This is a genomic window from Mesorhizobium sp. ANAO-SY3R2, from assembly GCF_042466635.1.
Lineage (GTDB): Bacteria > Pseudomonadota > Alphaproteobacteria > Rhizobiales > Rhizobiaceae > Aminobacter.
Map to the genome: position 1 here is coordinate 286,396 of NZ_CP159953.1, position 57,671 is coordinate 344,066.

Annotated in this window: 45 protein-coding genes, 1 tRNA gene and 2 pseudogenes (1 of these 48 running past the window's edge); 12 read left to right on the top strand and 36 right to left on the bottom strand. The window is 62.2% G+C overall.

From position 1 onward, the window contains the following. Positions 1-79: 79 nt before the first annotated feature. Both ABSY17_RS02610 and ABSY17_RS02615 read right to left on the bottom strand, forming a co-directional pair. Positions 80-1,231, bottom strand: coding sequence for a cupin domain-containing protein (locus ABSY17_RS02610; RefSeq protein ID WP_378941273.1), 1,152 nt, complete (start codon positions 1,229-1,231; stop codon positions 80-82). 301 nt (positions 1,232-1,532) lie between these two features. Continuing rightward, complete coding sequence (locus ABSY17_RS02615; RefSeq protein ID WP_378941274.1) at positions 1,533-3,161, bottom strand: GMC family oxidoreductase; 1,629 nt, start codon at positions 3,159-3,161, stop codon at positions 1,533-1,535. Between the two features lie 250 nt (positions 3,162-3,411). On the opposite strand from ABSY17_RS02615, the gene ABSY17_RS02620 reads away from it, so the two are divergent. Together ABSY17_RS02620 and ABSY17_RS02625 are read left to right on the top strand one after the other, a co-directional pair. Next, on the top strand, positions 3,412-4,056 hold the full coding sequence (locus ABSY17_RS02620; RefSeq protein WP_378941276.1) for a FadR/GntR family transcriptional regulator: 645 nt from the start codon (positions 3,412-3,414) through the stop codon (positions 4,054-4,056). A gap of 39 nt (positions 4,057-4,095) precedes the next feature. Beyond that, on the top strand, positions 4,096-5,634 hold the full coding sequence (locus tag ABSY17_RS02625) for a GMC family oxidoreductase (protein WP_378941277.1): 1,539 nt from the start codon (positions 4,096-4,098) through the stop codon (positions 5,632-5,634). Between the two features lie 78 nt (positions 5,635-5,712). Here the strand turns inward: ABSY17_RS02625 and ABSY17_RS02630 are convergent, their stop codons facing one another. From ABSY17_RS02630 to fdnG, 14 genes and pseudogenes are all read right to left on the bottom strand, one after another. Continuing rightward, complete coding sequence (locus ABSY17_RS02630; protein WP_378941278.1) at positions 5,713-6,954, bottom strand: NAD(P)/FAD-dependent oxidoreductase; 1,242 nt, start codon at positions 6,952-6,954, stop codon at positions 5,713-5,715. Between the two features lie 129 nt (positions 6,955-7,083). Further along, positions 7,084-7,620: a hypothetical protein gene (locus ABSY17_RS02635; RefSeq protein WP_378941279.1), complete on the bottom strand. Its 537-nt coding sequence runs from the start codon at positions 7,618-7,620 to the stop codon at positions 7,084-7,086. Next, positions 7,613-10,483 carry a sarcosine oxidase subunit alpha family protein gene (locus ABSY17_RS02640; protein ID WP_378941281.1) on the bottom strand — a complete coding sequence of 957 codons (2,871 nt, stop codon included), beginning with the start codon at positions 10,481-10,483 and terminating at the stop codon, positions 7,613-7,615. The genes ABSY17_RS02635 and ABSY17_RS02640 overlap by 8 nt, the downstream gene beginning before the upstream one ends. Next, on the bottom strand, positions 10,480-10,749 hold the full coding sequence (locus ABSY17_RS02645; protein WP_378941282.1) for a sarcosine oxidase subunit delta: 270 nt from the start codon (positions 10,747-10,749) through the stop codon (positions 10,480-10,482). The genes ABSY17_RS02640 and ABSY17_RS02645 overlap by 4 nt, the downstream gene beginning before the upstream one ends. A gap of 8 nt (positions 10,750-10,757) precedes the next feature. Then, positions 10,758-12,011 carry a sarcosine oxidase subunit beta family protein gene (locus ABSY17_RS02650; protein WP_378941284.1) on the bottom strand — a complete coding sequence of 418 codons (1,254 nt, stop codon included), beginning with the start codon at positions 12,009-12,011 and terminating at the stop codon, positions 10,758-10,760. A 122-nt stretch (positions 12,012-12,133) separates the two neighbouring features. Continuing rightward, positions 12,134-12,262, bottom strand: a pseudogene (locus ABSY17_RS02655) (glycine cleavage T C-terminal barrel domain-containing protein); the annotation flags it as partial. A 186-nt stretch (positions 12,263-12,448) separates the two neighbouring features. Beyond that, positions 12,449-12,544 (bottom strand) — tRNA-Sec (locus tag ABSY17_RS02660). 125 nt (positions 12,545-12,669) lie between these two features. Continuing rightward, positions 12,670-14,502: pseudogene (gene selB, locus ABSY17_RS02665) on the bottom strand (selenocysteine-specific translation elongation factor); the annotation flags it as partial. After that, a complete protein-coding gene (locus tag ABSY17_RS02670) occupies positions 14,499-15,326 on the bottom strand; it encodes a tetratricopeptide repeat protein (protein ID WP_378941285.1) in 828 nt (275 codons plus the stop codon). The gene ABSY17_RS02670 and the pseudogene selB, both read right to left, overlap by 4 nt. After that, on the bottom strand, positions 15,313-16,737 hold the full coding sequence (gene selA / locus ABSY17_RS02675; RefSeq protein ID WP_378941287.1) for an L-seryl-tRNA(Sec) selenium transferase: 1,425 nt from the start codon (positions 16,735-16,737) through the stop codon (positions 15,313-15,315). Before selA ends, ABSY17_RS02670 begins: the two co-directional genes overlap by 14 nt. Positions 16,738-16,806: 69 nt before the next feature. Then, positions 16,807-17,727 (bottom strand): formate dehydrogenase accessory protein FdhE, encoded by a 921-nt coding sequence (gene fdhE, locus ABSY17_RS02680; protein WP_378941288.1) that lies wholly within the window; start codon positions 17,725-17,727, stop codon positions 16,807-16,809. A 55-nt stretch (positions 17,728-17,782) separates the two neighbouring features. Beyond that, positions 17,783-18,490: a formate dehydrogenase subunit gamma gene (locus tag ABSY17_RS02685; RefSeq protein WP_378941289.1), complete on the bottom strand. Its 708-nt coding sequence runs from the start codon at positions 18,488-18,490 to the stop codon at positions 17,783-17,785. After that, positions 18,487-19,425 carry a formate dehydrogenase subunit beta gene (gene fdxH, locus ABSY17_RS02690; protein ID WP_378941291.1) on the bottom strand — a complete coding sequence of 313 codons (939 nt, stop codon included), beginning with the start codon at positions 19,423-19,425 and terminating at the stop codon, positions 18,487-18,489. The genes ABSY17_RS02685 and fdxH overlap by 4 nt, the downstream gene beginning before the upstream one ends. A 12-nt stretch (positions 19,426-19,437) precedes the next feature. Beyond that, positions 19,438-22,524, bottom strand: coding sequence for a formate dehydrogenase-N subunit alpha (gene fdnG, locus ABSY17_RS02695; protein ID WP_378941292.1), 3,087 nt, complete (start codon positions 22,522-22,524; stop codon positions 19,438-19,440). 487 nt (positions 22,525-23,011) lie between these two features. On the opposite strand from fdnG, the gene selD reads away from it, so the two are divergent. Next, on the top strand, positions 23,012-24,073 hold the full coding sequence (gene selD / locus ABSY17_RS02700) for a selenide, water dikinase SelD (protein ID WP_378941293.1): 1,062 nt from the start codon (positions 23,012-23,014) through the stop codon (positions 24,071-24,073). A 50-nt stretch (positions 24,074-24,123) separates the two neighbouring features. Here the strand turns inward: selD and ABSY17_RS02705 are convergent, their stop codons facing one another. The 3 genes from ABSY17_RS02705 to ABSY17_RS02715 are packed head-to-tail and all read right to left on the bottom strand — an operon-like array spanning position 24,124 to position 27,153. Next, on the bottom strand, positions 24,124-25,140 hold the full coding sequence (locus tag ABSY17_RS02705) for a phosphotransferase family protein (RefSeq protein ID WP_378941295.1): 1,017 nt from the start codon (positions 25,138-25,140) through the stop codon (positions 24,124-24,126). Positions 25,141-25,177: 37 nt separating this feature from the next. Then, positions 25,178-26,395 (bottom strand): acyl-CoA dehydrogenase family protein, encoded by a 1,218-nt coding sequence (locus ABSY17_RS02710; RefSeq protein ID WP_378941297.1) that lies wholly within the window; start codon positions 26,393-26,395, stop codon positions 25,178-25,180. Between the two features lie 8 nt (positions 26,396-26,403). Further along, on the bottom strand, positions 26,404-27,153 hold the full coding sequence (locus ABSY17_RS02715; protein WP_378941299.1) for an SDR family NAD(P)-dependent oxidoreductase: 750 nt from the start codon (positions 27,151-27,153) through the stop codon (positions 26,404-26,406). Positions 27,154-27,334: 181 nt separating this feature from the next. Here ABSY17_RS02715 and ABSY17_RS02720 point away from each other — a divergent pair, with 181 nt between their 5' ends. Beyond that, positions 27,335-28,021 carry a TetR/AcrR family transcriptional regulator gene (locus tag ABSY17_RS02720; protein ID WP_378941747.1) on the top strand — a complete coding sequence of 229 codons (687 nt, stop codon included), beginning with the start codon at positions 27,335-27,337 and terminating at the stop codon, positions 28,019-28,021. A 44-nt stretch (positions 28,022-28,065) separates the two neighbouring features. On the opposite strand, the gene ABSY17_RS02725 is transcribed toward ABSY17_RS02720, so the two are convergent. From ABSY17_RS02725 to ABSY17_RS02790, 14 genes are all read right to left on the bottom strand, one after another. Further along, positions 28,066-29,238 (bottom strand): MalY/PatB family protein, encoded by a 1,173-nt coding sequence (locus tag ABSY17_RS02725; RefSeq protein ID WP_378941301.1) that lies wholly within the window; start codon positions 29,236-29,238, stop codon positions 28,066-28,068. Between the two features lie 154 nt (positions 29,239-29,392). Beyond that, positions 29,393-30,904, bottom strand: a complete 1,512-nt coding sequence (locus ABSY17_RS02730) for a malonyl-CoA synthase (protein WP_378941304.1) — start codon at positions 30,902-30,904, stop codon at positions 29,393-29,395. Beyond that, positions 30,897-32,195, bottom strand: coding sequence for a malonyl-CoA decarboxylase domain-containing protein (locus tag ABSY17_RS02735; protein ID WP_378941306.1), 1,299 nt, complete (start codon positions 32,193-32,195; stop codon positions 30,897-30,899). Before ABSY17_RS02735 ends, ABSY17_RS02730 begins: the two co-directional genes overlap by 8 nt. Before the next feature lie 76 nt (positions 32,196-32,271). Beyond that, the gene (locus ABSY17_RS02740) at positions 32,272-33,705 is read right to left on the bottom strand and encodes an amidohydrolase (RefSeq protein WP_378941308.1); all 1,434 of its coding nucleotides are present in this window, start codon (positions 33,703-33,705) and stop codon (positions 32,272-32,274) included. 4 nt (positions 33,706-33,709) lie between these two features. Beyond that, positions 33,710-35,623 (bottom strand): CocE/NonD family hydrolase, encoded by a 1,914-nt coding sequence (locus tag ABSY17_RS02745; protein WP_378941310.1) that lies wholly within the window; start codon positions 35,621-35,623, stop codon positions 33,710-33,712. Positions 35,624-35,633: 10 nt separating this feature from the next. Further along, positions 35,634-37,292 (bottom strand): acyl-CoA synthetase, encoded by a 1,659-nt coding sequence (locus ABSY17_RS02750; RefSeq protein WP_378941312.1) that lies wholly within the window; start codon positions 37,290-37,292, stop codon positions 35,634-35,636. Positions 37,293-37,315: 23 nt separating this feature from the next. Continuing rightward, the gene (locus ABSY17_RS02755) at positions 37,316-38,176 is read right to left on the bottom strand and encodes an alpha/beta fold hydrolase (RefSeq protein WP_378941315.1); all 861 of its coding nucleotides are present in this window, start codon (positions 38,174-38,176) and stop codon (positions 37,316-37,318) included. 23 nt (positions 38,177-38,199) lie between these two features. Beyond that, positions 38,200-39,174: an ABC transporter ATP-binding protein gene (locus ABSY17_RS02760; RefSeq protein ID WP_378941317.1), complete on the bottom strand. Its 975-nt coding sequence runs from the start codon at positions 39,172-39,174 to the stop codon at positions 38,200-38,202. Then, the gene (locus tag ABSY17_RS02765; RefSeq protein ID WP_378941319.1) at positions 39,167-40,168 is read right to left on the bottom strand and encodes an ABC transporter ATP-binding protein; all 1,002 of its coding nucleotides are present in this window, start codon (positions 40,166-40,168) and stop codon (positions 39,167-39,169) included. Before ABSY17_RS02765 ends, ABSY17_RS02760 begins: the two co-directional genes overlap by 8 nt. A gap of 29 nt (positions 40,169-40,197) precedes the next feature. Beyond that, on the bottom strand, positions 40,198-41,811 hold the full coding sequence (locus tag ABSY17_RS02770) for an ABC transporter substrate-binding protein (protein ID WP_378941322.1): 1,614 nt from the start codon (positions 41,809-41,811) through the stop codon (positions 40,198-40,200). An 83-nt stretch (positions 41,812-41,894) separates the two neighbouring features. Further along, positions 41,895-42,773: an ABC transporter permease gene (locus ABSY17_RS02775; protein WP_378941324.1), complete on the bottom strand. Its 879-nt coding sequence runs from the start codon at positions 42,771-42,773 to the stop codon at positions 41,895-41,897. After that, entirely contained in the window at positions 42,770-43,723 is a 954-nt protein-coding gene (locus ABSY17_RS02780; protein WP_378941327.1) for an ABC transporter permease, read from the bottom strand. Before ABSY17_RS02780 ends, ABSY17_RS02775 begins: the two co-directional genes overlap by 4 nt. Before the next feature lie 3 nt (positions 43,724-43,726). Next, positions 43,727-44,146 (bottom strand): rhodanese-like domain-containing protein, encoded by a 420-nt coding sequence (locus ABSY17_RS02785; protein WP_378941330.1) that lies wholly within the window; start codon positions 44,144-44,146, stop codon positions 43,727-43,729. A gap of 21 nt (positions 44,147-44,167) precedes the next feature. After that, entirely contained in the window at positions 44,168-44,875 is a 708-nt protein-coding gene (locus tag ABSY17_RS02790; RefSeq protein WP_378941333.1) for a GntR family transcriptional regulator, read from the bottom strand. 524 nt (positions 44,876-45,399) lie between these two features. Between ABSY17_RS02790 and ABSY17_RS02795 the strand changes: the two genes are divergently transcribed. Beyond that, positions 45,400-47,058 (top strand): FMN-binding glutamate synthase family protein, encoded by a 1,659-nt coding sequence (locus tag ABSY17_RS02795; protein ID WP_378941335.1) that lies wholly within the window; start codon positions 45,400-45,402, stop codon positions 47,056-47,058. 168 nt (positions 47,059-47,226) lie between these two features. Here ABSY17_RS02795 and ABSY17_RS02800 read toward each other — a convergent pair whose 3' ends face one another. Continuing rightward, a complete protein-coding gene (locus ABSY17_RS02800) occupies positions 47,227-48,267 on the bottom strand; it encodes a dipeptidase (protein ID WP_378941338.1) in 1,041 nt (346 codons plus the stop codon). Between the two features lie 284 nt (positions 48,268-48,551). Between ABSY17_RS02800 and ABSY17_RS02805 the strand changes: the two genes are divergently transcribed. The 7 genes from ABSY17_RS02805 (at position 48,552) to ABSY17_RS02835 (ending at position 56,173) form a co-directional block, all read left to right on the top strand. Beyond that, positions 48,552-50,150, top strand: coding sequence for an ABC transporter substrate-binding protein (locus ABSY17_RS02805; RefSeq protein WP_378941340.1), 1,599 nt, complete (start codon positions 48,552-48,554; stop codon positions 50,148-50,150). Beyond that, positions 50,147-51,160, top strand: coding sequence for an ABC transporter permease (locus tag ABSY17_RS02810; RefSeq protein ID WP_378941342.1), 1,014 nt, complete (start codon positions 50,147-50,149; stop codon positions 51,158-51,160). Before ABSY17_RS02805 ends, ABSY17_RS02810 begins: the two co-directional genes overlap by 4 nt. Next, a complete protein-coding gene (gene nikC, locus ABSY17_RS02815; RefSeq protein ID WP_378941344.1) occupies positions 51,157-52,059 on the top strand; it encodes a nickel transporter permease in 903 nt (300 codons plus the stop codon). Before ABSY17_RS02810 ends, nikC begins: the two co-directional genes overlap by 4 nt. Positions 52,060-52,063: 4 nt before the next feature. Then, positions 52,064-52,894: an ABC transporter ATP-binding protein gene (locus ABSY17_RS02820; RefSeq protein ID WP_378941347.1), complete on the top strand. Its 831-nt coding sequence runs from the start codon at positions 52,064-52,066 to the stop codon at positions 52,892-52,894. Beyond that, positions 52,891-53,631 (top strand): ABC transporter ATP-binding protein, encoded by a 741-nt coding sequence (locus ABSY17_RS02825; RefSeq protein ID WP_378941349.1) that lies wholly within the window; start codon positions 52,891-52,893, stop codon positions 53,629-53,631. The genes ABSY17_RS02820 and ABSY17_RS02825 overlap by 4 nt, the downstream gene beginning before the upstream one ends. A gap of 40 nt (positions 53,632-53,671) precedes the next feature. Continuing rightward, complete coding sequence (locus tag ABSY17_RS02830; protein WP_378941352.1) at positions 53,672-55,186, top strand: serine hydrolase domain-containing protein; 1,515 nt, start codon at positions 53,672-53,674, stop codon at positions 55,184-55,186. Between the two features lie 87 nt (positions 55,187-55,273). Next, positions 55,274-56,173, top strand: a complete 900-nt coding sequence (locus ABSY17_RS02835) for a LysR substrate-binding domain-containing protein (protein WP_378941354.1) — start codon at positions 55,274-55,276, stop codon at positions 56,171-56,173. An 80-nt stretch (positions 56,174-56,253) separates the two neighbouring features. Here ABSY17_RS02835 and ABSY17_RS02840 read toward each other — a convergent pair whose 3' ends face one another. Beyond that, positions 56,254-57,120 (bottom strand): D-amino-acid transaminase, encoded by an 867-nt coding sequence (locus ABSY17_RS02840; protein ID WP_378941356.1) that lies wholly within the window; start codon positions 57,118-57,120, stop codon positions 56,254-56,256. Positions 57,121-57,538: 418 nt separating this feature from the next. Next, positions 57,539-57,671, bottom strand: partial view of a transposase gene (locus tag ABSY17_RS02845; RefSeq protein WP_378941358.1) — the end only. The gene runs 308 nt beyond the window's last position; 133 of the gene's 441 nt are visible here — the last part of the coding sequence; its start codon lies beyond the right edge, outside the window; its stop codon occupies positions 57,539-57,541.

Genomic DNA, 57,671 nt, shown 5'->3' on the forward strand with positions numbered 1-57,671 from the left:
TGCGTACGCCTTCTTGCTGGTGCGTTGCCTGGATGAAGACGCGCCGCAGACGAGCGGCGCGCAGACATGATCGGAAGTCTTAGGCGAGGCGGAGGAGGTCGCCGGCCTGATTGCGGCCCCAGCGCTTGTAGAGAAGCAGTGCCTTCTGCGTCGGCGCGTCGGTGGCACCGAAGAAGATGACCGGCTCGGTGGAGGAGCCGTTCACATGTTCCACCCAACAGCCGCCGGGCACGGCCAACGTATCGAACTGGTTCCAGTCGTAGCGTTTGCCGTCGATGATCGAATAGCCGTTGCCGCGGAAGGGCGCCAAAAGCAGGCTGGCGGTCTCGCGCTGCGGCAGCGTCTTCTCGCCCGGGCGCAGCATCTGGACATAAAAATTGATGGTCCTGAACACCGGCCCACCAGTGGTCGGATCAACATAGTCGACCACGATGCCCTCATGCGGATCGCCATCCCAATCCTTGTGGGCATCAAGAACGGCTTCCATCTTCTCCCAGCGATAGACATACATCGGGGAAGAAAGGCCGCCGCCGCGCTTGTGGTCGACGAAGCGCGGCATCAGGCCGCCTTCGCCGTAGATGCGCTGCGAGTAGTCACTCGGAAAGCGCGCGGTCTGCACCTTCTTCTCGACTTCCTTGCCGTTTTCCATCTCGGTGTAGCGGTGATCGAAATGCACCGCATGCAGCGTTTCCACCAGCGGCAGGTCGAGGACGGAGAGATTGACAGCCTGCTCGCCGCCGACCGTGCCGTGATTGTGCCAGGCGTCGTTCGGCGTCAAAACCATGTCGCCAGGGCCGAACACGACGTCTTCGCCCTCAACGCCGGTGAAATTGCCCTTGCCGGTCAGGCCAAAGCGGATGGCGCTCGGCGAATGCTTGTGCGGCGGCATGATCTCGTCGGGATCATTGAGGCGATAGGCGGTGTACATGGTGCTGACCGAGGCGCGCTTGGGCGCAAGACCCGGATTGACCAGGATCAGCGAGCGGCGCTCGCTGTCGTCCATGGTGACCAGTTCTGCAGCGCGCTGCAGCAGCGGCTCGATATCCTTGTAGGACCACACGAAGGGAATGGCCTTCGACGTGGCCATCAGCTGCTTGATTTCGTCGTGCTCGACACCCTCGCTGGTCGCCCAGAACGGGAACATGTTCTTGGCGTAGAGGTCGTCATAGAGCCCCTTCAGAGCCGCCTTCTTGTTGGTGATGGTTTCGCTTGCCGCTCCCGCCATGGTCATGTCGGCTCCCCCTCATTTGGCAGTGCTATCATCTAACCAACTCAACCATATTGAGATTGGTTTTGTTGTACAATCGCTATCTTTGTGAAAGTGGCAGTTTTTGGTTGAGCCTGTCAAGCCCCTTCAGATCCTTCAAGGCCGCAGTCAATTTACCTAAACATTTGGCATAATGGACTGAAATTATTGGATTAAGTGCGAGGCGACCGGATCGGCGGCAATCTCCTGCCACCGGGTGCTCATTCAACCGAACTAACTTCAGGTCTCAACCATATGCTAATTTGGTTGAGACCATACTCAACCGTCAGGCGGCAACGCGTCGCGCGACACGTTGCCGGATCAGGTCCGACGCCTTCTCGGCGATCATGATGACCGCCGCATTGATGTTGCCGCAGACGAGGTCCGGCATCACCGAAGCATCGACCACACGCAGCCCGTTGACGCCACGCACGCGCAACTCGGGATCAACGACCGACTCGCTGTCGACGCCCATCCGGCACGTGCCAGCGGGGTGATGGACAGTGATCGACGTCTTGCGGATATGCTCGTCGATCTCATCGTCGCTCTGGCATGAGGGGCCAGGGAAGAACTCCGCGGCGATAAAGGGCTCCATCGAGGACTGTGCGGCAAGGTCGCGTGCCACGCGGAAGCCTGCTCGAAGCGATTCCCAGTCGCGCGGCGACGAGAGAAAATTCTGATGGATGAGCGGGGCCGCCAGCGGATCGTCGGAAGCCAGCTTAACGCTGCCGCGGCTTTCGGGTTGAACCGCCACGACGCGCGTTGCAAAACCGTCAGGGAACGGCGCCTTGAACGGCGGCATGTAAGGCCAGGCTGCCAGCGGTGCCGCCGTGAACAAGAGCTGCACATCAGGCAGCGGACGCGTCTCATCGCTCTTGAGAAAGGCGACCACACCGCCTGGAACGTCGCCGGAAAAGCCGCTGCCGGTAAGATAGGTTTTCACAAAATCCAGGCCGATCCGATCGGCACGCATCATGCGGTGAAATGGTCCCGGCTGGCGGCGCCGGTACATCAGGATCACGGAGACATGGTCCTGCAGATTCTTGCCGACCTGCGGTCGGTCCACCTTTGCCTCTATCCCGAATCCGGCAAGCTCTTCGCGTCCGCCAATGCCAGACAGCATAAGCAGTTGCGGCGTGTTGATGACTCCGCTGGCCAGCAACACCTCACGGTTTGCCAGCACCTGCCGCGCTTGGCCGTCGCGCGTATAGGCAATGCCGGCCGCGCGACCGTCCTGGAGCAACACTTTGGTGGCCATAGCTCGCGTGACAACCGTGAGATTTCGACGCCCCATGGCCGGGCGCAGATAGGCCGCGGCGGTTGAGCAGCGACGGCCATTCTGAATGGTCATCTGCAGTCGGCCAAAACCGTCCTGCACTGCGCCATTGTAATCGTCCGTCTGCGGATATCCCGCAGTCTTGCTGGCCGTCGCGAATGCCTCGATCAGCTCGTCCTTGTAGCGACAGAACTGGGTGTTCAACGGACCACCCGCACCGCGGTAGGCGTTTGCGCCACCTTCCCAGTTTTCCTGCTTTTTGAAGTAGGGCAGCACCTTGTCATAGGACCAGTCGGTCAGGCCGGTTGCTGCCCAGCGGTCGTAATCGCCCTTGTTTCCACGCACATATGCCATTGCATTGGTTGAAGACGACCCGCCGATGACCTTTCCGCGCGCGCATTCGACCTTGCGGCCGCCGACATTTGCCTCCGGCTCGCAAAAGTACATCCAGTCATGCCGCCGCTCGGTCAGTATCTTGCCCCAGCCGAGCGGGATATGGATCATCGGATCCCGATCCCAGTCGCCCGCTTCCAGCAGCAACACCGAAACCGATGAATCTTCCGTCAGGCGGTTGGCGAGCACGCAGCCAGCCGACCCCGCACCCACAACGATGTAGTCAAAGGTTTCCCCCACTTGCATTCTCAGTTCCCCGGACCGGATTTTTCCGCCGCATCGTGACAGCGCGGCCTGACGTCAACCGACACTCAACCATTGTCTAGTTGCTGTTGTCAACCAATGCCGAAATGGTTAGATTGGTTGAAGTCCGTTACGGGTTCCTGCATAGAACACGCTACCTTATAACCCGAGAATCCCAACGCCGGCTCCCGGCGCAATAGTTTGAGGAGACTGGATATTGACGGAATTTGAGCCTGAGGCCGCGCTGTCCGACGTGGACGAGATCGTCGCGGCAGTTCGTCGGCTACAGCAGCAAGAAGGCAAGCTCCCCTCGGAACGGGACCTGGCCGAACAGCTAAACGTCAAGCGCCATCAGTTGCGCAAGGCACTTGAGCTGTTGCGCCGTTCGGGGAGCCTTGAGCCTGCACGTGCCAAGCGCAGCGGTTCCACGACACTGCCGCGATATGGCGAAGAATTGATCCGCCTCACCAATCCTCTCGAGGTCGTGGAGCTGCGCCTCATTCTGGAGCCGAGCCTGGCGCGACTGGCTTCACTGCGCGCTTCCCCATTCGAGATTGCACGCATTACCGATGCGGCGACGACCCAGGATCAGGCCCGATCGGGAGAGGTGGACCTTGCCTTCCACCTCGCAATCGCAAATGCGGCGCGGAACTATCTCGCCGGCGAATTCTACAAGATGCTGCGGCAGGTCGGCATCGACGCCCGTGTCCAGGTTGCCCACACGGAGCCCGCCACCTGCCCCAAGCGTATCGCGCAGCGCGACAGCGAACACCGGCTGATAGCGGACGCCATCGCCCGGCGCGACCCGGAGGCTGCAGCGGCCGCAATGCGCAGCCACCTGCTGGCCGTGCAGATGCGCATCATGGAGCGCGCGAACACGGGCACGGTTGCGGCCTGACCGGCGCCACCGCGCATGACTTTGACTTGGGAGGGGAAGTTGCCCCAGCATTTCGACGTGCTGGTCATTGGCGCTGGCTCGGCCGGCTCGGTGATCGCGAGCAGATTGAGCGAGGACGACTCCTGCCGGGTAGGCCTGCTCGAAGCTGGCCACATGCCCTGTGACCCGGATATCGCTGATCCGCTGATGTGGACGCAGATACAGGGGCGCGCTTACGACTGGGCTTACCGAACGGTCCCGCAGCCCTATACCGCCAACCGCATTCACGAATGGCCGCGAGGCAAGGTGGTAGGAGGTTCCAGTTGCCTGCACGCCATGGCCTATGTGCGCGGCCATACAGACGATTTCATCCCGTGGGAAGAGGCGGGTGGCTCGCGCTGGTCCTATGAAGGGCTGCTGCCAGGCTTCAAGCGTAGCGAGACCTTCACGGCCTTTTCCGATCCCTCCCGCGGCGACCACGGCCCCCTCGACGTATTGCTCCCCGACGAAGCGGTCAGCCCCATTGCGCGGGCTTACATGGCCGCGGGCAACGCACTTGGCGCCCCAAGGATCAGCGACCACAACACCGGCGAGCTCTTGGGCACCACGCCCAATTCGCTCAATATCCGCGATGGGCGTCGACTGAGCCTGGCCGATGCCTACCTGACATCAGAGGTGCGCGCGCGCCCGAACCTTACCCTGCTTACCGGATACGCGATCGAGCATCTCGCGCTCGATGGCAATCGGGCCACCTCGGTGGTCGCAGTACATGAAGGTGTAGTGGATAGTATCTCGGCCGACCGAACGGTGCTTTGTGCCGGTGCGATCTCGTCGCCCCTTATCCTGATGCGCTCTGGCATCGGTGATCCGGAAACGTTGCGCCGCGCGGGAATCGGGTGCCTTCATGATCGCGGCGAGATTGGCCGCAACTTGCAGGACCACCTGCTTGCCCTTGGCAATGTCTATCGCTCAAAAAAGCCAGTGCCACCATCCCGGCTGCAGCATTCGGAGTCCCTGATGTATCTGCACAGCGCAGACATCACCCGCGCAACCGGCAGCCCCGATATCGTGCTGGGCTGCGTTGTGGCCCCTTCCGCAGCAGATGGTCTGGACGCGCCGGCATATGGTTCCGCATATACGATACTGTGCGGCGTTACCCACCCGACAAGCCGAGGCCGGATTTTGCCGAGCGGACCGGGGCTCAAGGACGCGCCTGTCATTGACCCACATTATCTCGAAACCGAACACGACCGCATCACCTTCCGCAAAGCGCTGAAAATGGCGCGCGAGGTCGGGCACCATTCGGCGCTAGACGAATGGCGGGACATTGAAGTGCAGCCGGGGCCGAATGCGCGTTCCGACGCGGCGCTGGATGCTTTCATCGCCCAGGCCGCCTCCACTCATCACCACCCCTGCGGAACCTGCCGAATGGGTGTCGATGCGGCCTCGGTCGTCGATCCCGACCTTCGGTTGAACGGACTGGACAATGTTTTCGTTGTCGACGCTTCTGTTGTGCCGAGAATCTTGAGCGGGCCCATCAACGCAGCCGTCGTCGCCATCGCAGAAAGCTGGGCAGCCATGGCGTCAACTCTAAAGTAACAGCACTCTTGCCAGTGGATAGGCATTGGCCGGCCGCCTATAGGGCAAATTCATTGCCGCCGCGGCCGGCGGAACTTGCTACTCGGTGTCCACGGGGTGCGAGAGATTGAAGGCTGCTTCCACTTCGGCTTCCGTAGCGTAGGAATCGCGTGCAAAGCGTTCGAGGCGGAACCCTGTCGTATCGACGAAGGGCTTCTGGCCGAGCATCAGCTCCGCAGACAGCCGTCCCAGTCCAGGGCCATGGCTGACCCCGGTCTCATTGTCGCCGCCGACCGCCACGACATTCGTGGTTCCCGGCACATGGCCTACCAGCAGTCCACAGTCCGGCGTATGGCAGGGCACGCCCTGCGCCCAGCTCGACACCGTCGAGCCGCGCAGCGGCGGGAATATCTTCTCGAGCCGGGCGTATTCTTCGGCACCCATCGCCTGCATGAGGCCGACATTGCGCGGCTGACCGGGCTCGATCCATTCATCGCCCATCTTGTAATAGGACTCGTAGAGCCTGCCCGTGCCCCACATCACGGCACCGAAGCTCTCGCGCAGCCAAAGGCCCAACTCCCGGCATTGCACCGTCGGTATCGTCGATGGCAGGCCGCGTCCGTCGGTGACGATGCGCGTCGCCACGACCCGGAGCAGCGGCAGCCGCCACCCCAATCCCTCGAGCACCTCGTTGTTCCAGGCGCCAGCGGCAACGATAACGCCATCGGCTTCGATCGTGCCCTTGTCCGTTTCGACCTTCACATGACTGCCGGAGTCGTGAATGCTGGTAACCTTCGTACCATTGCGGAATACGCCGCCGAGCTTGACGATCTCGTCGACCAGGACCCCGAGCCCCAGCTTGGTGTCGAGCTGGATACCATGTGGGTTGAACGCAGCGGAGTGGACCTGCGTCGCATCGACCAGGCCCTTCATCTTGTCGCCGACCTGCGCGGCAGTCAGGTCCAGCATTTCCGCGGGCGCATAAGGTGATTCCAGCACCGGGCGAACGAAACGCTCGCGCCCCGCTTCGGTCAGCGCCATCATCAATGTGCCGTTCGGGCGATAGCCGATCTCGGTGCCGACCTCATGCAGCCGACGATAGAAGTCGAGTCCGTATTGCTGAAGCTGCAAGCCCTCCTCGCCTAGCGGGAACATGCCGGCTGACCAATGCGAGACAAACCCGGCGCCGGCGCCGGTGGTTGCGGCCCCCGGTTCACGCGCCTCGACCACGGTGACCTGTCGCGCACCCGACTGCAGAAGGTGGAATGCAGCACTGCAGCCGATGATGCCGCCGCCGATGACGACCATGCGCTGGCCAGTGGAATTTGCCGTTGAAGCCAATGAATTTCCTCCCTCGTCGCAACGTCTGGCCGATTGGCTAGGCGCACATATTTGTCGAGCCCGCACCGGATGCGGGCAGCACTATCGTGATATTCGGGGGTCTGGGGCGTGCGATGCCGGCTGTACCAGTCAGCAACCGGCAATATCGATTTTGCCGCTGACAGTCTCGGCCCAGGTCCAGAAATAGGTCGCAAGTCCGCGATCGATATGGACACGCAACTTCTCGCTGTGGCGATAGACAACGGCACTGATGCCCGCGAACGAGATGGCCGCAGAAGCGCTGGCCTTGCCTGGATCAAGCGTCGTTGCGCGCGCAACGAAATCGGCAGCCGCCGCTCCTTCGACCTCGAAAATATGGAGCCCGGCACTTACGGTGGTCACGCCGAACCCTTGGCTGTGCCAGCCCTGGCCGATGTCGAACGGGCGGGCAGAGACGACCAGCAAGCGGTCGCGCGCGACCTGTACCGCATAGGCATCGCCTTCGGCCCGGCCGAATGCGCCTACCGGCTGCAGCGCATTTCCCGACGCCTTGCTCCAGGCCTCGAGATCGCCGCTGACGAGATACTGGTTCAGGCCGGACAAGGAGCGTATCGCAAGGCCGGGAACTTCGATGGTGGCCGCCTGCCAGTCCGGCGCCACCGCCCACTTTTCCGCGAGATTACGCATTGAGCCGCTCTCCTGAAGGATCGAAGGCACATGGGGCGGTGATCGTCGCGCGCCTCACCATGCCGAGATGCTGGATGTCGATGGTCTCGCCATGGCGCGCAGCACCACGCTCGATCAGGCCAAGCGCTATCGGCCGCGCCAATGCGGGACTATGATAGCTCGAGGTCACGAAGCCCTGGCTCCTGATCTTGCCGTCTTTCCGCAAGATGCCATGTGCCCCGGTCGCCAATGGTTCTTCACCTTCAGCGACGGCAAGACCGACCAATTGCTGACGGCTGCCAGATGTAGCGACATCCGTGAACAACGAACGGCGGCCGACATATTCGGTCGCCCGCTTGGTGCGCGGACCTTCGACGCCGAGATCGTGCGGCAAGGTAGTACCATCCGTATCCTTGCCGATGACGATATAACCTTTTTCGGCCCGCAGGATCATCAAGGCCTCTAGCCCGATGGTCACGGCATCCAATGCCTGACCGGCTTCGTGCATGCGCTCCCACAGGCGCTCCGCCCTGTCGGCGCGGATCGAGACCTCATAGCTGCGGTCGCCGGTGAAGCTGACGCGCGCGACCCGAACCGGATCCTGCTCGAACATGCCCTCCCCCATCGCCATGTGCGGCAGGTCGGCGTCGTCAAGTGAAAGGCCGAGATTCAGCGCAGCCAGCAGCTTCCGGGAATTCGGGCCCGACACCGTCAACGTCGCCATCTCGGAGGTGGCATTGTGGATGTAGACTGCGTCGCGTCCGAAGCGATCCTGCCGCCATTCCTCCAGCCGGGCATGAACTGATTGAACGTGAGAGCTTGAGCAGGAGACGATGAAGCGGTGCTCGTCCAGCCGCACCAGAATGCCGTCATCGAAGACCACGCCGTTTTCCGACAGCATGAAGCCATAACGGCAGCGACCGGGCTTCAGCGTCGACATGGTGTTGTAGTAGATGAAATCGACAAACTCGGCCGCCTTCGGCCCCATCACCTCGATCTTGCCGAGCGTCGAGCCATCAAACAGCGCGACCGACTGGCGGGCACGCCGCGCCTCGTCCTGTATCGCCCGGTCGGCATCCACCCCACCATAATGCGCAGGACGCAGCCAGCCGCCATATTCCTGGAAGACGGCGCCTTGGGCGCGATGGGCGTTTTCGAGCGGCAGACGGCGCATCGGCGACATCAGCTCGCCGCCACGCGCACCGGCAAAGCTCGCCAGCGGCACCGGCGTGAAGGGCGGGCGATAGGTGGTGGTGCCGACTTCGGGCACGGTGCGGCCGGTTACAGCACCCATCAGCGCCAGTCCCGCAAGGTTTGAAGTCTTGCCCTGGTCGGTCGCCATGCCAAGGGTGGTGTAGCGCTTGAGATGCTCGACCGAGATGAAGTTTTCGCGTGCCGCGAGCTCGACATCCTTGGCGGTCACATCGTTCTGGTAGTCGATCCAGACGCGGCCCTTGGCACCCGGGATCGGCCATGCGGCAACAATGCCTCCAGTTGCTTCCACACCCGTGCTGCGCGGCGCTGTGCCATTCGTCTCGCCCGGCATCGCCTTGGCGGCACCGTCGAAAACATCAGACAAAGAGACCGCACCTGCGGCAGCACCAGCAACAGATATGCCCTCGACCGGGTCGCCCGGCAGGAAGGCAGCCTCGCTCCAGGCGAGCTTGCCCCTGGCCTGGCAAAAGAGATGGATGGTCGGCGTCCAGCCGCCGGAGATGATCACGCTGTCGGCGCCGAGGGCGGTGCCGTCATCCAGCACAACACCTTCGACGCGCATCTTTCCACGCGCGGAGGCGACAAGGCGACCGGCAAGCAGCTTGACCCCGGCTGGTGCGGCAGGCATCCCGTCCTTGCGCATCTCGACCAGCGTAACATCGGCGCCGGCTTCAGCCAGTGCTGCGGCAGCCTCGTAGGCGCTGTCATTGTTGGTCGCAACGACCACGCGACGGCCGACGAGAACGGCGTAACGGCGCAGATAAATCAAGGCCGCATCGGCCGACATGATGCCCGGCAGGTCGTTGTTGGCGAAGGGCAGCGGCCGTTCGATGGCGCCGGTCGCAAGCACGATCTTGCGCGGCCTTATGCGCCATAGGCTGTCCGGCCGACCATCGCCATGGCGCTGGTTCAACCCGACGAGATTGTGGTCGTAGATGCCAAAGGCGGTGGTGGAGGGCAGGACGAGGCCACCGGCTTTCACAATCGCTTCGATAGTCTCGTCGATCCACACCGACGCTGGCTTGCCGTCGATCTCGCCAGCGCGATGGTTGAGCGAGCCGCCCGGTTTGCGCTGGTCGTCGACCAATATGACGGATTGTCCCGCGCCGGCGGCTAGCTTGGCCGCAGCCAGGCCGGCAGGACCCGCACCCACCACCAGCACATCACAATGGCGGTTGATCTGGTCGGACGGTCCGGGCGATTGCCAGTTCGTGTCGACCTCGCCCAGGCCGGCAACCGCACGGATGCGCGGCTCGAACAGATGCCAGTCCGGCCACATGAAGGTCTTGTAGTAGAAGGCGGCGGGTATGAAGCGCGAGAAACGGTCGATGAAGGCGTTGCGGTCGGCGGCGGCGTTGGGCGATGCGTTGACGCTTTTGGCGATCATGCCCTGGAGAGCCAATTCGGTCGTCGCGCGCGTGTTCGGCATGGTGGCGACACTGCCGGCGACATCGACCAGCGCGTTCGGTTCTTCGACGCCGGCGCCCCAGATGCCGCGCGGCCGGTGATATTTGAAGCTGCGGCCGACCACCGCCACGTCATTGGCGAGAAGCGCCGAAGCGATGGTGTCGCCTTCGAAACCCTGCACCGTTTTCCCGTCGAAGCTGAACGTGACCGAGCGGGAGCGATCGATGGCGCTGCCGCCGGAAGACAGACGAGTGGCGGTCATTGTGCGTGCTCCACGCCGTCGAGCGATGTCGAGGAGGCGACCTCATGGGTGACGCTGTCGCGCTCCATGACGAAGAACTCGCCGCAATTCATGTGAACCCAGACTTCGCGGACCGCGCCCTTGGGGTTGTCGCGCATGTAGAGATAGTTGGCCCAGCGATCGGCAGGTACGTCAGCGCCATCGGGCCTGAGGTTTCCGGCTTCGCCGCCAAAATGGAACTCGGTCTCTTCACGCGCGCCGCAGAACGGGCAGTTAAAAAGCTGCATGATTTCCTCTAATGCGCGATGCCGGAACCGGCGGCTTCGTCCAGCAGGCGGCCGGTGGCGAAGCGGTCCAGATCGAAGGGACGGCTGATGTCGTTGTGCTGGCCGGTCGCCAGCAAATTGGCGAGCAAGGTGCCGCCAGCCGGAATAGCCTTGAAGCCGCCGGTGCCCCAACCGCAATTGAGGAACAGGCCGGGCAGCGGCGACTCGCCGATGATCGGCGATGAATCCGGCACGACGTCGACGATGCCTGCCCATTGCCGCATCAGCTTGAGTTGGCCGAAGGCAGGAAACATTTCAAGCAGGCCAGATATGACGCCCTCTAGCGTCGGCAGGTTGCCGCGCTGGCCATAAGAGGGGATGCGATCGAGCGCGCCGCCGATGACGATCTCGCCCTTGTCGGACTGGCTGACATAGACGCCTGTGCCAGGCGAAAGCACGACCGTATCGAGGATCGGCTTGACCGGTTCGGACACGCAGGCCTGCAGCGCATAGGAGTTGATCGGCAGTCTGAACCCGGCCTTGGTTGCCAGGACAGAGGAATGCCCGGCAACAGCCATGCCGATGCGGTCGGTACGGATGGTGCCGCGCGAGGTATGGACACCGCGGCAACGCCCGCCTTCGACGATGAAGTCTGTGACCTCGCAATTCTGGATGATGTCGACGCCAAGCGCACTTGCGGCGCGCGCATAGCCCCAGGCCACCGCATCGTGGCGGGCTGTGCCTGCCCTGCCCTGCCAGCCGCCGCCGAGGATCGGGAAGCGTGCATTGGACGAGAAATTCAGCATCGGGGCCACGCGACGGACATCGTCTACCGAGAATATCTCGGCGTCGATGCCGTTGACCTGCATGGCGTTCACCGTCCGTGCGGTGATTTCCATCTCGTTGATGCTATGCGCCAGGAACACCATGCCCCGCTGCGATAGCATGACGTTGTAGTTCAGTTCTTTGGACAGACCCTCGTAGAGCTTGTGCGCGAGCCCATACAGCGCCACGCTTTCCGGGTAATAATAGTTGGAGCGCACAACTGTCGTATTGCGACCGGTGTTGCCGCCGCCGATCCAGCCTTTTTCCAGCACGGCAATGTTGGTGATGCCGTGGGTCTTGGCCAGATAATATGCGGTCGCCAGCCCATGCCCGCCGCCGCCGATGATGACAGCGTCATAGGTCTTCTTCGGCTCGGGCGAGCGCCAGGCGGGCTGCCAGCCCTTCTGGCCGGCGAGACCTTCCTTGATCAAAGAGAGCGCGGAGTAGCGGCGGGTCATTGAACCATATTCCTACAAAACATCCCTCTTATGCCTGTTCAGGATGATGCGGGGCTTATGCCCTCACCTTCCCACCCTTCGGATCATGCACCGCGGCGGCTGCTTCCCTATCGATCAACCCGAGCGAGGCTCTTATCGACCGTGCGTCCATAGCCGCCCGACGTGGCGATGCCAACCAGCCTGCCATTGTGCCAGATCGGTTCGTATCCACTTGCATCGGCGTCCGCTGTGTCCTCTTCCAACGTCGCGAGTGAAGGCCTCATCAATGTGACCCGGGTGTGCGGCTCGACATGCTGTCGTTCGAGACCAAGCCGTTTGGTGAGGACACCGCCGTCATCGGCCCGATAACGGTCGAGCTCTTGACCGCGGCACGCGCGGGAAGTGGGCAACGGATCGCCAAATGGTCAATGTTGCTCGGCTGTCATCTTGATCAGGGTTGGCGGAAGAGAGTGGGAGTCGAACCCACCAAAGACCGTCTGTCGGCCCCTCCCGGATTTGAAGTCCGGACGCCCCACCGGGGACGCATCTCCTCCAGAACGACTGGCTTCTCAACGGAAGCACCTGACACACTGCCAAACAGGTCCAGACGGTTCCTGTTGATGCGTCGCAAATCCCCACGACGCGTCGTGACCCCATGATAATCGAAAAAGTCGAGAATCTGGATGGCGACTTTCCGGCCGTTGTCCATCCGGTCGCGAAACGCCATTGCGCTAAACCAGCCGCCTTCCTCCGCCGCAGCCACGTCGGCGGCGATCGCGACCATCTCCGCCACCGTCTCGCGCAGGAAAAACCGGTCATGAGCGACCTCATGCACCTTGCCCATGCGACCGCAGAGCTTGAGCAAGCGCCGCACTTGCTGCTCCGGCAAGTCAAGCAGTTCGACAATGTCGCGAACCCTCGGCGGGCGGAACCGCTCCGTCCCTCCAAGAAGCGGTTTGATCCCTGACCACATCTGGTCGTCAGCCGGTGTCATGCTGACCTGATGGTTTGCAAGCCGCACCCACGCGCCATCCAGAACCACGGCATTTCCCTGAACGAGAATGCCAAGGGCCGAACGAAATGCCGGCGGCGGCAGCCTTGGCTCAAGCTGCGTGCGAAGCCTTTCAACACTGATGCCGAGAAGGTCTGGGTTTTCAGCGTGGTATGTTTCGAGACGGTCGAGCAGGGCGGCGTGGAATTTCTCCCAAGCCTCGGACGACATTGCCAGCACGGCGCCGTCGGAGGGCAAACGCACCACCTCCAGCAACTGCATCAGGACGTCGGCGTCCGTCGTCGTCATGGCCCTGTCGCGGCTGAAGGCGCTGACATCGGCATAAAACGGATAGCTAGCGAGCAATGCCCCGACAGCTGATACCGGGTCGGTCTCGGAATGGGCCTCGAGTTGTGCCATCCGTTCCGGGGTGCGCCTCTTGCGCGCCGGCGCCCTAAGGTCCAGGAAGCGGCCGCCTCCGATGGTGCGGCGTGCCGACGTGTCGCGGACGATATAGCGGTCGCCGGCGGCCGCCGCGATCGGCCGGTCGAGAACGAGTTGCACGAATGCGCGGCTGCCCGGCACCGCCGTCTCGCCACTGAGCAGGACAATTCGGGCCCCTACTTCGGTCGATCCGTGATGGAGCCGCACAGGGAACCAGTGGCCGATTGGCTTTGGCTCGGAAGCAAGAATCCGGAGCGTCGCATCGATCCTGGCCGAGGGTGCGTGAAGGCCGCCATCCAGCACCATGTCGCCGCGATGGACTACCTCTTTTGATATGCCCGGCCCGACGAGATTGAGCGCGCAGCGATCGCCCGCTTGGCCGGTTTCACACGGCGTGTCCTGTGCGTGGATCGAGCGTATGCGGGCGGCGAGGCCGGAAGGGCTGACGATCACCTGATCACCAACGGCCACAGTACCCGAAAGGACGGTTCCGGTTACGATCGTCCCTGCTCCCTGGATCGTGAAGCAGCGATCCACCGCCAGCCGGAAACGACCGCCGGCTTGCCTGCGCCGGAACGCCCGTGCGGCGCTGACGATCTCGTCCCGCAACGCCGGCATCCCCTGCCGCGAGACGGCGGAGACGGCGAGTATTTTCGCATCTGCGATCGCCGAGCCGGCAATCTCGTTGCGGATTGCTGCTTCGACTTCGTCTAGGCGCTCCTGTGCCACCAGATCGGACTTGGTCAGCGCGACGATACCATCTTCGATGCCAAGAAGATCGATGATGGCCAGATGCTCTCGGGTTTGCGGCATGACCCCGTCGTCGGCCGCAACGACCAGCAAGACGAAATCGATACCGCTCGCGCCTGCAAGCATCGTATGAACGAATTTCTCGTGACCCGGGACGTCGACGAAACCGAGCGTATCGGCTCCCTCTACGGGCAAATAGGCAAAGCCGAGGTCGATCGAGATGCCTCGGGCCTTTTCCTCCTTCAGCCGGTCGGTATCGACGCCGGTTAGGGCCCGAACCAGCGCGGTCTTGCCGTGATCGATATGCCCAGCCGTGCCGATGATCATGGCGCGTCTCCACCGTGGAAATCAGGAGAAGGCGGCGCCGTCGCCGGCAGTGGCGTCCGGGCGCGCCGTTCGGCTAGCGCCAGTTCGTCCGCATCGAGCGCACCGCGCACTGCGTCGATGAAGGGCGCGGCCAGCTTGCTGCCGCCCTCGCGTGCCCTGGTAAGCCAGGCGAGCGCCTCGACCGGATTTCGCTCGATGCTATTGCCAAGAAAGCAGGCCGCGCCAAGCATGGCCTGTCCGTCGGCGTCGCCAGCATAGGCACCGCGCCGCCACCAGGAGATCGCCTCGGTCGCATCGCGCGGAACACTCAGGGCGTTGTGATAGAACATTCCCAGTCGCGTCATCGATGCTGCGATGCCATTTGCCGCTGCAGCCATTGCCCATCGGCGGGACTCGTCAAGGTCGCGCTCGATGACCTCACCCTCCGCAAGCATCCAGCTCAGCATGTCCTGGGCCACGCCGTCGTTTTGTTCGGCAGCCTTGCGGTAATAGGCTGCGGCGCGGATGAAGTCCGGGTCCCCCGCTTCGCCCTTGAACAGCAGGGAGGCGAGATTTCGCTGGCCGACAGGGTCGCCGGCCTCCGCCGACAAGGTCAGCCAGCGCAAGGCGAGCGCTGCATCCCGGTCGACGCCCAATCCCCCGGCAAAGCATGCGCCGACATTGTTTTGTGCCCGGGCATTTCCCGCCTGCGCCAGCGGCCCCCAGATCGAAAGCGCCGCTTGGTAGTCACCGGTGCGCGCGGCATCATGCGCGCGGGCCATGACCGCTTCGACATCGGCTTCAGGCTCATTCGGCCTTCGCGAAAAGCGCTTAAGAAGGCTCATCGGCAATGCCTCCCGCGCTCCCCATCTCCAGATGCCCGAGGTTGGCCGCAAAGCCCTCCTCGTCCGCAAGACAACGCAGATCCAGCACGAGCGATCCGCGTTCCAGCCGGCCGACGACAGGCTTCGGCAGGCTTCTCAGTGCCGCGGCCAGATCGGCAAGCGCACGACCGCCGTCCGCATGCGGGGTCAGCGCAAGCCCCATGCTCGGAATAGTGGCGAGAGGCAGGGCGCCGGACCCCACCTGGCTGGCGCAGGCCACGACGGAAACATCGAATGCGCCTTCGAGCAGGCGCTCCAGCACCGGCGCCAGGCGACGCGCCTGTGCCGCGATCTCAGCTTGCGGCCGGGCGAGGAAGCGCATGGTCGGGAGGTTCTTGGCAAGGCGTTCGGGATCGCGGTAGAGCCTGAGCGTCGCTTCGAGCGCCGCGAGCCTGATCTTGTCGACCCGCAAGGCGCGCTTCATCGGATTACAGTTGATCTGTTCGATCAGGGCCTTGCGCCCGACGATGAAGCCAGCCTGCGGTCCGCCGAGCAGCTTGTCGCCTGAAAAGGTGACGATGTCGGCACCTTCGTTGACGGCTTCCCGCACGGTCGGCTCATGCGCCAGACCGAAGCGATTGAGATCCGCCAGTGTGCCGGAACCGAGATCGTTGACGAGGGGGATGTCCGCGTCCTGCGCAATGGTCGCCAGTTCGCGCGCGCCGATTTCCTTCGTAAAGCCCTCAATGCGGTAGTTCGATCTGTGCACCTTCAAAATCAGGCCAGTGTCCGGGCCGATGGCGCCTCGGTAGTCCTTCGCATGTGTCCGGTTCGTCGTCCCGACCTCGACAAGTCGAACGCCTGAACGCTCCATGATGTCAGGCATGCGGAACGCACCGCCGATCTCGATCAACTCGCCGCGCGAGACGATGGCATCCCTTCCGCGTGCCAGACTGTTCAGGGCCAGCAGCACGGCGGCGGCGTTGTTGTTGACGATCGTCGCATCCTCCGCCCCCGTCAGTTCGCAGATGAGTGCGCGCAGATGATCGTCCCGTTCGCCCCGCGTTCCGCTCTCAAGATCGAATTCAAGGGCGACGGCCTCACGCATGGCGGCAGTCGCCGCCTCGATGGCCGTATCGGCCAGCAAGGCACGGCCGAGATTTGTATGCAGAACCGTGCCGGTCAGGTTGAACAGCGGGCGAAGCGTGGACTGAGCGCTGGTCTCGAGTTGGGAAAGAACCTCCTTCACGATCATGGCGCGAGGCGGAATAGCCCGGCCATCGCGCGCCCTGTTGCGGATCTCTGCCAGGCTCTTGCGCAGGACATTAACGACGACCGGCCGGCCAAACCGTTCCACTGCCCCGACGATTGCTTCCGATTTCAGAAGCTGATCGACCGAGGGAAGGTCACGCAGCCTGGCACTGGCATCCATCTCTGCCTCCCCATGTCCGCATGTTGGGCTGGCTCGCCAAAAACCTCCGTCAGCTCGAGCCTTCGCCCTCTACAAACCCGCCAGCAGTGGCGCAAACCCACCGTGGCGGTAGTGCAACTCGCGCATCAGGAGGTCGAGGCCAAGGCTCGCCACATCGTCGGCAACCGGATCGATCGCGGGATCCTTGGTCTGATAGAAGATCTTCGACCAGCCACGGCATTCCTCGCAGGTTTCGGCCTTGACGGTCCCGCCCTGCCCTTCGATTTCCTGATAACTGATCCCTTTGGTCGAGCCGCAAAGGATGCATTTGATCCGGACATAGTGCCAGAGCGTGCTGCAAAGCGAGCAAGTGCAGAACCGCGCTCCGTGCGAACCCTGCCAGCCGACAACCATGGAGGACGATGGCTTGCCCCCGCAAACGGGGCAGACAACACCTTCGGCCACCGGAACGAGCGAACTGGGATCGAGACCGGAGGCTAGGCGGGCAAGATGCAGCTGGAGGGCCGCCCAGACGTAGATGCATTCGGCGATTACGTCGTCGGGCAGGACGCCGTCGAAGACGGCTTGCATCATGGAACGGCGTTGCGCCGGATCGGCTTTTCTTACGCGCAAGAGCGCTTCGGCAGCTGCAGCCGGCTTCTCGATCTCATCTGCGGCGGCAAACAGCCGATCGAACGTAAATTCCGTTGTTTCATCCCCTTCTGTGCCATTCCGCAGCAGGGGAGGCATTTCGAACTCGCGCGCACGCATGACGGCTGCGGCATCAGGGCCAACCGGCGGAGGAAGCGTCGACTGGACGTCATGCTGCGCCTGTGCGAGATCCGCAAGAAAGGTCAGATAGGGCGCCAGGTCACTGGTTTCGGCCAGGGCACGCAAACGCCTTGCCCTGTCGGAAAAGAGCGAGATGGGATCGGGAAGACGCACAAAAGGCGGCGACGACACGTCTCCAATCGCGGTCGGATCGGCTACAATGGCACCCTTGCGTCCCATTACACTTCCTCACGAACCCGACGGGCCACGTGGAGCGGGCCACCTTGCGCCTCCGCTACCCGAGGGGCGTTCCTCCCGATTGTTTCGTCGTCGACTTGGCTACGAGTTCGCGCAGCCACATGCGATGATGCCGCCAAGCCCAACCGCCTGTCACCGTGCCTTTCGTCATTGCGCTAATCGTACCGCGTACCCAGATCGCTGCATAGACATGGACGATCCAGACGCAAATCGCCAGAATCGCCACGATCGAGTGGATCAAGATCGCCCAACGCTTCTGCTGAATGGTCGTATAAGCGGAGAAATACTGATCCCAGATGATGATCCCCGTCGTGATCAGGATCAGGATGAGGACCGACATCGACCAGAAAACAGCCTTCTGCCCAGCATTATACTTGCCGACCTCGGGCAGCCGCTCCTCGCGCCCCCTGAGAACGTCGCTGATCCGCGCAAGCCATGTACCGTCCACCCGTTTCCAAAGATTGGCTCTCCAGAAGCGTACAAACAGGCCGCAGAAGCTGAAGAAGAGTATGACGCCTATCCATGGATGAATGATACGGGTCAATTGGCCACCACCGAACAGCCCCGTCAGGAAGAAGAGGCTGGGGTGAAAGAGTGCCAGTCCGGACAGCGCCAAAAGCACAAGGCTCGCGGCCGTGATCCAGTGATTGATGCGTGCTGCGCCCCTATAACGGCTGACGATGACTGGCTTGCCGGGACGGACACTGTCGCCTTTTTCGACGTCGTATTCCGTTTGCGTGCTCATGAACGATCTCCAGCCAGCTTCTCCGCGTCCTTTTCGTCTTCGTCGGTCACCCGGTTCGGTCCCGCGACCAGATAGTGCACGAAGCCGCTCAGGGCTGCGAAGCCGATCACGGCGAGTCCGGCATATTTGGTAACGCCCTTCCAGGCCTCGACGACCGGGCTGATTTTCGGATCGTTCGGCAGACCGGCATAGATTTCGGGCTTGTCGGCGTGTTGCAGGACGTACATGACGTGCGTTCCACCAACACCCGGCGGATCGTAGAGACCGGCTTTCTCGAAGCCACGGGACTTCAGGTCCTTGATCCTACCGTCGGCCCATTCCTTCATTTGGTCCTTGGTGCCATAGACGATCGCCTGCGTCGGGCAGGCCTTTGCGCAGGCTGGTCCCTGACCGACGGCGATGCGGTCGGAGCAAAGGGTGCATTTGTAGGCGGTGTGATCGACCTGGGAAATGCGCGGGATATTGAACGGGCATCCCTTGATGCAATAGCCGCAGCCGATGCAGTTCTCATGGACGAAATCAACGATGCCGTTCGAGTATTGCACAATGGCGCCGGGCGCCGGGCACGCCTTCAGGCAGCCAGGGTCTGCGCAATGCATGCAGCCATCCTTGCGGATGAGCCATTCGAGATTGTTCGTTTCGGGGTTTTCCCACTCGGTGAAACGCATGAGTGTGAACATGTCCGGTGTCAGGTCATGCGGGTTTTCATAAGAGCCGAAATTGAATCCGATTTCCGGATGCGTGTCGTTCCACTCGATGCAGGCGGCCTGGCAGGCCTTGCAGCCGATGCACTTGGACACGTCGATGAGCTTCGCCACCTCCGTCTGCCGCGTGGCGGGCGGGGTCACGCTCGACGCCGACCGTCGTATCAGATCGGCCTCGCCGAACTTCGCGGCTTCGGGGCGGGTCGACGGGTTTGGAACAGGCGGAAACATGTCGTCGCCCTCCTATGCCACCGGCCCGGGAATGGGCTCGATATTGACAAGGAATGCCTTGAATTCCGGTGTTTCTATATTGGCGTCGCCGACGAAAGGCGTGAGCGAGTTCGGGCCGAAGCCTTTCCTGGCGGCACCCATGAAGCCCCAGTGCAACGGTATGCCGACCACATGAACCGGCTTGCCGTCGCAGATCAGCGGTTTGATCCGCTTGGTGACGACGGCCTTGGCCTTGACCGACCCGCGCTTTGACCACACGCGAACCCAGCCGCCCTTGGTGATACCTTTCTCATTGGCGAGTTCCTCGGAGATCTCGACGAAGAATTCCGGCTGCAGCACGGCGTTCACGCGGACATGCTTCGTCCAGTAGTGGAAGTGCTCGGTTAGACGATAGGATGTCGCGGCATACGGGAACTCTTCCGATCCAGGCTTGGCGAACTGCTCGAAGTCGTCCTGGAACACACGGGCCACAGGGTTGCCGCGCACATCAGGGGCAATGAGGTTCGACCTTGGCGATTCAAACGGCTCATAGTGGGCCGGGAACGGGCCGTCCTTCATCATTCCCCTGACGAAGAACCTTGAGACCCCTTCCGCGTTCATGATGAAGGGCCCAACCTCAGTCGGCTTGGCCGTCGGCGAAATATCCGGCACATCGTAGCCGGACCATTTTTGGCCGTCCCATTCGATCAGCTTGCGCGCTGGATCCCATGGCTTGCCATTGATGTCGGCCGAAGCGCGATTGTAGAGGATGCGACGGTTGAGGGGCCAGGCGAACGCCCAGTTGAGATAAGCGCCGGTCTCACCAGGATCCGACGTATCGCGCCGAGCCATGTTGTTTCCGTTCTCGTTGAAGCAACCGGAATAGACCCAGCAGCCGCAGGCCGTCGAACCGTCGTCGCGAAGTGCCGCAAAGCTCGGCAAGAGCTTGCCCGCCTCGACCACCACCTTGGTCGGGTCAACCGGATCATGGACGGCCGAAAGCGCCTTGCCGTTTATCTCCTTGGCGAGTTCCTCAGCGCTTGGCTCGCCCGCGTCGGCATAAGCCCAGTCGAGATTGAGGATCGGATCGGGGAACGCTCCGCCTTCCTTGCGATAGAGTTCCTTCAGGCGCAGGTGGATCTGCGCCATGATCCAGTTGTCGGTCATGGCCTCGCCCGGAGGCGTGCCGCCCGCCCAGTGCCACTGCAGCCAGCGACCGGAATTGGTCAGGGAGCCCTCGTCCTCGGCAAAGCAAGTCGAAGGCAGCTGGATGACCTCTGTCTGGATGTTGGCCGTGTCAACATCGTTGAACTCGCCGTGGTTTTCCCAGAACCGTGACGTTTCCGTGTCCAGCGGATCCATCGTGACCAGGAACTTGAGCTTTGACAGCGCGTCCGTCAGCTTGGCCCGGTTTGGGGCGGCCAGGAGCGGGTTGAACCCCTGGCAGATGTATCCCGTTACCTTGCCTTCGTGCATCATGTCGAAGATGCGCAACATATCGTAGCCGGACACGTCGAGCTTCGGCAGCCAGTCATAGGCGAAGTGGTTCTCAGGCGTCGCCGCTGGCCCCCACATCGATTTCATGAAGCTGACGAAGAACTTTCGGTAATTCTGCCAGTAGCTCGTCTGGTTGGGTCGGAGCGGCTTGTAGCCGCGCGTCGACATGTAGGTGTCGAAGTCCACTTCCTTGTCGGTCGGCAGGTTCATGTAGCCGGGCAGCAGATTGGACATCAGCCCGATATCGGTCAGTCCCTGGATGTTGGAATGGCCGCGAAGCGCATTCATGCCGCCGCCACGCATGCCGATATTGCCGAGGATGAGCTGCAGCATTGCCATGCAACGGATGTTCTGCGAGCCCTTGGAGTGCTGCGTCCAGCCGAGCGCATACATCGACGTCATGACCTTCGTCGGTGACGAGCACTCGGAGATCATTTCGGCGACCTTCAGGAACTTGTCCTTCGGCGTGCCGCAGATGCGCTCCACCATCTCAGGCGTATAGACGGAGACATGGGCCTTGAGCAGGTTCCACACGCAGCGCGGATTGGTCAGCGTGTCGTCGACGACAGCGTAGCCGTCCTCACCGATGACATAGTCCCAGGTCGACTTGTCGTAGTCGCGCTTGGCTTCGTCGTAACCGGTGAACAGCCCGTCCTTGTACGCGAAACCATCCTTGACGATGTAGCTGGCGTTGGTGAATGCCTTCACATAGTCCCACTGCACCTTGTTGTTCTGCATGCAGTGGTTGATGACGCCAAGCAGGAACGCGATGTCGGTGCCCTGGCGGATCGGCGCATAGAAATCCGCGACCGCTGCCGAACGGGTAAACCTCGGATCCACCACGATCAGCCTTGCGCCGCGATTGGCCTTGGCCTCCGTGACCCACTTGAAACCGCAAGGGTGCGCCTCGGCGGCATTGCCGCCCATGATGACCACCAGGTCCGTGTTTTTGATGTCCGTCCAGGAGTTGGTCATTGCGCCACGGCCGAATGTTGGAGCCAAACTGGCTACCGTTGGGCCGTGTCAGACACGCGCTTGGTTATCGAACGCCACTATGCCGGTACTTCGCACGACCTTGTAGGTTTCCCAGGCCGTTTCGTTGGTCGTGGCGGAGGCTGCCAGGAAACCGACTGTTTTCCACCGGTTCACCGTCACGCCGGCATCGTTCTTCTGGATGAAATTGGCGTCGCGATCGTCCTTCATCAGGCGCGCAACGCGATCCAGCGCGTCATTCCAACTGACGCGTTCGAACTTGTCCGATCCGGGCTTGCGGATCATCGGGTATTTCAGGCGCGTGTCAGCCTTGACGAAACCAAGCAGCGCTGCGCCTTTCGGACAGAGTGTGCCGCGATTTGTCGGGTGGTCGGTATCGCCCTCGATGTGGAAGATTTCCGCTGGCTCGCCCTTCGTCCGGTCGCCCTTCGAATACATGATGATGCCGCAGGCGACGGAGCAGTAGGGACAGGTGTTTCGGGTTTCGGTGCTGCCTGTAAGCTTGAAGGGACGGATGGCTTGGGCGTGTGCCGCCTCGATCGCATCAAAACCGAAGGCTCCGAGTGCGGTGCCCGCTATGCCCGCACCAGCTGCGCCAAGAAACTGGCGCCGAGAGAGTTCCATGTTCATCGCATGATACCTCCACTATTGGCACTGGCTTAGCGCGTGCCGTCTATGCGGATGCCATCGATGGAAACACATGACGCCCATTAGGCATCTCTAATAAGCGCTATATAGAACCGCAAATCGTGTCAAAACAATAAGAAAATTAAGCTTGAGAAGGACGCTCCTCGTCGCCGGCCATTTCGCTGGCCAGCTCTCGGCGAATTGACGCCAGATCCAAAATCGCAAATAGTTGCAACATGGCCTGTTTTTAGCTCCCGAGTATCGGGGCATTGCCTGTCGAGGTTGCCAACTGGGGCCGCTGCCAGCAACGGCAGGTCTTTTTCTCAGGGTGCCAGCCGTCTCCGCCGTGACAACCGCTGTGATCTCTGGCGGGCGGATAAGCACCATCACGCGAAAGCCTGAACGGCGTGTTGGGTTCGAGACGGATTTACATCGAACCGCTTCTCGATGCTGCGAAACCAAAGAACTCGTGAACTGGTGAGGTAGGATCATGAACGTTCCGACTGATCTCTCCGCCATTCGTCTGACGGCTCTCGCCCATGGCGGTGGCTGCGGCTGCAAGCTCGCTCCCTCGGTTTTGCAACAGCTGCTCTCGAACCAGCCGGCAGCTGGGCCTTTCGCGCGGCTGCTGGTCGGCACGGAAACCGGCGACGACGCCGCAGCCTGGAAACTCGATGACGAAACCTGCGTGATCGCGACCACCGACTTCTTCATGCCGATGGTCGATGACCCGTTCGATTTCGGCCGGATCGCCGCCGCCAACGCAATCTCCGATGTCTATGCCATGGGCGGCAAGCCGATCATGGCGCTCGCAATCCTCGGCATGCCGATCAACAAGCTGCCGACAGAAACGATACGGCAGATCCTTGCTGGAGGCGCAGCTATATGCGCCGAGGCCGGCATCCCGATCGCCGGAGGCCATTCGATAGACTCTCCCGAGCCGATCTATGGCCTGGCGGTCATCGGCACCTGTCCTGTCGCCAACCTCAGGCGCAACAGCGGCGCGAAAGTCGGAGATGCCCTGATCCTGACCAAGGCGCTCGGCGTCGGGATATATTCCGCTGCTTTCAAGAAGTCAGCGCTCGCCCCTGAAGCCTATGACGAACTCGTCGCATCAACGACGCTCCTGAACCGCGTCGGCGCAGAACTCGCCAAGGACCCGTATGTGCATGCGATTACCGATGTCACCGGTTTCGGCATCCTTGGCCACGCCCTGGAGATGGCCCGAGGTTCGAATGTCGGAATTTCGCTCAGGGCGGGCGACATCGCCCTTTTCAGCCAATGTACTGCACTCGCCCAACAGGGCTATGTGACCGGCGCCTCACACCGCAACTGGGCGAGCTATGGGACGAGTATCGTCCTGCCCGAGGATCTGCCGGAATGGTGGCGCCACATCCTGACCGACCCCCAGACGTCGGGCGGACTCCTCGTGTCGTGCAGCCGCGGCCGGGCCGCAGCGCTGCTCGAGGAAATCGTCACCGCCGGCTATCCATCAGCACGCATTGTTGGCACTGTTGAAGACCGAGCGCCAAGCGTGCGTGTCCTTGCCTGACTTGCTGCACGCATGCTCGCGGGGCCTTGCGTTCCCATGATGCGAAGCCGCTACCAGGGGCGCGCGCCGTCGATGATTTCCATGGCGCGCGCGGCGAAGCGGGCGGCGAGAGGCCCAACGTCCGCGGCATCGGGCGCCGCCGCATTTCCGGCCCGCGCCCGGTCGGCGATGCCGACGAAGATCACGGCAAAACGGAACAGCGAAAAGACCAGATGGAAGCGTTCGAGCGGCGGAGTCGGTGCCGCGTGGGCGAAATAGTGATCCAGGAATTCACGTTGGCTCGGGATGCCGAGCGCCGCAATGTCGCGGCCGAGGATGCCGCCATATTCCTCCGGCGAGGAATGCCAGGTCATAGAGCAAAAGCCGAGATCGGCGAGCGGATGGCCGAGCGTCGACAATTCCCAGTCGAGTATGCCGATCACCTCGGGCTTTTCGGGATGGAACAGGAGATTGCCGAGGCGGAAGTCGCCATGGGCGATCGACACGCGGCCGTCATCGGCCGGCAAGTGCTGGGGCAGCCAGTCGGCCACGGCTTCCAGAACAGGGATCGGTTCGCCTGAAGATTCCCTGAGCTGCCTGGTCCAGCGAGCTATCTGGCGCTCGAAATAGTTGCCGGGCTTGCCATAGTCGCCAAGGCCGATGTCGTCTGGACGCGCCGCATGCAGCTTGGCCATCGCCTCGGCCATGCCGAGATAGATGCCGGCCCGTTCCTCGCGTGAAAGCCCCGGCAGCGAACAGTCGTGGAAGACGCGGCCCTCTAGCCGATCCATCAAGTAAAAGGGTGTTCCCAGAGGCGCGTCATCGTCGTGAAACAGCACCGGCTTCGGCACTGGCACGTTGGTCGGCGCCAGCGCTTCGAGCACACGGAACTCGCGGTCGATGGCGTGCGCGCCGCGCAGGATCGGCCCCGCCGGTTTCTTGCGCAGCACCATGCGGCGCTCGCCGAAATCGACGAAATAGGTGGGGTTGGACTGGCCGCCGCCGATCCTTTCGAGCGTCATCTCGCCCGCGCCGAAACGCGCGGCGAGAAACGCCTCGAGTGCCGTCGGATCGAAGTCTGCGGTCATGACGCTTTGCACCGTGTCCTCGCTTGTCATCAATGCGTTACACCTTTGCCTCGCCATCGACGTTCCAGCGCCAGAAGTCGGAACCTTCCTCGTTGAGGAAGCGGTTCAGCACCATCTTGTGCACTTCGTCGGCACCGTCGACCAGCCGCGCCTGACGCGCATAGCGGTAAATCCATTCGAGCACGGTGTCCTTCGAATAGCCGCGCGCGCCGTTGATCTGGATCGCCACGTCGGCGGCGTCGTGCAGCACGTTCGCCACCTGGACCTTGGCCATCGACACTTCCTTGCGGGCAAAGCCGCCACGGTCGAGCTCCCACGCCGCCTTCATCACCAGCATGCGGCCGATCTCGATGCGCATGGCGAGGTCGCCGAGCTTGAGCTGGATGCTCTCGCGGTCGGCCAGCCTGACACCGAAACCGTAGCGCTCGGCGGCATAGGCGCGCGCGATCTCGACGCAGCGCTTGGAAAGCCCGAGCCAGCGCATGCAATGGGTGAGCCGTGCCGGCGCGAGCCGCACTTGCGTAACCTTCATGCCCTTGCCCTCGCCGGCGAGCAGGTTTTCAACGGGGACCTCGAGGCCGTTAAACTCCAGTTCGCAATGGCCGCCATGTTCTTCCGGCCCCATGATCTCGATGCGGCGCTTGATGGACCAGCCCGGCTGGTCCTTGTGGAACATCAGAGCCGACAACCCATGCTTGGGATCGTCGGAGGTGCGGGCGATCAGGATAAAGTGACTGGCATCCTCCGCCCCCGTGATGAACCACTTGCGGCCGGTGACGACATATTTGTCGCCGCGCCTTTCGGCCCGAGTGGCGATCATCGAAGGGTCTGAGCCGCCGCCGGGATGCGGCTCGGTCATGGCGAAGGCCGAACGCACCTTGCCCTCGACGATCGGCTTCAGCCATTTTTCCTTCTGCTCGGGCGTGCCAAGTGCCTCCAGCACCATCATGTTGCCATCGTCGGGCGCAGCCGAATTGAAGACGACCGGGCCGAAGATCGAGCGGTTCATCTCCTCGTAACAGACAGCCATGCCCATCTTGCCGAGCCCGGCGCCACCGCTCTCCGGCTTGAGTTGCAGACACCACAGGCCGGCGGCCCTTGCCTTGGCGCGAAGCGTTTCAAGCGTCGGCAGGGCAATGTTGCCATGCTCGTCATACGAAGCCTTGTCGGCCTCCAGTGGCAGGATTTCGCGATCGACGAAATCGGCGATGCGTGCACGGCAATCTTCAACGCGGGCGGGGATGTCGAAATTCATGACGGCACTCACAAGGATGAAACGAGATGGCCGCCGTCGATCTCGATCGACGAGCCGGTGATGTAGCTGCCGGCGGCGGAAGCGAGCAAAAGCAGGGCGCCGTCGAGTTCTTGCGGCTGGCCAAGCCGGCGCTGCGGGATGCGCTTGATGAGGTCGAGACCGGCGGCGGAGGTGAAAAACTCGCGGTTGATGTCGGTCTCGATATAGCCGGGGCAAAGCGCGTTGACGCGGATGCCCTCACGCGCCCATTCCAGCGCCAGCGCCTTGGTCAACTGGATCACGCCGGCCTTCGAGGCGGCATAGGCGCTGAGATTGCCGGCGACGCGGTGGCCGAGGATCGAGGCAATGTTGACGATCGCCCCACCCCGGCCAGATGCCTTCATGCCGCGCGCCACAGCCTGGGCTACGACAAACACGCCCTTGAGGTTGGTGTCGAGCACGCGATCCCATTCAGCCTCGTCGAGATCGAGTGCGCGTGAGGCTCCCGAGATGCCGGCGTTGTTGATCAGGATATCAAAGTTTTTGCCCGCCAGCGCCTCTGCCACCGACGCGCTATCGGTCACGTCCATCTGGATCGCGGCAGCGTTGCCGCCTGCAGCCGATATGTTTGCGCAAGCTTCCTTCAGCGCCTCACGTCGGCGCGCAGCCAGCGTGACGCTTGCGCCATAGCTTGCGAGCAGTTCTGCAAAGTGCAAGCCAAGTCCGCCGGAGGCGCCGGTAATGAGGGCGGATTTCCCCTTGAGATCGTCGAACAGCATCGGGTCTTCACCTCAAAAATCGAGCGAGCGCTCGCTTTCTTTATTCGCCTGCCTCCCCTTTTGCAACTGGGCATTTGCTGCTATCTCAAAAGCGAATGGCTACGCAGCTGGATCCGCCTGCACGGCGATCGGAGGCAGATTGAATTTCGCAAGGCACAGGCAATGGACAGCCACGTTTTCGATGGAGGCGCTTTGCGCGCGCATCCTTGAGCGACACCGCGATTCCGTGCGTGTGCAAAAGCCGCATGTTGCGGTCGCCAATCTCGCACGCATCATCGAGGCGACGCTAAAGCTGTCGAACAAGCAGGGCTTCCACGCCACCAGCCTGCGCGACCTGGCCCAGGCCTCGGGCCTCAGCATGGGCGGGCTGTATTCTTATTTCGACAACAAGACGACGCTGCTGTCGATGATCCTTGGTGAGGTTGCAACCACGGTGAACGAGGTGCTCGAAGCTGCGCCGGAGGAGATCGTCGGCGATCCGCTCGAGCATCTGAAATGGCTGATCGAGGCCCATATCCGGCTGACTGAGGCGATGCAGCCCTGGTTCGTATTTGCCTATATGGAGGCCAAATCATTTCCGACGGCGGAACGGAAGATGGCGGTCGAGAGCGAGGCCGCAACCGAAGAGATTTTTGCCGGTGTGCTGAGGAATGGCGTCGCGAGCGGCACTTTCGCAATCTCCGATGTCGAACTGACCGCGTCGCTCATCAAGCCGCTACTGCAGGACTGGTACGTCAAGCGAGGGAAATATCGCAAACGCGGGACCACGATCGAGGCTTATGTCGAAATGGTCACCACGATCATCGTGGCGGCGGTGCGTGGTAAAATGCGCCACGCACCGGAGCAACTGAGCCAAGCGCAAGAGTAGCGCAATTGGCCATGCAGCCTACAATACCCAACTATACTTGACGGCTATTGCAGGTCGGAAAATGCGGCTTGAAGCCGCGAAACTGCTTCATCGATCATTGCTCGGGAACAGGCGAAGTTGAAGCGCAGGAATCCATCGCCGCCCAAACCAAATGTTTGACCATGGTTTGTCGCAATGCGTGCCTCTTTTTCCACGCGCGTGATGAACTCTTCGCTGCTCAGGCCTGCACCCGATCCGTCCACCCAGGCCAGGTAGGTTGCCTCCAGCGGCATGGACCGCAAGCCCGGAATGGCGGCGATACCAGCGTCGAAGGCTTTCCGGTTGCCGTCCAGATAGCGGACCAGGTCATCTACCCACTCCGCCCCTTCAGGCGAATAGGCAGCCGTGACCATGTGCATCCCAAAGGAGTTGGGCGAGATTCCGAGTGCCTGGTGACGCCTTGCGAAGGCGTTTCTGAGCTTTTCATCGGAGATGATCACGTTCCCGATATGCGCCCCCGCGATATTGAACGTCTTGGTCGAGGCAGTCATCATGACCAGACGCTCCGCGGCTTCGGGCGCGGCAATGGTCATGGGGATGTGCCGTTGACCGGGAAATACCAGATCGTGATGGATTTCATCCGATACCAGTATGAGGTTGTGACGCGCGGCAAAATCGGCCACTCCGCGCAACTCCTCCAGCGTCCAGACGCGGCCGCCGGGATTGTGGGGCGAGCACAGGATCAGCATCTTCTCCCGACCTGTCATGCGCTCATCCCAACTGTCGAAGTCCATCCGATAGCGTCCATCCTGCTGGACCAAAGGAAGCTCGCGCACTTCGCGCCCCCCCCCACGCACCACCCTCGCAAACGCATGATAGACCGGCGTCATCAGAGCCACGACGTCACCCGGTTCGGTCCAGGTGTCGACACATAGCGCAGTGCCATTCACAAGCCCGTGGGTCGTAAAGATCGTGGCAGGGTCCAATTGCCAGCCATGACGGTTCGCCATCCACCAGCAAATTGCCTCTCGATACGCGGCTTCGTCGCCGAAATAGCCATAGATGCCGTGACGAAGCATCCGTTCCAGAGCCTGCTGCACGGCCGCCGGAGGACGGAAATCCATGTCGGCTACCCACATCGGCAATGCGTCGTCCGAAGACAGGCCGTAAAGCGGTTCCATCATGTCCCATTTCGAGCAATGAGTTCCACGACGATCGATGTTCTCGTCAAAATTCATTGAAATCTCCGGATGCCGTGCAAATTCTGGAAAACTGTTCGTCGTCGAGGGTGCGATTGAAGCACGCTTCTGCTTCGTACAGTGGCAAGTTGCAAACCCAAAGTATCCAGTTTGCCTGGGCTCACAGGCCAGCCACTGCCATCCGCTGAAACGTTCAGGCGAAAAGGGACACGAACTGCTGTCGAAGCAGGTTCTTCTGCACCTTGCCCATGGTGTTGCGCGGCAGGTCTGCAACGACTGCGACATGCTTCGGCTGCTTGAACCTGGCCAGGCGTTCGCCCATCGCCGCGGCCACGGCGGCAGTGTCGATGGTCTCGCCGGGCCGCGCCACCAGAACCGCAATCACTGCCTCACCGAAATCAGGATGCGGCACGCCAACGACCGCACTTTCCAGGATGCCCGGCTGTTCATCCAGGATGAGCTCGATCTCCTTGGGATAGACGTTGTAGCCACCGGTGATGATGAGATCCTTCTGGCGCCCGATAATGCTGACATAGCCGTCGGCGTCGATCGTGCCGATATCGCCGGTGATGAAAAAGCCGTTCTCGCGCAATTCTTCGCGCGTCTTCTCGGGCATGCGCCAATAGCCTTTGAAGACATTGGGGCCACGCACTTCGATGACGCCCGGCTCACCCTGCTGCACGACTTCACCGGATTCGGGGTCGGTGATCTTCACCTCGACGCCGGGCAAGGGGAGGCCCACCGTTCCCGCTCGGCGCTCGCCATCATACGGGTTCGATGTGTTCATGTTGGTTTCGGTCATGCCATATCGTTCGAGGATACGATGACCTGTGCGCGCCTCGAAACGCTGATGCGTTTCGGCCAGAAGCGGGGCCGATCCGGATGTGAACAGGCGCATGTGGCGCGTCAACTCGCCGGTGAAGGTGGGCGTATCGAGAAGCCGCGTGTAGAAGGTCGGCACGCCCATCATCGTTGTGGCGCGAGGCAACCATTTGAGCATTTCATCGGTCTTGAAACCCGGCAGGAAGATCATGGATCCGCCCGACAGCATCACGACGTTGCTCGCAACGAAGAGCCCATGGGTGTGAAAGATCGGCAGCGCGTGCAGCAGCACGTCATTTTCATCGAAGCGCCATTCATCGGCGAGAACCCGGGCATTGGACAACAAGTTCTCGTGGCTCAGCATCGCTCCTTTCGAACGACCCGTGGTGCCGGAGGTGTAGAGAATGGCGGCGAGGTCATCGCCAGAACGCGTTACAGGCGCAAACTTCGTTCCAGCGACCCTTGCGCGATTTCGCAGACTGCCCTCGCCGTCGGCATCCAGTGTTTCGAACTGCGCCCCATTGCGCTGCGCAATCGGCGACAGCATCTCGGCCTTGGCAGGATCTCCAACCAGAAGAGATGCGCCTGCATCCGAGACGAAGTATTCCACCTCCGCCGCCGTATAGGCGGTGTTCAGCGGCAGGAAGACTATGCCCGTCGCTATGGCTGCGCAGTAAAGTGCCAGCGCTTCGGGCGTCTTCTCCACCTGCACCGCCATCCGGTCGCCGGATTTCAGGCCGAGGCCGGTCAATGCGGCGGCCAGCGACATCGCCGTGTCGTGCAGGTTTTTGCCGGAAATTTCCTTCCCCCTCGCGTCAGTCAGAAATGTGCTGCTGCGCGTTGCGAGCGGGGCCACCAGATGATCGTAAAGCGGATTAGGCACGGCGTCTTTTCCTGTCCTTGCGTAGAAGCTGTTCGACCTGCCGGGATGCAGAGACGGTTCCGGCAGCAACATAACGCTCACTGTTGCGGCTTACCGACGGCAGATCGTAGAGATAGTTCACCATCACCGTCGACGACTGCCCCCAGCCATTGGCAGACGTGTCAGCTATGGCATGGACGTCGTGCAGCAACGCACCATTTGCGAGATGGAAACGTGCAACGGCGTCATAGGGAAGGCCATCCGGCCGCTTTGCTTCCAGCAGATACTCCGCGCCAAGTCGCCGCAGCCAATCCTCGTCGCCTGCAATCGCCTGGGGATCGCGGCCTTCGGTACGCGCCAGCAAGGCAGCCAGTTCAGGCCTGTTCGCCGAACATTTCCGCAGCCAGCGGTTCAATCCGGGCACGGGCGAGAGGGTTACGAACGTCGACAGGCCCGGAACATCTCGTGCCAATTCCTCGACGACCTGCTTGATGAGGAGGTTGCCAAAGGAAATTCCCTTCAGGCCTTCCTGGCAGTTCGAGATCGAATAGAAGACTGCCGTGTCGATTTCGTTTTCATGCAAAGGTTCGCGGCCTTCGCTTAGAAGATCCTGCACTGAATTGGGTATGCCGCGGCACAGGGCCACTTCGACGAAGATGAGCGGCTCCTCGGGCATTGCAGGATGGAAAAAGGCAAAGCAACGGCGGTCGCGCGGCAGCATCCTGCGCCGAAGCTCCTGCCAATCACCGATGGCATGGACGGCTTCGTACTCGATGATCTTCTCGAGGATGCTGGCGGGCGTACTCCAGTCGATCTGCCGCAGCACGAGGAATCCACGGTTGAACCAGCTGGAGAACAGGTGCCGAAAATCGGTATCGATCACACCAAGCTCAGGTGCTTGCGGGATCAGGCCCAACAGATCGCGACGCATCCGCACCAGCCACGCGGTTGCCCCCGGGGACTGATTGAGGCGGCGCAGCAGTTCCTGCCGGCGCGGTTCCGCTTCACGCGACAACCGGTTCAGCGTGTCAGCACTGCGCTCGGTCCGATAGGCTTCGACAGCGGCATTCAGGCGATCCGTATCAAGGTCCAGGTGGTCTGCCAGATGGGCAAAGAAGTCACGCTTCGCCGCATCGTCCATTGCCTGATAGCGCGACAGGATTTCGCGTGCCAACCGCATGCCCGAGACTTCGCCCTCTCCCGACAGGAGCGCTTCGATCCTTTCGGCCAATGCCCCGGCGCCGGACGTATGGTCCGACAGCCGCTCCAAGCGCCTTTCGAACAGCGTCGCCATCAGGTCGGCGAAGAACATTCCCAAATGTCGTCACTCCCAAGTTCGGCGTCATCGACACGAGTGTGTCGCGATTTTCTTTCCCCAGAGGTTGCCACTAGGCTGGAACGGAGCCTGGGACGTCCGCTGGTACCAGCGAGAGATACGGCCGGCCATCGCGGCGTTCTTCGTGTTCCCTTCGGGCCTCTTGGATGAGGGATGGATTGGCGATCAGTTCCAGTGCCGCGCCGGCCATTGCGGCGGCAGCCCGCACCATGGCCCTGTGCGCGGCGGGGCTGCAACCCTGAGCCACGACCTGCCAGCTATGGCTGGGCGTGCCAACGGCCCAGGTCGCCGTCGAACACTCGACAACAGGAACAACCCAACTGACGTCGCCGACATCCGTCGAACCCGACCCTTGGGTCATTCGCCCGTCAAATGGCCGGAGCCCTTCGTGCAACGGAAGCCGCCCTTCGCCCGACGACAGGAGTACGTCCTGCTCGGTGCGTGCTCGGCGCTCAACGCCGGTCTGATCCGCAAGCGACAAACGGATTTGCTCGGCAAAGGCCCGCTCGCCAATGGTGAAGTCAAGACGCCCCAGCCTTTGCATGACGCCATGCATGACATGGCAAAGCACAGCATTCGGCAGCACGTTCGAAGCGCCCCCCTGGGGCAGGAAATCCACCTCGGTGCCCGTCATCAGGGCTGCGCCGCGGCCGATGTCATCGACGCGAGCGACCAGATCATGGACCTCATCGAGCTCCGGGGCGCGGATCATGTAAAGCACCTCCGCGCGCGCCTGCACCACCGCCGGCGCGGCGCCGCCGGCATCGGTGATCGCATAATGCAGACGGACGTCGGGAGACACGTGCTCGCGCAGAAAGTTCGCGCCGATGTTCATCAGCTCAACCGCATCGAGCGCGCTGCGGCCCAGATGCGGCGACATGGCTGCGTGGGCAGCCGTGCCCCGGAAGCGGTAGGCACGGTTGACAACGGCCAGCGTCGAGCGAGCCCGAACGCCGTTGAAGGTGCCCGGATGCCACCCGATCGCCACTGCGGCATCGTCAAATGCCCCCGCACGGACCATGTGTCCCTTACCCCAGCCGCCTTCTTCGGCAGGGCAACCATAATAGCGAACCCGAGCTCGGATTCCGGTGTGCTTGAGCACTCCGGCCAGCGCCGCGGCGGCCAGCATCGACCCGCCACCGAGGAGATTATGCCCACACCCATGACCATTGCCATCCGGCACCAGGGGCTGCTGCTGTGCTCGGCCGGCAACCTGGCTAAGGCCCGGAAGGGCGTCGAATTCGCCCAAAAACGCGATGACCGGGCCGTGGTCGCCCCAGTCCGCCGCGAAAGCCGTATCGAGTCCACCCAACCGGTGGGTGATGCGGAACCCCTGCGCCTCCATCGCATCGATCTGCAGCGCAACGGAGCGGTGCTCGGCAAAGCACAGTTCCGGCGTTGACCAGATCTTGTCGGCCACCGCCTTGAAGGCCGGAGCAAGGCCGGCGATCGCGGCATCAAGCAGAGCGCGGGGGTCCGTTTCCACCAGCTTAGCCCCGACGCATGATCGGCAGGATCACCCGGGAGGGGTGCTTGCGGTCGTGATGGATCGCATTCACGGCCTTGCGCATGTGGGTATGGTAGCCGATCGGTTCACCGGTATTCGGGTTTACGTCGAACCTCGGAAACGATGACGATGAAACCAGCACCCGCAACCGGTGGCCCGCCTTGAAGACATTCGACGTCGGGTAAAGTTCGAAGCGTACCTTCACGACCTCGCCTGCCTTCATCAATGTCGGCTTTTCGAAGCTGTCACGATAGCGGACGCGGAAGATGCTCTCGCAGAGGTTCATGCGATAGCCGTCGGGCCAGGCCTCGCTTTCGGGATAGACGTCCTGCAGTTGCACGAAGATGTCGGTGTCCGGTGCGTCCGAGGAGAGGTAGATCTCGACCTCGGGGCCGCCGACGACGTCGGTGTCCTCGGCGAAAGGCCGCGTCGTGAAGGCCAGAACGTCGGGCCTGTCGGCGAGATCGCCATAGGGCGCCTCGGCCCCGTGAACGCCCTTGCGAGTGACCTGGTCGCCCGCGCCCTGAAGCACGAGGCTCTCTCGAAGCGTGATCGGGTCGCCGGTGCGCATCATCCGGGGGAACGGCGGCAGGTTCTGCGTCATCGACGACACGTTCGAGGCAACCGTCGGCATCGGCTTCGCCGGATCGAAGGTGAAGCGGCTGGGTTCCGAGGCGTCGGGCAGCGTCGACGACAGCGAGCCGTCCGAATGCAGGTACCAGTCCTCTGGCACGACCCCCACCGGTGGCCATTGCTCGGAGCTGCGCCATTCGCCGCCATGCACGAGGCGGCCGGCCGAGTTCTTGGTGCCGTTCCCGCCCATGTGGAAATAGCGGACTTTCGGCTGATCGACCCAGGCGCTTTCGTCGCCTTTCAGGAAGCGATCGAAGAACCGAAGCATCAGTTCCATGCGGTCCTTGGCGAGATTGCCCTTGATCGGCGCCGTCGGCCCCATGTCGACATTGCCGACCAGCGGATTGTCGAGGTTGGGACCGCCATGAACGCCAGGCGCCATCAACAGGTACTGGTGGGAGAGCCTGCCCTCCAGGTCCGTGAAGTTCTTGATCGTCGCGCGCGGATAGGTGTCGTACCAGGCGCCGGAATAGACGGTCGGCACGTCGGCTGTCCGGTCGCGATAGGCCTCGGCATTGAGGGTCGGGTTAACCCAATAGTCGCTGAAATCGGCGTTGCGATAATATTCCAGCGCCAGCTTTTCCCACTTCGGAAGCGGCGACAGCGGGCTGTTTCCTTCGCTCCACGGCAAACGGCAGAACCACTCATACATGTTCTCGGAATTGCGGACGAGTTGCGCCTGGAGCGCCGGATCGGCGTGCGCCTCCTGCGAGTGGATGCTGTTGGTCACGAGCCAGGCCAGCCAGCGCAGTTCCAGCGTGCCGTGGTGGCGCAGCGCATGCATGAACGCATTGGAGCCGCCCTGGTTGACCCACATCGCCTTGAGGTGCGGCGGGCGGTTGATCGCAGTCGCGGTCTGGTTCCAGGCCCGCAGCGAGCTGCCCTGGGTACCGATCATGCCGTTGCAATAGGGCAGCGTGGCCAGCCATTCGATGACGTCGTGGCCATCTTCGCCTTCCTTCTGGTCGAGAAGGACGAAGTCGCCTTCGGAATCGAAGCGGCCCCGTGAATCCTGGACGACATAGATGTAGCCGCGGCGGGCGAAATACTCGCCGTTCTTGGCCTGCCCCGACGGGCCCTTGCCCGAGCGGGTGTCGTAGGGCGAACGGGTGACAACGGCTGGAAACGGTCCGGGCAGCGGCTCGCCGTTGCGGGCCGGGCGAAAGATGTCGACCGACAGCTTCACGCCGTCACGGGCCACGCACTTCACCGAACGCGCGATCATTACGTCGTAAGGCGCTGCTTGCCTGTTTGTCTCTTTCATCGCGTTCTCCTCACGCTTGCGTCTGGGGCTTGCCCTGCCGGGCGGCGAATTCACGCAAGCGCAGGTCGCGGCGCTGGATTTTGCCCACTGGGTTTTTCGGCAGCTCGCCGATGAACTCTATCCGTCTGGGATATTTGTAAGGGGCCGTCAGCCGCTTGACGAAATCCTGCAGCTCACGGGCCAGCGCATCGCTGCCCTCAAAGCCGTCATGAAGCACGACGAAAGCCTTCACCACCTCGCCGCGTTCCTCATCGGGGCTTGGGACGGCTGCCGCCTCGCGCACCGTGGGATGTTCGACCAAGGCGTTCTCGACCTCCTGCGGGCCGATGCGATAGCCGGCGGAATTGATGACATCATCGGCTCGTCCCTCATAGTAGAGGTAGCCCTCGTCATCTGCGCGGGCATTGTCGCCAGTCAGGAAATAGTCCTGCCCGTCCAGCACCGTCCGGGTGGACGCGGTGCGCTCGGGGTCCTGCCAGTAGCCTAACATCAGATGGGCGCTGGGAAGACGGAGCGCGATCTGCCCGGTCTCGCCCGAAGCAGCAAGGTTGCCGTCGCTGGTGATGAGGTCGAGGACAACGCCCGGCAGCGCGCGGCCCATGGCACCGGGACGCACCTCGGTATCGCGATAATTCGCGACGAGCATCAACGTCTCGGTCAGTCCGTAGGCTTCGAGCACCGGTTTTCCGGTCATCGCCTGCCAGGCCGACAGCACGGGCGGGTTCAGCGATTCACCGGCGGAAACCGTCAGCCGCAATTTCGGGAGCTTCCTGTTGGCAAGATCCAGCGCGACCAGGCGACGGAGTTCTGTCGCGGCGGCACAATAGACAGTGACCCCATGACGGGCGATCAGTTCCAGCCTGTATTCCGGATCGAAGGGCCCATCGTAGAAGAGTACCGTCGAGCCCCGGCTCCACGGCCCAAAGAGGATCGAGGTTCCCGCCTTCGACCAACCGGTGTCGGCGGTACAGAACATCACATCGTCCTGACCCAAATCCAGCCAGTGTTCGGCCGATCCGCGCCAGGCGTGGAGCGCCCGCGAGGCATGGGTGACCCCCTTGGGCAGGCCGGTCGAGCCAGAGGTATAAAAGATCAGTGCGGGGTCCTCGGCACGGACCGTTGCTGCACGGAATTCTCCGGCCTCCTCCCCGATCAACTGATCGAAAGCAAGCCAGCCTTGCGGCGGGGATGAGGTGTGTTCCGCACCTGCTGGATCAACAGCAATCCGCAGCGAACCCGCCGGCGCAGAAGCGAATTTTCCAACTTCGGACACTGTGGTGATAACCGTCGTCGCTCCCGAATTCGACAGTCGATAGTCGATATCCTTGGCCGTCAGCATTGTGACGCAGGGAATGGCGATCGCACCGAGCTTGAGCACGGCCACCATCGCCAGCTGCCATGCGGGAATGCGCGGAAGCATGACCATGACCCGGTCGCCGGGACCGATGCCGCGGCGGCTCAGCGCCGCAGCCAGCCGATCGGTCAGTGCAGCGATTTCCGCAAAACTGTAGCTGCGCTCGCGGCCGGCGGCATCGCACCAGATCAACGCAGGAGCTGCGGCGTTGCGCGCCGCATCCGCAGCCCAGGCATCGACGACATCAGTGCCGAAGTTGAAGGTCTCGGGAGTTGCGGGCCGATATTCGGCGCGCAATCTTTGGTATCTATCCATGGTGTTCTTCCTGCAACCGCCCGTCAGGCGCTGTGCAGGTCCCCCAGAAAGGTACGGGCCGTATTGGCCAGATGCACGGGTTGATCTCCCCAGATCGTGTGGTTGCTGTTCGACACGACTTCCAGGCGCGCGTTTGGAAATGTGCGGGTCAGCTCCTCGGCCTGGTTGCCGCTCAGAACATTGGAACGATCGGCGTTCAGCACCAGCACCGGCACCTTGATTGCAGCGATATCAGCCGATTGATCGGTCGATAGGTTGAAGAAGAGCTTGGTGATCGCAAGCAGGTCATAAGCCCAGCTCCAGCTTCCATCGGCCTCCTGGCGGAAGTCGCCTTGCATGGCCAGGCGGTGCATCTGGTCGCTCAGGCCTGCCCGCTGCGGCAACCCGCGAGCGAAGGCCTCAGCCTCGGCGCGGGTCGGGTAGTTGCGGCGTCGTGTGTGATGCGAACGAAGGTATTTGACGATTTCGGCATCGGCAACGAAGAAGCTCGGGTCCGAGAGGATCATGCCGGCGACACGGTCGGGGTTGGCTGCCGCGAAGGAAACCGCGACCTGGTTGCCCACTGAGCTGCCGAGGAGCGTGATGCCCTTGAGGTCAAGTTTCTCCGTCAACCGGGCAACATCGCCCGCCAGTTCGGCGATCGTGTAGGTCGAATTCGGCCTGTCCGAAGCTCCATGACCGCGCATGTCTACGGCGATCACACGGAATTCGTCCCTCAAGCTGGCGCCGAGGTGTCCCCAGGCATGCGCCGTCATCGAGGTACCGTGCAGGCAAATCAACACCGGGCCAGTGCCGCCATTGTCGAGATAGCGGATTTTTACGCCATCGAGGTCGACGATATCCGACTTCCAGTTCGGTTCGATGTGCAAGGAATCATCAGTCATTTGGTCTTGCCTTGAAAGAGTTGCTAGTTGTCGTTCTGGGCGACACAGGCGGCCGCCTGACGACCATCCGGTTCTGCCACCATGTGATGCGCAAGATCGGCGCAAGCGGGTTGCGCCAGCGGGCAGCGGCTGCGAAACCGGCAGCCGCTCGGCGGATTGCGAGGGCTCGGCACATCGCCCTTGAGCAAGGCCACAGTCTCGATGCGCGCATCAGGATCAACCTTTAGCGACGAGGCCAGCAGCGCCTTCGTATAGGGATGCCGTGGCTTGGACAGGACGTCAACGACCCGTCCGATCTCCATGATCCGGCCCAGATACATCACCGCCACCCGGTCGGCGAACTGGCCTACCACGGTGAGATCATGCGAGATGAACAGGTAGGTCAGACCGTATTCGGCCTGCAGGTCCTTCATCAGGTTCAGTATTTGCGCCTGGACGGAAACGTCGAGCGCCGACGTTGCCTCATCCAGCACGACGAGTTCTGGCCGCAATGCCAGCGCGCGCGCGATTGCCACGCGCTGTTGCTGTCCGCCCGAGAGCTGGTGAGGAAACTTGAAGAAGGCAGCAGCCGGAAGCTCGACCTGCGCCAGCAGTTCACGAACCCGCGCGTCCCGCGCGGCGCCACGGGCGATCCGGTGTACATCCAGCCCTTCTCCGATCAAGTCGCCAACCGTCCAGCGCGGATCGAGCGAACCAAGTGGGTCCTGGAACACGACCTGGGCGCGCCGGGCGATGTCGCGACGGCTGGCCGCCTCGCCGTAGGACGTGGAAATCTTGCCTTCGGCCACATCCTCGAGCCGCAGGATGGCGCGCCCGAGCGTACTTTTTCCGCAGCCGGATTCGCCCACCAACGCAAGGGTTTCGCCGCGCATCAGGTCAAAGCTGACCTTTTCCACAGCGCCGACATGACCAACAACGCGCTGAAAGAAGCCGCGCCGTATGGGATAGCGAACGCTTACATCTTGCACGGACAACAGGCTGGCGGCGGCATCAGACATGGGGTGCAATCTCCTCAGCCCTAAGACAGCGCAACAGATGACCGTCGGCAGCGGATTCCAAATGTGGCGCCTCGCTGGCGCAACGACCGACAGCCATCGGGCAGCGCGGGTGAAAACGGCATCCCGAGGGCATGGCAACAGCCGAGGGAACCGAGCCGGGCAATGCGGCAATCCTTGCGCCGGGCACGCCGGTCGGCAGACTTGCCAACAAGGCGCGGGTGTAGGGATGGCGCGGCGCGTTGATTATGTCGGCAACCGTCCCCGTCTCGACCACCTGGCCGGCATACATGACGGCAACACGATCGGCCATGGCTGCGACCACGCCGAAATCGTGGGTGACGATGACCAGCGCGAGATTGAGTTCGCGCTGCAGGCGACGGATCAGATTGAGCACCTGTGCCTGGATGGTGACATCCAGTGCGGTGGTGGGCTCGTCCGCGATCAGAAGTTCCGGCTCCGAGGCGAGCGCGATGGCTATCATCGCCCGCTGCCGCTGGCCGCCGGACAACTGGTGAGGATAGCGGTCCAGCGCCTCTTCCGGGTCGGGCAGGCCGACCTGCCGCAGCCAATCCGCCCCCTTGCGCCGCAACGCCTCCTTGCCGGTCAGTCCGGTGAGGCTGATAGCCTCGTTCAACTGCTGGCCGATGGAAAAAACCGGATCGAGCGCTCGTGACGGATTCTGAAAGATCATCCCGATGCGACGACCAAGAAGTCCACGACGGCGCCGCTCGCGGTCGCTCAGATGCGAGATTTCCTCGCCATCCAGCATGATGCGACCGCGGGTGATCGCCCCACCACGACCGAGCAATCCGGTAACGGCTAGGACCGTCACCGATTTTCCGGAACCCGACTCGCCGATCAGTGCGAGTGCTTCGCCGCGCCGCACGCTCAACGAGACATCCGAACAGACTTCAAGCTTGCCGTAGCAGAGGGCAAGGCTCTCCACTTCAAGCACGGGCTGCTCATCCATTGTCGTGGAGTTGCATACGGACATGTCAGTCTCGGCAATAGCGGGGGCGGCACTCATTTGGTGACCCAGACCTCGGGCAGGCTCGGGAAGCCCTGCGTCAGCATCGGATGCCACCCCTCGACGCGAGCCTGCGCGGGGTGCAGGAGCACGGCTGCCCAGATCGGCAGCGGGTTTTGGATGTTCTGATGAACGTAACGCTGGATTTCCCAGATCTTCTGCTGCCGCGCGGCATCATCAACGATGCCCTGCTGTTCCCGGATCATCTCTGCCAGCACCGGATCGTCAATCCCCGTGTAGTTTCGATTGCCGTCCTTCAGGAAGTGAGTGGTGAAGTACTCGTTTGCTTCTGCAAACGGGCTCATCATCAGGAACATAGCCTGGAAGTCGCCTTCCTTCCCGAGCGCCTGTCCGGCCACCATGTCGACCATCTTGATCTCGGCCTTGACTCCAATTTCGGCGAGGTCCTGCTGCATCCATTCAGCTTCGCGAACGAATTCTTCCCCGTAGTTCAGCACGGTCATCTCGAAGGTGAAGCCGTCGGCATAGCCAGCTTCGGCTAGCAACGCCTTGGCCTTCTCATGGTCAGGCGTGCCGTAGAGCGCAATTCGCTCCTCTTGCGGCAGGGTTTGCGTGGCCAGAGCCGCACCGACCACACCGCCGATGGCGCCACCACCGCGAACGACCTCTCCCAGGCCCTGTCGGTCGAAGGCAAGGTTGATTGCCTGACGCACCCGCAGATCGGAGAACGGCTTGAAGGTCGGGTTGAGATACAGCTCGGTCTGGGTATTCGCGACTGTCTGGATATCCTTCATATCCGGAACCGCCTGCTTCAGTCCTTCCATCTGGGTGAGATTGAGCGGGCCGAACCAGATGTCGACCTGGCCCGAGCGGAAGGCCATGATGCGGGCGTTAAGATCCTTCATCGGCAGGATCTCGACTTCATCGAGGTAGGGAAGCTGCGCACCCGCCTCGCTCTTGCCGAAATATTTGGGGTTGCGGACATAACGTGTCGCGACACCCGCTTCGTTCTGTTTCAGGATCCAGGGCCCGGTCCCGATGACCACGCTTTTGCGGTCATAGCCGCCGTCAAACGCCTCCCGCGGAAGGACCCACATATTCTGGTGAGCAAGGCCTTGTAGCAAAACGACATTGGGCCGCTTCAACGTGATGACAAGGGTGTGATCGTCCGGTGCCGTGATGGTGTCCACGCCGGCCAGCTGCCCCTTTTGAACACCGTCCTTGCGGATCGCCTCATAGGTGGCCACCACATCCGCGGCAACGAAGGGCCGGCCCGCGACGGGTCGAATGTCATGCCAGACTACGTCCGGGCGCAGATGGAACGTGTATTTCAGACCATCGTCCGAGATTTCCCAGCTCTTAGCCAAGGCGGGCTTGGGAACGAATTGGCCATAGGCGATGTCCGGCCCGGTCTTCCATTCGACGAGCCGATTCAATGCCAGGCCTAGCCGTGAATGCACGCCGAATTCCGTACTGGCCAGCGGGTCAAAATTCGGAGCTTCGGCGTGGACGTTGATCGTCACCTTGCCACCGTGGCGTGGCGCGTCCTGGGCAATGGCAGTGCCGGGGAATGCCAATGATGCCGAAAGCGCTAGCGCAGGCGCGATCCATCCCAGGGCATTTCCGTAGTGGAGCAGTCGTTCAAGCATGGTAGTTCCCTCTTGTTCTGATTGTGAAGGTGCTTTTGGTTCTGGAGGTTCGCGCTACGGCTGCCTTGGGCAGCCGGGGATACTCACTGCTGGTTCCGGGGATCCAGCACGTCACGCAACGCGTCGCCTATGAGGTTCAATGCCAGCACGCTGATGGTCAGCATCAGCCCGGGAAAGACAATCAGCCAAGGTGCGGTGCCGATAAACCTGGTCCCGTGGGACAACATAGTACCCAGAGAAGGGTGCGGTGGCGGCGTGCCGACGCCAAGAAAACTGAGAGCCGCCTCGGTCATGATGGCCACGCCAAAGGCCAATGAACCCAATACGAGCATCGTCGGCATGAGATTGGGCGCACCGTGGGTAAGCATGATCCTAAGCGGTGAAGCACCGATGACCCGCGCCGCGGAGATGAAGTCGTGTCCGCGGACCTTCAACATCTCCGACCGCACGACGCGGACGAAGCGTGGTATCTGCGCAAGCGTCACTGCGATGACGACGTTGCGAACACTTGGCCCCAACATGGCTGCGATGAACAGCGACAGGACCAGCGACGGCAAGGTGTCGAGCGCCTCGACCACACGCTGGATAACAGTGTCGATCCAGCCACCGAAGTAGCCCGAGATCATTCCGATCAGTCCGCCGACACTCATCGTGAGGGTCACGACCATCAATCCGACGAACAATGAAATGCGCGTGCCGTGCAAAACGCGTGAAAAGACGTCGCGGCCAATGTCGTCGGTGCCAAACCAATGCAACAGGGACGGCACTTTCAGCACGGCCCGCCTGTCCTGATGCAGCGGGTCAAACTGAGCGATCCATGGAGCAAACAGCGCCAACAACAGCACGAACGTGAGGATGATGAGCGCGCTGCAGCCGACTGGGTCGCGCAACAAAGCGCGCAGGATGGCAAGCGCACGGCTACTGCGCCGGGGCATGTCGGCGGCCTCGACAGCGAGGGTCATGAACGCGCCTCCCGGACACGGGGATCGACCATGCCATAGGACAGATCAACCAGCAGATTGACGGTGATGGTGATGAGGCCGTAGGTCAGCACGGCGGCCTGCAAGACCGGGTAGTCCCGGCTCGCAACGGCTTCAAACAGCAGGTTCCCCAGGCCTGGAATATTGAAGATGCGCTCGATGATGACCGTGCCGGAGAGCAGATGCCCGAACTGCGTGCCCAGCAGCGTGATCACGGGGATCAGTGCATTCTTGAGGCCATGGCCGACATAGATGCCCGAGGGAGAGACGCCGCGCGCTCGAGCGGCTCGGATGAAGTCGGCCCCGATGATCTCCAGCATGGCGGACCGGGTCAGCCGCGACAGCGCGGCCGCAACCCCAAGCGACAAGGCAACCGCTGGAAAGACCACCTGCTGCAGGTTGACGAGCGGCGCGTCGGAGAATGTGCGATAGGGCAGCGGGATGAAGTAGCCGATGGCGGCCAAGCCAGTCAGCGTCAGCAGCCCCAGCCACAATTGCGGTATGGCCAGAAAGACGGTCGAGGCAACGCGCAGCACCATGTCTCCTGGCGTGCCCCGCCACAACGCAGCTGCAACTCCCGCCCCGATGCCCAGAACGGCACCCAGCACGATGGCCAATATCGACAGTTGCATCGTCGGCACGAGTGCAGCGCCAATCTGAGCGGCGACCGGCCGTCCGGTCCATAGCGAATTGCCAAGGTCTCCGGTCAAAACGCCTTTGGCCCAAATCACGAACTGGGTGGTAATCGGCTCGTCCAGCCCGAGTTGCGCCCGCTTTTGCTCCAACAGTTCCGGCGTCACCGCACCGGCCTCGGACAATTGCTGGTTCACGACGTCGCCGGGTACAAAGCGAATTGCCACGAAAACAAGCAACGCGACGGTGACAAGAACCAGCAGGCCAAGGACCGCGCGACGCAAAGCGAAGGTCAGCATGGCTCAGCACTTCCGTTGCCAGCGCGAAGTGGCCGCCACATCCTCGACTGGGTGGCCCGCCTCCCGCCAACCGCCGAAGCCGCGCTCCAGATGCCAGACCTTGCGGTAGCCCATCTCCATGAGCGCCAGCGCAGCCAGAACCGAGCGGCCACCCCCGGCACAATAGACGACATACTCCGCTTCCTCGGTGAAGAAGCGTCGATAGTAGCCCATCGCCGGATCGGCCCAGAATTCCAGCATGCCGCGCGGCACGTGGTGGGAATCGGGGATCGCCCCGCTGTCGATCAGCTCCTGAAGCTCGCGAATGTCGATCAGCATCAGTGCGTCACCGCGCCCCTTCCGCTCCGCCAGTTCGTCCGCCGATAGCGTGGGCACCTGCGGTCGCAAGCCGTCCACCCAAGCCGTGGTGTTTCTAATCGCCATTTCTCCCCCCCTCCCCGTCTGTCAGCCTCGGACCCGATCCGAATGTAGGCCGTCCTGTGCGGTCAAAGCCCTGCGCAACCCTTCAAGTGGGTCGCTTTCGCGGGCTAGATGAACCTTGGTTTCCCATGTGCCCAGATGTTGACACATGCGCTGCTCAGCAGCGGCGAAATCGTTGCTCGCCAACGCGTCGACCACTGCAACGTGCTCGCTGTAAGACATGCGAGCGTCCCCCGGCGTCTGGTGACGCATGGTGAAAAGCGTGGTCAGTACGGTCAGATCACGAAGTTTGGCTGCAAGGATGCTGTTGCCCAGGCACTCGGCAAGGCAGACGTGGAAATCGCCCAGGAGATAGCTGCGGCGGCCCACGTCAGTGCCTTCAACTGCTTCCTTCTGCAGCCTGAGATGCTCACGTAACCGCTCGAGCGGAGCCGCATCGAGGACCCGATTGCGCCGGGCCAGGCTGCGCAACAACCCGGTCTCGATGATCTCACGGGCTTCATAGAGTTCACGCGCCTTGTTGATGTCGACCTCGGTAAAGAACCACCCTCTACGCGGACTGACGACGACAATGCCTCTCGCCGCCAGATCGACCATCGCCTCGCGAACGATCGTGCGACTGCATTCGAACAATGACGCGATCTGGCTCTCGCCCAGCCGTGCGCTCGGCTCAAGCTTCCGGCTGAGAGCTGCATCGATGATCCGATCGCTGATGTTGGTCGCCAGGCTCAAGACGCCTCTCCAGGCTTGTATGCAAGATATGCATGCAAGATTCCAAGGGGACTTGCAATAGAAAAAATCGCCTCATGCTGCGAGCAGGTGAAAGAAGGCCAGCGTCCCCTAGAAGTCCTCCATCGCCCAGGGTGTCGGTTGCGAATAGCGACCGTTTCAAGCGCGGCTGCGGAATGATCGCCAATTTCATGATGGGCGAGGTACTTCACGCCGGGAGTTGCGAATGTATCGCGGGCTTGCTGAAAGCAGACCCGATCGTGGAAAAGTGACCGGCAATGTGCTTGACCGCAATCTAAAGGAAAGGCGACCGGTCGCGACCTGGGAGAGCGGCTCCGCCGGGGGACGAGCCCGTGCAGGCGCGCATAAGGACGTTTCAAAAACGACGTCTCTCGTCACAAGGATTGTCATCTGTGTTATAGGCCGATCGCCGGAGCGATTTTCTGGTCGCCGCTTTACCGCTCCGGACCACTCAAGTTACGCAATTCCACAACCGCCGCTCGCAGACTTCCCGGACCAATCCCTAAATGTTGAATACCTTCTTCTCGTATCAGCGCTACACCGTGTTTGTGGGCGCCGGCCTCATCGCCCTCGCGTCCCTTGCGGGTGCAGTGCTCTACAGCCAATGGCTGCTTCTCGTGGCCACGCTTGCCGCAGCGCTGTTCGTGCTCGGCGTGCATGATGTGCTCCAGCGCCGGCATTCGATCCTGCGCAACTATCCGGTGGTCGGGCATTTGCGCTTCATCCTCGAGAGCTTCCGGCCAGAAATCAGGCAATATCTCATCGAGGGTGATCATGAAGAGGTGCCGTTCAGCCGCCAGGCCCGCGGTCTCGTCTATCAGCGCGCCAAGGGCGCCGAGGACAAGAGGCCCTTCGGAACGATCGAGAACGTCTATGGCTCCGGCTATGCGTGGCTGACCCACTCCGCCTCGCCCGTCACGATCACCGACACCAATTTTCGCGTGCGTGTCGGCGGTTCCGCCTGCAAGCAGCCCTATGAGGCCAGCCTCTACAACATTTCGGCGATGAGCTTCGGAGCGCTGTCGGCCAACGCCATTCTCGCCCTCAACACCGGCGCCCAGAAGGGCGGCTTTGCGCACGATACCGGCGAGGGCAGCATCAGCCGCCATCACCGGCAGGGTGGCGGTGACCTGATCTACCAGGTCGCGTCGGGCTATTTTGGCTGCCGCAACGACGACGGCAGCTTCTCGCCCGAGAAATTCGCCGAGGTCGCTGCCGACCCCCAGGTCAAGATGATCGAGATCAAGCTGAGCCAGGGGGCAAAGCCCGGCCATGGCGGCATGTTGCCGGCCTCGAAGATCTCACCCGAGATCGCCGAGGCACGCGGCATCCCCATGGGTATCGACTGCGTCTCGCCCGCTGCCCACAGCACGTTCTCGACCCCGATCGGCCTGATGCAGTTCGTCGCCCAACTGCGCGAGCTGTCGGGCGGCAAGCCGGTCGGCTTCAAGCTGTGCATCGGCCATCGTCGCGAATTCATGAGCATGGTCAAGGCGATGCTCAAGACGGGTATCATCCCGGATTTCATCGTGGTGGACGGCGCGGAAGGCGGAACGGGCGCTGCACCGGTCGAATTCGCCAACCGGGTCGGCATGCCGATGCTGGAAGGGCTGACCTTCGTGCACAACACGTTGCGCGGCGCCGGTATCCGCCACGAGGTGAAGATCGGCGCGGCCGGCAAGATTGTCTCCGCCTTCGACATCGCCCGCGTGGTGGCTCTGGGGGCCGACTGGTGCAATGCTGCGCGTGGCTACATGTTCGCCATCGGCTGCATCCAGGCTCAGGCCTGCCACACCAATGCTTGTCCGGTCGGCATCGCGACGCAGGATCCGGTTCGCCAGCGGGCGCTTGACGTCGGCGACAAGAGTGACCGGGTAGCGCGCTTCCATCGCAACACGATGAAGGCGCTCGGCGAAATCGCCGGTGCGGCTGGCCTGAGCAATCCCAGCGACTTCATGCCCTATCACTTCATGTTCCGGCAGAAGGACAACGAGTTTCTCGACGGCAACGAAGCCTACCCCTATCTACCGCAGGGGTTCCTGGTCGCAGGCGAGGAAATCCCCGAGCTGGTCGACTGGTACAGCCGCTGGGATCGCGCCAATGCCGAGAGCTTCGCGCCGCCGGAAATTCCGCACGGGCCGTTCCGACGGCGCAAGGCCGCCTAGGCCTCAGTGAGAAGATCGGAACGTCCAGGCGCTTGGGCCGCAAAGCCATAAAGCGTCCTGGATGTCTGGAACGCTTTGCTATCATTGCCGGATGGCTTTTCGCGTCCTCAATCCAAATCTGCGACGGGATCCACGCGATTGCTCCCGTCGCAAAGGGCCGGGGCCTATCTACGCGCCCCAGGTTGTTTCCAGGACGCGGATCCAGTTTCCGTGGCAGATTTTTGCGAGCGCAGCCTCGTCAAAGCCGCGCTGCCGCATCAGTTCGACGAGCAGTTGCAGGTCGCCCGCATCCCGCATCGCCGCGGGGATCGTCGTGCCATCGAAGTCCGAGCCGAGCGCGACGTGATCGATGCCGATGCGGTTGGCGACATAGTCGATGTGGTCCACCAGCAGGTCGAGGCTGGTATCGGGGTTCCTGATGCCGTCCGAGCGAAGGAACAAGACGCCGAAATTGATGCCGGCAAGACCACCGGTGTCGCGGATGGCGTCGAGCTGGCGATCGGTGAGGTTGCGGCTATGCGGGCAAAGCGCATGGACGTTCGAGTGCGAGGCAACCAGCGGTGCGTCGGAAAGCTCGGCGATGTCCCAGAACCCTTGTTCGTTCATGTGCGACAGGTCGACCATGATGCGCAGCTCGTTGCACGCCCGGATCAGATCCTTGCCCGATTCGGTCAGACCCGGGCCGATGTCCGGCGACGAGGGAAAGCGGAACGGTACGCCATAGGCGAAGATGTTGGGTCGGCTCCAGACTGGGCCGAGCGAGCGCAGGCCGGCCGCATGCAGGACGTAGAGCGCATCGAGATCGGCGCCGATCGCTTCGACGCCCTCGATATGCATGACCGAGGCAAAGACATCGCTGTCGATTGCGTTGCGGACATCGGCGGCACTGCGGCATATTTTCAGTCGGCCTTGCGACTGTCTTTCCAGGCGCATGAGAAGGTTTGCCATGCCGAGCGTGCTTGCAAGCGCGCTTGGCTGGCTTGGCGTCGAAAAATCGCCATTGGCATCCTTCTCTACACTGGGCGAAGCAACATAAATGGCGCAGAGACCGCCCGCGAGACCGCCCTTTTGCGCTCGCGGCAGGTCGATATGACCGGCATCGCCGCCTTCGATGAATCGGGTTTCGGATGAGCCTCGCGGCGATCGCCACAGGCGAGACAGCAGGTCGTTGTGTCCATCGAAGACCGGGACATTGGTTTGCGTTGCCAATTGCGGATCGCCTTTTCAGCTTGTGTCGCGGCCCTCAGCAGCCGGTTCTGCGCACCTCGTAGCTGCGGCGCGCAACCATAGTTTCGGCGCATCCGTAGTGGAAGGCCACCGCAGCGCGCAAATGCAATCCATGCATAGGCCTTGCCGAAATCGGAATTGGTAGCAGGCGGGCATGTTGTGCTTAATCCGCCACCTAACCAAGGGACAAGACCGGGGAGAGGCGAGCGCAAATACTCGCGCTGGTCGTTTGTGCGACGTCAAGTCCGATGAGGAGCTATTTTTCGATGATTTCCAGACGCAACCTGCTGATCGGCGGCGCTGCCGTGCCATTCCTGTCCTATGTCAGCCTCCTGCCGGCCTTCGCCGAGACCCCCAAGGACATCCTGGTTGTCGCTCAGCAGCTTGACAACATGACGAGCCTTGACCCGCACGAGAGCTTCGAGGCGGTCGGCAGCGAAATCTGCGGCAACATCTACCAGAAGCTCGTGCACCCTAATGCCGACGATGCCAGCAAGGTCGATCCGGTCCTGGCCGAATCCTGGGAAGCCGACGCCGAAAGCAAGGTCTTCACCTTCAAGCTTCGTTCCGGTGCAACTTTCGCCAGCGGCGCCCCGGTTACTGCCGAAGACGCGGCGTTCTCGCTCCAGCGCGCGATCAAGATGAACAAGGGCGCGGCCTTCATCATCGCCCAGTTCGGCTTCACGCCGGAAAACGTCGAAGAGCGCATCGTCGCAGTCGATGGCTCGACCCTGCGCCTGACGCTCGACAAGCCCGCCTCGATCGCCTTCCTGCTCTACTGCCTGTCGGCGAACATCGGCAGCATCCTTGAAAAGAAGATAGCGCTCGAAAACGAAGTCGCCGGCGACCTCGGCAATGCCTGGCTGCAGAAGAACACCGCCGGCTCCGGCGAATTCGCTCTCCAGTCCTGGAAGCCGAGCGAAAGCGTGGCTCTCGCCGTCAATCCGCATGGCCCCTACAAGGGCAACATCAAACGCATCATCCTGCGCCATGTTACCGATCCGTCCTCCCAGTTGCTGATGCTGCAGAAGGGTGACGTCGATATCGCGCGTAACTTGAGCTCCGAGCAGCTGCGCACCCTGCAGGGCGACGAAAACTACAATCTCGTTCGCAAGGGCGTCGCCTCGCTGGTGCTGGTCTCGCTCAACCAGAAGCAGGAAAACCTGGCCAAGCCGCAGGTCTGGCAGGCGATCAAGCACGCGCTCGACTACAAGGGCATGCAGGAAAACATCGTTCCGCTGACCCACAAGATCCATCAGAGCTTCCTTCCGGAAGGCTACCCGGGCGCCGTCAACGACACGCCGTTCGAAAGGGACGTCGCCAAGGCAAAGGCCCTGATGGCGGAAGCTGGTCTTGAAGGCGGCTTCGATATCGTCATGGACCACTACTCCGCACAGCCCTATCCGGATCTTGCCCAGGCGATCCAGGCGAACCTGGCCGAAATCGGCATCCGCGTTCAGCTGCAGGCCGCCGAAAACCGCCAGGTTCTGACCAAGATGCGCGCTCGCGAGCATCAGATGGCGCTGTCAGCCTGGGGCTCGGACTACTTCGACCCGCACTCCAACGCCGATGTCTTCAACATCAACCCAGACAACTCGGACGATGCGAAGACGCGTCCCTTCCTGTGGCGCTCGTCTTGGCAGGACGCCGAAATGGCAAAGAAGGCCGAGGCCGCGCGCGACGAGAAGGATCCGGCAAAGCGCATCGCTCTTTATGAAGAGCTGCAGCGCGCGCATATGGAGCACAGCCCGTTTGCCTTCATGCTGCAGACGACGACCACGGCTGCCTGCCGCAAGAACGTCGCTGGCATCAAACTCGGCACGCTGTCCGACTCCCATTCCTATTCTGGGGCGTCGAAGGCTTGAAGAAGAGTGTAGCTAGCTTCGCCGGCACACTGAGCAGCGTCATCCTGACGCTGCTCGGTCTGACTGTGGTCACATTCATGATCGGGCGCGTCATGCCCGTCGACCCCGTCATTGCGGCGGTCGGCGACAACGCGTCCGAGGCCGTGATCGCGCAGGCACGCGTCGAGATGGGTCTCGACCAGCCGCTGATCGTGCAGTTCTTCCGCTACCTGTGGCAGCTCCTGCACGGCGATTTCGGCATGTCCATCCTGACGCGCAATCCGGTCTCGGTAGACATCGCCCGTTTCTTCCCGGCGACGCTGGAGCTCGCGACGGCAGCATTGTTGCTTTCCGCCATCATCGGCATTCCGCTGGGCGTGTGGGCGGCCGTCCGGCAAGGCACGTTCGTCGACCAGGCGATCCGTGTCGTCTGTCTCGCGGGCCATTCCGTTCCCGTTTTCATGCTTTCGCTGATCTCGCTCCTGATCTTCTATGCAACCCTTGGCGTTGCACCTGGACCAGGGCGGCAGGATATCATCTTCGAAGGCATGATCGACCCGGTCACGGGCTTGCTGACCATCGACACGCTGATCGCAGGCGACTGGGATGCTTTCCGTGACACGCTGGCGCACATGGCGCAGCCGGTCTGCATCCTCGCCTACTTCAGCATGGCCTACATCACCCGCATGACCCGCGCCTTCATGGTCGACGCGCTGAAAGGCGAGTTTGTCATCACGGCACGCGCCAAGGGGCTTTCGGCTTCCAGGGTCATCTGGGGGCATGCCTTCCCGACGGTCGCCGTGCAGCTGGTGACGGTCCTGGCCCTCACCTATGCCGGTCTTCTCGAAGGCGCCGTTGTCACGGAAACCGTGTTCAGCTGGCCGGGCCTCGGCCAATATCTGACCGTGTCGCTGATGAATGCCGACATGAACCCGGTCGTGGGTGCGACCCTGCTGATCGGCCTCATCTATGTCGGCCTCAACCTCCTCGCCGACCTACTCTATCGTGTACTGGATCCCCGCGTCCGATGATGCTTTCAACCTTTCGAAACTGGGCGTTGGACGAGACGCCCGCCTCGCGAGCACAAGCTGCCTGGGGTCATCGGTACCGCATCTGGCTGAATCTCAAATCCAACCCGCTGGCGGTGATCGGCCTTGCGATCATCCTGTTGTTCGCTGCCCTGTCGCTCTTTGCGCCAATGCTGGCACCGCATGACCCGGCTATCCAGAACCTTGCGAACAGGCTGGCTGCGCCGAGCGCCCAACATTGGTTCGGCACCGACGAACTCGGCCGTGACATCTTCTCGCGCATTCTCTTTGGCGGGCGCGTCACGCTCGGCATGGTAGTCGCGGTGGTGGTTCTCGTCGCACCGATCGGGCTCGCGGTCGGCTGCATCGCCGGCTATTTCGGCGGCGTTGTCGATACGATCCTGATGCGCGTGACCGATGTGTTTCTCGCCTTCCCTCGCCTCATTCTGGCGCTTGCTTTCGTTGCCGCGCTGAAGCCAGGCGTCGAGAGTGCGGTCCTTGCCATCGCCCTGACCGCTTGGCCGCCCTATGCTCGTCTTGCCCGCGCCGAGACGCTGACAGTCCGCCGCAGCGATTTCATCGCCGCCTACCGGCTGACCGGCGCCTCGCCATGGCGCATCATCTTGCGCCATGCGGCACCGCTTTGCGTGCCGAGCCTGATCGTGCGCATTACCCTCGACATGAGCTCGATCATCATCACCGCTGCAAGCCTCGGCTTCCTCGGCATGGGTGCGCAGCCGCCGTCGCCGGAATGGGGTGCGATGATCGCCACCGCCAAGCGCTTCATCTTCGAGCAATGGTGGGTTGCCGCCGTTCCTGGCGTCGCCATTTTCCTCGTCTCGCTCGCCTTCAATTTCCTCGGCGACGGTCTGCGCGACGTGCTCGACCCCAAGGGGAACTGAGGCCATGCTGGTCGACATCAAGAACCTCAGGATCACCTTCGAAACCCGTTCGTCTCGCTTCGAGGCCGTGCGCGGCGTCTCGCTCAACCTTGGCGCGGAAAAGCTCGGCATCGTCGGCGAATCCGGCTCTGGCAAGAGCCTGACGGCGCGGGCGCTGATGAAGCTGCTGCCCTCCAACGCCGCAGTAGACGCCGACAAGCTGTCGTTTGACGGGATCGACGTGCTGACGGCTTCGGAAAAGCAGATGCGCCAGATCCGCGGCAAGCGGGCGGGCTTCATTCTGCAGGATCCGAAATATTCGCTGAACCCAGTGATGACGATCGGCCGGCAGGTCGCCGAGGCGTGGCGCACCCACAAGGGCGGCAGCAAGAAGCAGGCGTATGAAGCCGCCATCAACCTGCTCGACCAGGTCAGAATCCGCGATCCGCGCGCCGTCGCCGCCTCCTATCCGCACGAAGTTTCCGGCGGCATGGGACAGCGGGTAATGATCGCCATGATGCTGGCGCCGGACCCCGAACTGCTGATCGCCGACGAACCCACTAGCGCGCTCGACGCTACCGTTCAGGCCGAAATCCTGCGCCTGATCGAGGAGCTGGTTTCCGAGCGCAACATGGGGCTCATCCTCATCAGCCACGACCTGCCGCTCGTCTCGCATTTCTGCGATCGCGTCGCTGTCATGTATTCGGGTCGTGTGATGGAAGAGCTCAAGGCATCCGATCTGCTCCACGCCCAGCACCCCTATACCCAGGGGCTCCTCAATTGCATTCCCTCCCTTACCCGTCCCAGGGAGCGACTGCCTGTTCTCAATCGCGACGCAGCGTGGCTCACCCCATGATCGAAGTTGAAAATCTCAAGATAAGCTTCGGCGACCGCAAGGTGGTCAAAGGTGTATCGTTCGCCGTCGAGAAGGGCGGCAGCTTCGGCATCGTTGGCGAAAGCGGCTCGGGCAAGTCCACGATCCTGCGCGCCATGGCTGGCCTCAACCAGGCCTGGGAAGGTCGCGTTTCCTTCGGGGGCGAAGATGCACCGCTGAAGCGTCCGCCGGAATTCTTCCGGCGCGTGCAAATGGTGTTTCAGGATCCCTACGGCTCGCTGCACCCGCGCCAGACCATCGATCGCATCCTGAGCGAGCTGCCGCTCGTACACGGCATGGACAATATCGAAAAGCGCATAGCACAGGCGCTTTCCGACGTGGCCCTGCCGCAGGCAGTCAGGTTCCGCTTTCCCCACCAGCTGTCCGGCGGCCAGCGCCAGCGTGTGGCGATCGCCCGCGCCCTGATCGCCGATCCGCAGGTTCTGCTGCTCGACGAGCCGACGAGTGCGCTTGACGTTTCGGTGCAGGCGGAAATCCTCAATCTGCTTTCGGATCTGCGTTCGGCCCGAAACCTCACCTACATTCTGGTCAGCCACAATCTGGCAGTCATCGCGCATTTGTGCCGGCAGGTTGGGGTCATGCTGAACGGGGAAATGGTCGAGCAGTTGAACACCGACGACTTGCGGACGGGCAACACCCGGCACGAACATACGACGGAACTGCGCAAGCTCAGTGTTGGACTGGAAGAGCCGGCCTGAGCCGGCGCGCGTGACGACCGAACGAGATATGGAAGAAAACATGTCGGCACATTTCGATTGGCAAGCCGCGTCCGCGGTCGCAGAGGATTTCGTGCGCCAATGGGGCCAAAACGAACCGGGCGGTGCCGTGATTGGTTTCGATGATGCCGGTATCCGTTTCTCCCACGCACGCGGTGTCGAAAGCCTGGCAACCCTGACGCCGTTCTCGGCGGAAAGCGTGGTGCGTTATGCGTCGGTCACCAAGCACTTCTTCTGCGCGATGGTCCTTGCACATGACGACGTTATCAGCCTCGACGATCCGCTCGGCAAGCATCTGCCGGAACTGAAAGCTCCACTGGCCGATGTCACCGTCGGCCAAGCGCTCGACATGAGCGGTGGCCTACCGGACACGCGCGAATGCCTGTCGTTGCTCGGTCTGTCGGTTTACACCGAAACGAAAGCCGCGCCGCTCGTCGAATTTCTTGCTCGCCTGGAGCGGTTGAACTTCGATGCCGGCCGCGAAGTTTCCTATTCCAACACCGGCTACCGCCTGGTCGAGACGGCGCTGGAGCGTAATGGCTTCATCTTCGACGATTTCGTCCAGCGTGAGATCTCAGGACCGCTCGGCGTGGCGCTCAAGGCCCCCGATGTCTGGAACGACCCGGTGAAGGATCTCGTGCCTGGCTACTGGCATTCGGGCGAGTGCTGGCAGCTTGCCGCCGCGGGCCTGCACATCTCCGCCTCAGGCAGCCTGACCGGAAGTGCTACAGCGCTCGTTGCATGGTTGCAGGCCTTGTCGCGTGGCGAAGGCCGTCTTGCCGGAGTATTCGATCGACTTCAGGCACCACGCTTTCTCGCTGACGGACGACAGAGCGGCTACAGCCTGGGCCTGCGTCGCTCTCAGCTCGGCGACCGCGGCTTCATCGGTCACGGTGGCTCGCATCCCGGCTACAAGACCTATTTCCTGCTCGATCCCGAAAGCCGCGCCGGCTTTGTCATCGTGTCCAACCGCGAAGACACCAACGGCTACAAGATTGCGCTCGAAAGCATGAGCGCACTTACCGGACTTCCTCTGCCTAAGCCGGCGACCGGCTTGCCCGAGGGCTTCTACGTCACGGAGACCGGTCCCTGGTGGATCGAGGTCAAGGGCAGTGTCTGCACCTATCTCGACGCCGACGACACGCTCTATGACGATGGCGACGGCTGGGTTTCCTCACGCTCGGCTTCGTCGCCGATGCGCCTCCGTCTCGACGGCGCAGCTCTGGTTGGCGAGGCCGGGCATGCTTCAAGACGCTTCCTGCCCGTCGCCGAGGGGCATGAAGTGCCGCCTTCGCTTTCCGGCAGGTGGCGGTCATCCGAAGGTGCGGAACTGGAGATCCGCGATGGTGCGGTGATCTCAGGTGTCGGCCCGGTGCGGCAGACGATGCCGCTGAAGGCACTCGGTGGAGGCCGCTTCCTTTTCACGATGCTTGACGGGCCATGGAAGAAGCGCGTTTGCCTTCATGTCCTGTCCGGCGATCGCCTGGAGCTGGTGCTCAGCCGCGCGCGCATGATCGAATATGGCCGCTGCGCCTGACTTTTTCGTGAAGCCACTGGACTCCGCCCAAAAGGGGTCAGTTTTCCGTCAGAAGGACCGGAGCTGACGTTTTCAGGAGTGCAGGCAGTGGAAATCAAGTGGCTCGAGGACTTTCTGGCGCTGGCGAGCACGCTCAACTTCTCGAAAGCCGCCGCCGAGCGCAACGTTACCCAGTCCGCCTTCAGTCGCCGGATCAAGCAGCTGGAGGCCTGGGTTGGCGCAAGCTTGGTCGACCGCGCCACCTACCCGTCGCGATTGACCGAAGCGGGCGTGAAATTCGTGCCGGTGGCGCAGGAAGCGCTCCAGATCCTCTACCAGTCGCGGCGAAACCTCCAGAAAGAAGAAGGCTCTGACGCCAAGACTATCAAGGTCACGGCGCTCCATACGCTTTCCTTCACCTTTTTCCCTGACTGGATGAACCGCATCAACAGCAAGGCCGGCCCGGTTTTCTCGCGGCTTAGCCCCGATTCCGGCAGCATGGAGGAAAACCTCAACTCGCTGATCGACGGCGAATGCGATTTCCTGCTTACCTATGCGCATGCGCAGGTGCCTTTGCTGCTCGATCCGCAGGCGTTTGAACATCGCATCCTGGGGCACGAGAAGATCATTCCAGTCTCGGCGCCCGACGACACCGGCGCGCCCGCACATCGGCTGGAAGGTGCAACAAAACCCTTTCCCTATATCAGCTACGAGAAATCCTCGTTCTTCGGCCAGCTTCTGGGCGAAGTGGTCGGCCCCGCGCTGCCACCGTTCCAGCGGGTGCATGAAGGCAGCATGTCGGTTGGGCTGAAGGCGATGGCCCAAGCAGGCTGGGGGATCGCATGGGTGCCAGAAAGCCTGATGACGACCGAACTGTCGAGCGGTGCGTTGGTGCGTGCCGCCGAACCGAACTGGGACATCAGTGTCGAGATCAGGCTTTATCGCTCGAAAGACAACCGGCGGCCGATCGTAGCGCGCATCTGGCAGGCGCGGGATGCAGCGGCATAGTCCGCTGCATCGTGGTTGAACTCAGGCCTTGGCTGAGCTGATCTTTCCGAAAACCGGGCCCCGGTTTTCGGGTCTTGCCCCTAGACCGCCGTGCGGCGGGCATTTTCCAGATAGAGCTCGCGCAGGCGCTTGACGACCGGCCCCAGCGTGCCATCTCCAACCTGCTTGCCGTCAATACGCGTGATCGGAACCACGAAGTTCGATGCGCTGGTAAGGCATGCTTCACGGGCGTTGAGTGCCTCTTCGAGGGAGAAGGCGCGCTCCTCCAGCGTCAGGCCCTGCTCGCGCGCCAGTTCCAGCACCGCGAGCCGCGTGCAGCCCGGCAAGGTTGAATGGCTGTTGCCGCGGGTGATGATGCGGCCATCCTCGGTGACGATATAGGCCGTCGACGAGGCGCCTTCGGTCACGAGGCCATCCTCGATCATCCAGGCCTCGTCGCAGCCCTCGGCCTTTGCCAGCCGCTTTGCCATCACCTGCGGCAGGAGGCACACGCTCTTGATGTCGCGGCGCGCCCAGCGCTGGTCGGGAACCGTCTTGACCGAAACGCCCTTCTCCGCCGCCGGTACGTTTTCGAGCGTCTTTGCCTGCGTGAATAGCAGCAGCGTCGGCTTCAGCTCGGCGGAAAACAGGAAATTGCGGTCCTCGGCACCCCGCGTCAGCTGCAGGTAGACCACGCCTTCGGCAAGGTTGTTGTCTTCCACCAGCCGGCGTTCGATCTCGACGATCTCGCTGACCGGTACCGGCAGCGGCACGTCGATCTCACGCGCTGAGCGCTCGAGGCGTGCCATGTGCAGGGCGCTGTCGACGAGCTTGCCGTCGAGCACTGCTGTCACTTCGTAGATGCCGTCACCGAAAAGGAAGCCGCGATCGAAGATCGAAAGGCGCGCTTCGCTCTCGGGAAGGAAGTCGCCGTTCAGGTACACGATACGGCCGGACTGATTGGGCATGATAACTCCGTATGGAAGAAAATTCAGAAAGCGCCAGGGCAGCGGATTTTTCGAGCGAGATCGCCTCGATGACTGCCCGGCAGCGCGGAAATTGTTCAGTCTGCAATAGTTTGCCTCGCCAGCAGCGGCATCGATCGCCCGTCCCCTATTGCGGCATGCCCCCTGTCCTCGCCCTCTGACCTTGCCGCTCGCCCAAGCCGCACACCTGAGCGTCGAAATCTCAGATCCCGAGGCGAGGCTCGTTGGCTCGCCTGAAGCTACCCTTCCGGATCGCAAAACGGGATCGCAAATATGGAATAGTTTCATGAGAAGTCCGCAAGACGTTGGCTATCGCTTTGCAGGCCGAACGCTGCCGAAGCTGTGAGAATGCCAGAACATTTGCCACGAGAGCGATGCGCTCGGCGCAGGCAAAAGAAGGTCAGCCTCCGTTCGAAGTCCGCCTCCGCCCGGGGCGGATTTGTTGGCGGCCCGGCCAGCCCAGGTGCACTTTGACGCGATGTTCTGAGGTTGGGTCTACCTGTATCGAGCGGTCGACAGGTTCGGAAGGACGC

Bases quoted from the DNA above. Each gene is read 5' to 3' on its own strand.
- ABSY17_RS02670 (WP_378941285.1), bottom strand. From the start codon at position 15,326: ATGAGCCTTCTTAAGCGCTTTTCGCGAAGGCCGAATGAGCCTGAAGCC.
- fdxH (WP_378941291.1), bottom strand. From the start codon at position 19,425: ATGTTTCCGCCTGTTCCAAACCCGTCGACCCGCCCCGAAGCCGCGAAG.
- nikC (WP_378941344.1), top strand. From the start codon at position 51,157: ATGATGCTTTCAACCTTTCGAAACTGGGCGTTGGACGAGACGCCCGCC.
- ABSY17_RS02705 (WP_378941295.1), bottom strand. From the start codon at position 25,140: ATGACCGCAGACTTCGATCCGACGGCACTCGAGGCGTTTCTCGCCGCG.
- ABSY17_RS02770 (WP_378941322.1), bottom strand. From the start codon at position 41,811: ATGCTTGAACGACTGCTCCACTACGGAAATGCCCTGGGATGGATCGCG.
- fdhE (WP_378941288.1), bottom strand. From the start codon at position 17,727: ATGGGACGCAAGGGTGCCATTGTAGCCGATCCGACCGCGATTGGAGAC.
- ABSY17_RS02715 (WP_378941299.1), bottom strand. From the start codon at position 27,153: ATGCTGTTCGACGATCTCAAGGGGAAATCCGCCCTCATTACCGGCGCC.
- ABSY17_RS02725 (WP_378941301.1), bottom strand. From the start codon at position 29,238: ATGAATTTTGACGAGAACATCGATCGTCGTGGAACTCATTGCTCGAAA.
- ABSY17_RS02775 (WP_378941324.1), bottom strand. From the start codon at position 42,773: ATGACCCTCGCTGTCGAGGCCGCCGACATGCCCCGGCGCAGTAGCCGT.
- ABSY17_RS02755 (WP_378941315.1), bottom strand. From the start codon at position 38,176: ATGACTGATGATTCCTTGCACATCGAACCGAACTGGAAGTCGGATATC.
- ABSY17_RS02650 (WP_378941284.1), bottom strand. From the start codon at position 12,011: ATGACCCGCCGCTACTCCGCGCTCTCTTTGATCAAGGAAGGTCTCGCC.
- ABSY17_RS02825 (WP_378941349.1), top strand. From the start codon at position 52,891: ATGATCGAAGTTGAAAATCTCAAGATAAGCTTCGGCGACCGCAAGGTG.
- ABSY17_RS02830 (WP_378941352.1), top strand. From the start codon at position 53,672: ATGTCGGCACATTTCGATTGGCAAGCCGCGTCCGCGGTCGCAGAGGAT.
- ABSY17_RS02640 (WP_378941281.1), bottom strand. From the start codon at position 10,483: ATGACCGCCACTCGTCTGTCTTCCGGCGGCAGCGCCATCGATCGCTCC.
- ABSY17_RS02615 (WP_378941274.1), bottom strand. From the start codon at position 3,161: ATGCAAGTGGGGGAAACCTTTGACTACATCGTTGTGGGTGCGGGGTCG.
- ABSY17_RS02685 (WP_378941289.1), bottom strand. From the start codon at position 18,490: ATGAGCACGCAAACGGAATACGACGTCGAAAAAGGCGACAGTGTCCGT.
- ABSY17_RS02745 (WP_378941310.1), bottom strand. From the start codon at position 35,623: ATGAAAGAGACAAACAGGCAAGCAGCGCCTTACGACGTAATGATCGCG.
- ABSY17_RS02795 (WP_378941335.1), top strand. From the start codon at position 45,400: ATGTTGAATACCTTCTTCTCGTATCAGCGCTACACCGTGTTTGTGGGC.
- ABSY17_RS02785 (WP_378941330.1), bottom strand. From the start codon at position 44,146: ATGGCGATTAGAAACACCACGGCTTGGGTGGACGGCTTGCGACCGCAG.
- ABSY17_RS02750 (WP_378941312.1), bottom strand. From the start codon at position 37,292: ATGGATAGATACCAAAGATTGCGCGCCGAATATCGGCCCGCAACTCCC.
- ABSY17_RS02720 (WP_378941747.1), top strand. From the start codon at position 27,335: ATGGAGGCGCTTTGCGCGCGCATCCTTGAGCGACACCGCGATTCCGTG.
- ABSY17_RS02765 (WP_378941319.1), bottom strand. From the start codon at position 40,168: ATGTCCGTATGCAACTCCACGACAATGGATGAGCAGCCCGTGCTTGAA.
- ABSY17_RS02760 (WP_378941317.1), bottom strand. From the start codon at position 39,174: ATGTCTGATGCCGCCGCCAGCCTGTTGTCCGTGCAAGATGTAAGCGTT.
- ABSY17_RS02840 (WP_378941356.1), bottom strand. From the start codon at position 57,120: ATGCCCAATCAGTCCGGCCGTATCGTGTACCTGAACGGCGACTTCCTT.
- ABSY17_RS02735 (WP_378941306.1), bottom strand. From the start codon at position 32,195: ATGTTCTTCGCCGACCTGATGGCGACGCTGTTCGAAAGGCGCTTGGAG.
- ABSY17_RS02710 (WP_378941297.1), bottom strand. From the start codon at position 26,395: ATGAATTTCGACATCCCCGCCCGCGTTGAAGATTGCCGTGCACGCATC.
- ABSY17_RS02610 (WP_378941273.1), bottom strand. From the start codon at position 1,231: ATGACCATGGCGGGAGCGGCAAGCGAAACCATCACCAACAAGAAGGCG.
- selD (WP_378941293.1), top strand. From the start codon at position 23,012: ATGAACGTTCCGACTGATCTCTCCGCCATTCGTCTGACGGCTCTCGCC.
- ABSY17_RS02820 (WP_378941347.1), top strand. From the start codon at position 52,064: ATGCTGGTCGACATCAAGAACCTCAGGATCACCTTCGAAACCCGTTCG.
- ABSY17_RS02635 (WP_378941279.1), bottom strand. From the start codon at position 7,620: ATGCGTAATCTCGCGGAAAAGTGGGCGGTGGCGCCGGACTGGCAGGCG.
- selA (WP_378941287.1), bottom strand. From the start codon at position 16,737: ATGGATGCCAGTGCCAGGCTGCGTGACCTTCCCTCGGTCGATCAGCTT.
- ABSY17_RS02780 (WP_378941327.1), bottom strand. From the start codon at position 43,723: ATGCTGACCTTCGCTTTGCGTCGCGCGGTCCTTGGCCTGCTGGTTCTT.
- ABSY17_RS02645 (WP_378941282.1), bottom strand. From the start codon at position 10,749: ATGCAGCTTTTTAACTGCCCGTTCTGCGGCGCGCGTGAAGAGACCGAG.
- ABSY17_RS02805 (WP_378941340.1), top strand. From the start codon at position 48,552: ATGATTTCCAGACGCAACCTGCTGATCGGCGGCGCTGCCGTGCCATTC.